Source organism: Colwellia demingiae, from assembly GCF_007954275.1.
GTDB classification, from domain to species: domain Bacteria; phylum Pseudomonadota; class Gammaproteobacteria; order Enterobacterales; family Alteromonadaceae; genus Colwellia; species Colwellia demingiae.
In genome coordinates this window covers 1-57,671 of sequence record NZ_VOLT01000012.1, presented here as the reverse complement: position 1 = coordinate 57,671, position 57,671 = coordinate 1, and the positions used below count along the sequence as shown (strand labels likewise).

The 57,671-nt window shown below is 36.7% G+C and carries 55 protein-coding genes and 5 pseudogenes (1 of these 60 running past the window's edge); 27 read left to right on the top strand and 33 right to left on the bottom strand.

The genetic code is table 11. The annotated features are described in order from the left end of the window. From aroB to ESZ36_RS19020, 3 genes are all read left to right on the top strand, one after another. Position 1, top strand: a 1-nt sliver of a protein-coding gene (gene aroB / locus ESZ36_RS19030; protein ID WP_146790803.1) for a 3-dehydroquinate synthase. It extends 1,064 nt beyond the left edge of the window; only 1 of the gene's 1,065 nt is visible here; its start codon lies beyond the left edge, outside the window; the stop codon is cut by the window's left edge — 1 of its three bases falls inside, at position 1. A 61-nt stretch (positions 2-62) separates the two neighbouring features. Beyond that, positions 63-1,472 (top strand): SPOR domain-containing protein, encoded by a 1,410-nt coding sequence (locus ESZ36_RS19025; RefSeq protein WP_146790801.1) that lies wholly within the window; start codon positions 63-65, stop codon positions 1,470-1,472. 256 nt (positions 1,473-1,728) lie between these two features. After that, a complete protein-coding gene (locus tag ESZ36_RS19020; RefSeq protein ID WP_146790981.1) occupies positions 1,729-2,538 on the top strand; it encodes a Dam family site-specific DNA-(adenine-N6)-methyltransferase in 810 nt (269 codons plus the stop codon). Positions 2,539-2,937: 399 nt separating this feature from the next. On the opposite strand, the gene ESZ36_RS19015 is transcribed toward ESZ36_RS19020, so the two are convergent. Together ESZ36_RS19015 and ESZ36_RS19010 are read right to left on the bottom strand one after the other, a co-directional pair. Next, complete coding sequence (locus tag ESZ36_RS19015; RefSeq protein WP_146790799.1) at positions 2,938-3,114, bottom strand: DUF2970 domain-containing protein; 177 nt, start codon at positions 3,112-3,114, stop codon at positions 2,938-2,940. Between the two features lie 446 nt (positions 3,115-3,560). Further along, a complete protein-coding gene (locus ESZ36_RS19010) occupies positions 3,561-4,250 on the bottom strand; it encodes a TorF family putative porin (RefSeq protein ID WP_146790797.1) in 690 nt (229 codons plus the stop codon). 627 nt (positions 4,251-4,877) lie between these two features. On the opposite strand from ESZ36_RS19010, the gene rpe reads away from it, so the two are divergent. After that, complete coding sequence (gene rpe, locus ESZ36_RS19005) at positions 4,878-5,552, top strand: ribulose-phosphate 3-epimerase (RefSeq protein ID WP_146790795.1); 675 nt, start codon at positions 4,878-4,880, stop codon at positions 5,550-5,552. A 58-nt stretch (positions 5,553-5,610) separates the two neighbouring features. Beyond that, positions 5,611-6,618, top strand: a complete 1,008-nt coding sequence (gene trpS, locus ESZ36_RS19000) for a tryptophan--tRNA ligase (RefSeq protein ID WP_146790793.1) — start codon at positions 5,611-5,613, stop codon at positions 6,616-6,618. Positions 6,619-6,719: 101 nt separating this feature from the next. On the opposite strand, the gene ESZ36_RS18995 is transcribed toward trpS, so the two are convergent. Then, positions 6,720-7,778, bottom strand: a complete 1,059-nt coding sequence (locus ESZ36_RS18995; protein WP_146790791.1) for an FHA domain-containing protein — start codon at positions 7,776-7,778, stop codon at positions 6,720-6,722. Beyond that, positions 7,769-9,040, bottom strand: a complete 1,272-nt coding sequence (locus ESZ36_RS18990; RefSeq protein ID WP_146790789.1) for a S1C family serine protease — start codon at positions 9,038-9,040, stop codon at positions 7,769-7,771. Before ESZ36_RS18990 ends, ESZ36_RS18995 begins: the two co-directional genes overlap by 10 nt. A gap of 216 nt (positions 9,041-9,256) precedes the next feature. Here ESZ36_RS18990 and ESZ36_RS18985 point away from each other — a divergent pair, with 216 nt between their 5' ends. Both ESZ36_RS18985 and ESZ36_RS18980 read left to right on the top strand, forming a co-directional pair. Further along, positions 9,257-10,168 carry a class D beta-lactamase gene (locus tag ESZ36_RS18985; RefSeq protein ID WP_146790787.1) on the top strand — a complete coding sequence of 304 codons (912 nt, stop codon included), beginning with the start codon at positions 9,257-9,259 and terminating at the stop codon, positions 10,166-10,168. A 162-nt stretch (positions 10,169-10,330) separates the two neighbouring features. After that, complete coding sequence (locus ESZ36_RS18980; protein WP_146790786.1) at positions 10,331-12,523, top strand: TonB-dependent receptor; 2,193 nt, start codon at positions 10,331-10,333, stop codon at positions 12,521-12,523. A 188-nt stretch (positions 12,524-12,711) separates the two neighbouring features. On the opposite strand, the gene ESZ36_RS18975 is transcribed toward ESZ36_RS18980, so the two are convergent. Beyond that, positions 12,712-13,020, bottom strand: coding sequence for a hypothetical protein (locus ESZ36_RS18975; RefSeq protein WP_146790784.1), 309 nt, complete (start codon positions 13,018-13,020; stop codon positions 12,712-12,714). 125 nt (positions 13,021-13,145) lie between these two features. Here ESZ36_RS18975 and ESZ36_RS18970 point away from each other — a divergent pair, with 125 nt between their 5' ends. Beyond that, the gene (locus ESZ36_RS18970) at positions 13,146-13,562 is read left to right on the top strand and encodes an MmcQ/YjbR family DNA-binding protein (RefSeq protein ID WP_146790782.1); all 417 of its coding nucleotides are present in this window, start codon (positions 13,146-13,148) and stop codon (positions 13,560-13,562) included. Between the two features lie 267 nt (positions 13,563-13,829). On the opposite strand, the gene ESZ36_RS18965 is transcribed toward ESZ36_RS18970, so the two are convergent. After that, positions 13,830-14,432, bottom strand: coding sequence for a PEP-CTERM sorting domain-containing protein (locus ESZ36_RS18965; protein ID WP_146790780.1), 603 nt, complete (start codon positions 14,430-14,432; stop codon positions 13,830-13,832). Positions 14,433-14,776: 344 nt separating this feature from the next. Between ESZ36_RS18965 and ESZ36_RS22595 the strand changes: the two are divergent. Continuing rightward, positions 14,777-14,926: pseudogene (locus tag ESZ36_RS22595) on the top strand (MmcQ/YjbR family DNA-binding protein); the annotation flags it as partial. Between the two features lie 268 nt (positions 14,927-15,194). Here ESZ36_RS22595 and ESZ36_RS18960 read toward each other — a convergent pair. Then, the gene (locus tag ESZ36_RS18960) at positions 15,195-15,821 is read right to left on the bottom strand and encodes a carbonic anhydrase (protein ID WP_211357813.1); all 627 of its coding nucleotides are present in this window, start codon (positions 15,819-15,821) and stop codon (positions 15,195-15,197) included. A gap of 398 nt (positions 15,822-16,219) precedes the next feature. Here ESZ36_RS18960 and ESZ36_RS22590 point away from each other — a divergent pair. Further along, a pseudogene (locus tag ESZ36_RS22590) lies at positions 16,220-16,372 on the top strand (MmcQ/YjbR family DNA-binding protein); the annotation flags it as partial. Between the two features lie 145 nt (positions 16,373-16,517). Here ESZ36_RS22590 and ESZ36_RS18955 read toward each other — a convergent pair. Next, positions 16,518-18,602, bottom strand: a complete 2,085-nt coding sequence (locus tag ESZ36_RS18955; RefSeq protein WP_146790776.1) for an amidohydrolase family protein — start codon at positions 18,600-18,602, stop codon at positions 16,518-16,520. Between the two features lie 192 nt (positions 18,603-18,794). Between ESZ36_RS18955 and ESZ36_RS18950 the strand changes: the two are divergent. After that, positions 18,795-18,917, top strand: a pseudogene (locus tag ESZ36_RS18950) (MmcQ/YjbR family DNA-binding protein); the annotation flags it as partial. Between the two features lie 43 nt (positions 18,918-18,960). Here ESZ36_RS18950 and ESZ36_RS18945 read toward each other — a convergent pair. Further along, the gene (locus tag ESZ36_RS18945) at positions 18,961-19,851 is read right to left on the bottom strand and encodes a LysR substrate-binding domain-containing protein (RefSeq protein WP_146790774.1); all 891 of its coding nucleotides are present in this window, start codon (positions 19,849-19,851) and stop codon (positions 18,961-18,963) included. Positions 19,852-20,051: 200 nt separating this feature from the next. On the opposite strand from ESZ36_RS18945, the gene ESZ36_RS18940 reads away from it, so the two are divergent. Beyond that, positions 20,052-21,020 carry a TDT family transporter gene (locus ESZ36_RS18940; protein ID WP_146790979.1) on the top strand — a complete coding sequence of 323 codons (969 nt, stop codon included), beginning with the start codon at positions 20,052-20,054 and terminating at the stop codon, positions 21,018-21,020. 345 nt (positions 21,021-21,365) lie between these two features. Here the strand turns inward: ESZ36_RS18940 and ESZ36_RS18935 are convergent, their stop codons facing one another. Beyond that, positions 21,366-22,229: an alpha/beta hydrolase family protein gene (locus tag ESZ36_RS18935; protein ID WP_146790772.1), complete on the bottom strand. Its 864-nt coding sequence runs from the start codon at positions 22,227-22,229 to the stop codon at positions 21,366-21,368. 145 nt (positions 22,230-22,374) lie between these two features. Further along, positions 22,375-23,256 (bottom strand): kinase, encoded by an 882-nt coding sequence (locus ESZ36_RS18930; protein ID WP_146790770.1) that lies wholly within the window; start codon positions 23,254-23,256, stop codon positions 22,375-22,377. A gap of 234 nt (positions 23,257-23,490) precedes the next feature. On the opposite strand from ESZ36_RS18930, the gene ESZ36_RS18925 reads away from it, so the two are divergent. The 4 genes from ESZ36_RS18925 to ESZ36_RS18910 all read left to right on the top strand — a co-directional run bounded on the left by ESZ36_RS18925 (position 23,491) and on the right by ESZ36_RS18910 (position 25,367). Continuing rightward, positions 23,491-23,751, top strand: coding sequence for a DUF3081 family protein (locus tag ESZ36_RS18925; protein ID WP_146790768.1), 261 nt, complete (start codon positions 23,491-23,493; stop codon positions 23,749-23,751). 56 nt (positions 23,752-23,807) lie between these two features. Continuing rightward, positions 23,808-24,425 carry an HAD family hydrolase gene (locus ESZ36_RS18920; protein ID WP_170235890.1) on the top strand — a complete coding sequence of 206 codons (618 nt, stop codon included), beginning with the start codon at positions 23,808-23,810 and terminating at the stop codon, positions 24,423-24,425. 27 nt (positions 24,426-24,452) lie between these two features. Beyond that, positions 24,453-25,052, top strand: a complete 600-nt coding sequence (locus ESZ36_RS18915) for a CIA30 family protein (protein WP_246129173.1) — start codon at positions 24,453-24,455, stop codon at positions 25,050-25,052. Between the two features lie 99 nt (positions 25,053-25,151). Continuing rightward, on the top strand, positions 25,152-25,367 hold the full coding sequence (locus ESZ36_RS18910) for a TIGR02450 family Trp-rich protein (protein ID WP_146790975.1): 216 nt from the start codon (positions 25,152-25,154) through the stop codon (positions 25,365-25,367). A 104-nt stretch (positions 25,368-25,471) separates the two neighbouring features. Here ESZ36_RS18910 and ESZ36_RS18905 read toward each other — a convergent pair whose 3' ends face one another. Then, positions 25,472-25,885 carry a DUF3429 domain-containing protein gene (locus ESZ36_RS18905; protein ID WP_146790764.1) on the bottom strand — a complete coding sequence of 138 codons (414 nt, stop codon included), beginning with the start codon at positions 25,883-25,885 and terminating at the stop codon, positions 25,472-25,474. Between the two features lie 43 nt (positions 25,886-25,928). Continuing rightward, positions 25,929-26,588: a flavin reductase family protein gene (locus ESZ36_RS18900; protein ID WP_146790762.1), complete on the bottom strand. Its 660-nt coding sequence runs from the start codon at positions 26,586-26,588 to the stop codon at positions 25,929-25,931. A 218-nt stretch (positions 26,589-26,806) separates the two neighbouring features. On the opposite strand from ESZ36_RS18900, the gene ESZ36_RS18895 reads away from it, so the two are divergent. Next, positions 26,807-27,076 carry a DUF6482 family protein gene (locus tag ESZ36_RS18895; RefSeq protein WP_146790760.1) on the top strand — a complete coding sequence of 90 codons (270 nt, stop codon included), beginning with the start codon at positions 26,807-26,809 and terminating at the stop codon, positions 27,074-27,076. Positions 27,077-27,509: 433 nt separating this feature from the next. On the opposite strand, the gene ESZ36_RS18890 is transcribed toward ESZ36_RS18895, so the two are convergent. The 4 genes from ESZ36_RS18890 to ESZ36_RS18875 all read right to left on the bottom strand — a co-directional run bounded on the left by ESZ36_RS18890 (position 27,510) and on the right by ESZ36_RS18875 (position 30,271). Beyond that, complete coding sequence (locus tag ESZ36_RS18890; RefSeq protein WP_146790758.1) at positions 27,510-28,034, bottom strand: hypothetical protein; 525 nt, start codon at positions 28,032-28,034, stop codon at positions 27,510-27,512. A 127-nt stretch (positions 28,035-28,161) separates the two neighbouring features. Next, positions 28,162-28,908, bottom strand: a complete 747-nt coding sequence (locus ESZ36_RS18885; protein WP_146790756.1) for an SDR family NAD(P)-dependent oxidoreductase — start codon at positions 28,906-28,908, stop codon at positions 28,162-28,164. Further along, a complete protein-coding gene (locus tag ESZ36_RS18880) occupies positions 28,871-29,296 on the bottom strand; it encodes a thiol-disulfide oxidoreductase DCC family protein (RefSeq protein WP_146790754.1) in 426 nt (141 codons plus the stop codon). Before ESZ36_RS18880 ends, ESZ36_RS18885 begins: the two co-directional genes overlap by 38 nt. A 102-nt stretch (positions 29,297-29,398) precedes the next feature. Next, complete coding sequence (locus tag ESZ36_RS18875) at positions 29,399-30,271, bottom strand: LysR family transcriptional regulator (RefSeq protein WP_146790752.1); 873 nt, start codon at positions 30,269-30,271, stop codon at positions 29,399-29,401. A gap of 80 nt (positions 30,272-30,351) precedes the next feature. Here ESZ36_RS18875 and ESZ36_RS18870 point away from each other — a divergent pair. Next, positions 30,352-30,852: pseudogene (locus ESZ36_RS18870) on the top strand (lactoylglutathione lyase family protein). Between the two features lie 168 nt (positions 30,853-31,020). Here ESZ36_RS18870 and ESZ36_RS18865 read toward each other — a convergent pair. Continuing rightward, complete coding sequence (locus tag ESZ36_RS18865) at positions 31,021-31,551, bottom strand: hypothetical protein (protein ID WP_146790750.1); 531 nt, start codon at positions 31,549-31,551, stop codon at positions 31,021-31,023. Positions 31,552-32,049: 498 nt separating this feature from the next. On the opposite strand from ESZ36_RS18865, the gene ESZ36_RS18860 reads away from it, so the two are divergent. Together ESZ36_RS18860 and ESZ36_RS22990 are read left to right on the top strand one after the other, a co-directional pair. Beyond that, positions 32,050-34,068 (top strand): amidohydrolase family protein, encoded by a 2,019-nt coding sequence (locus ESZ36_RS18860; protein WP_146790748.1) that lies wholly within the window; start codon positions 32,050-32,052, stop codon positions 34,066-34,068. 152 nt (positions 34,069-34,220) lie between these two features. Further along, a pseudogene (locus tag ESZ36_RS22990) lies at positions 34,221-34,472 on the top strand (hypothetical protein). Here the strand turns inward: ESZ36_RS22990 and ESZ36_RS18850 are convergent. The 4 genes from ESZ36_RS18850 to ESZ36_RS18835 form a co-directional block, all read right to left on the bottom strand. Then, positions 34,432-36,135 (bottom strand): RluA family pseudouridine synthase, encoded by a 1,704-nt coding sequence (locus ESZ36_RS18850; RefSeq protein ID WP_146790746.1) that lies wholly within the window; start codon positions 36,133-36,135, stop codon positions 34,432-34,434. The pseudogene ESZ36_RS22990 and the gene ESZ36_RS18850 overlap by 41 nt on opposite strands. Positions 36,136-36,424: 289 nt before the next feature. Continuing rightward, on the bottom strand, positions 36,425-37,255 hold the full coding sequence (locus ESZ36_RS18845; RefSeq protein WP_146790744.1) for a THxN family PEP-CTERM protein: 831 nt from the start codon (positions 37,253-37,255) through the stop codon (positions 36,425-36,427). 268 nt (positions 37,256-37,523) lie between these two features. Beyond that, positions 37,524-38,489, bottom strand: coding sequence for an NAD(P)-dependent oxidoreductase (locus ESZ36_RS18840; protein WP_146790742.1), 966 nt, complete (start codon positions 38,487-38,489; stop codon positions 37,524-37,526). Between the two features lie 125 nt (positions 38,490-38,614). Continuing rightward, complete coding sequence (locus ESZ36_RS18835; RefSeq protein ID WP_146790740.1) at positions 38,615-39,106, bottom strand: putative 4-hydroxy-4-methyl-2-oxoglutarate aldolase; 492 nt, start codon at positions 39,104-39,106, stop codon at positions 38,615-38,617. 180 nt (positions 39,107-39,286) lie between these two features. On the opposite strand from ESZ36_RS18835, the gene ESZ36_RS22585 reads away from it, so the two are divergent. Then, positions 39,287-39,457: a hypothetical protein gene (locus tag ESZ36_RS22585; RefSeq protein WP_170235889.1), complete on the top strand. Its 171-nt coding sequence runs from the start codon at positions 39,287-39,289 to the stop codon at positions 39,455-39,457. Further along, a complete protein-coding gene (gene prmA, locus ESZ36_RS18830; RefSeq protein WP_146790738.1) occupies positions 39,433-40,314 on the top strand; it encodes a 50S ribosomal protein L11 methyltransferase in 882 nt (293 codons plus the stop codon). The genes ESZ36_RS22585 and prmA overlap by 25 nt, the downstream gene beginning before the upstream one ends. Positions 40,315-40,483: 169 nt before the next feature. On the opposite strand, the gene ESZ36_RS18825 is transcribed toward prmA, so the two are convergent. The 11 genes from ESZ36_RS18825 to ESZ36_RS18775 form a co-directional block, all read right to left on the bottom strand. Next, the gene (locus ESZ36_RS18825) at positions 40,484-42,310 is read right to left on the bottom strand and encodes a GGDEF domain-containing protein (RefSeq protein WP_246129172.1); all 1,827 of its coding nucleotides are present in this window, start codon (positions 42,308-42,310) and stop codon (positions 40,484-40,486) included. An 84-nt stretch (positions 42,311-42,394) separates the two neighbouring features. Further along, complete coding sequence (locus tag ESZ36_RS18820) at positions 42,395-42,649, bottom strand: hypothetical protein (protein WP_146790736.1); 255 nt, start codon at positions 42,647-42,649, stop codon at positions 42,395-42,397. Positions 42,650-42,702: 53 nt separating this feature from the next. Next, positions 42,703-43,524, bottom strand: coding sequence for an SAM-dependent methyltransferase (locus ESZ36_RS18815; RefSeq protein ID WP_146790734.1), 822 nt, complete (start codon positions 43,522-43,524; stop codon positions 42,703-42,705). Positions 43,525-43,712: 188 nt separating this feature from the next. Next, the gene (locus ESZ36_RS18810) at positions 43,713-44,297 is read right to left on the bottom strand and encodes a GNAT family N-acetyltransferase (protein ID WP_146790732.1); all 585 of its coding nucleotides are present in this window, start codon (positions 44,295-44,297) and stop codon (positions 43,713-43,715) included. 54 nt (positions 44,298-44,351) lie between these two features. After that, positions 44,352-46,097, bottom strand: a complete 1,746-nt coding sequence (locus tag ESZ36_RS18805; protein ID WP_146790730.1) for a GGDEF domain-containing protein — start codon at positions 46,095-46,097, stop codon at positions 44,352-44,354. A gap of 76 nt (positions 46,098-46,173) precedes the next feature. Beyond that, complete coding sequence (locus tag ESZ36_RS18800) at positions 46,174-46,428, bottom strand: hypothetical protein (RefSeq protein WP_146790728.1); 255 nt, start codon at positions 46,426-46,428, stop codon at positions 46,174-46,176. A gap of 82 nt (positions 46,429-46,510) precedes the next feature. Continuing rightward, entirely contained in the window at positions 46,511-47,080 is a 570-nt protein-coding gene (locus tag ESZ36_RS18795) for a GNAT family N-acetyltransferase (protein WP_170235888.1), read from the bottom strand. 13 nt (positions 47,081-47,093) lie between these two features. Continuing rightward, a complete protein-coding gene (locus ESZ36_RS18790; protein WP_170235887.1) occupies positions 47,094-48,899 on the bottom strand; it encodes a tetratricopeptide repeat-containing diguanylate cyclase in 1,806 nt (601 codons plus the stop codon). A gap of 93 nt (positions 48,900-48,992) precedes the next feature. After that, positions 48,993-49,268 carry a hypothetical protein gene (locus ESZ36_RS18785; RefSeq protein WP_146790723.1) on the bottom strand — a complete coding sequence of 92 codons (276 nt, stop codon included), beginning with the start codon at positions 49,266-49,268 and terminating at the stop codon, positions 48,993-48,995. 116 nt (positions 49,269-49,384) lie between these two features. Beyond that, positions 49,385-49,960 carry a GNAT family N-acetyltransferase gene (locus ESZ36_RS18780; protein ID WP_170235886.1) on the bottom strand — a complete coding sequence of 192 codons (576 nt, stop codon included), beginning with the start codon at positions 49,958-49,960 and terminating at the stop codon, positions 49,385-49,387. After that, entirely contained in the window at positions 49,947-51,287 is a 1,341-nt protein-coding gene (locus ESZ36_RS18775; protein WP_146790719.1) for a pepsin-like aspartic protease, read from the bottom strand. The genes ESZ36_RS18780 and ESZ36_RS18775 overlap by 14 nt, the downstream gene beginning before the upstream one ends. Positions 51,288-51,578: 291 nt before the next feature. Between ESZ36_RS18775 and dusB the strand changes: the two genes are divergently transcribed. From dusB to purD, 5 genes are all read left to right on the top strand, one after another. After that, positions 51,579-52,595, top strand: coding sequence for a tRNA dihydrouridine synthase DusB (dusB, locus tag ESZ36_RS18770; RefSeq protein ID WP_146790717.1), 1,017 nt, complete (start codon positions 51,579-51,581; stop codon positions 52,593-52,595). A 62-nt stretch (positions 52,596-52,657) separates the two neighbouring features. Next, positions 52,658-52,945, top strand: a complete 288-nt coding sequence (gene fis, locus ESZ36_RS18765) for a DNA-binding transcriptional regulator Fis (RefSeq protein ID WP_011041412.1) — start codon at positions 52,658-52,660, stop codon at positions 52,943-52,945. 147 nt (positions 52,946-53,092) lie between these two features. Beyond that, positions 53,093-54,694, top strand: a complete 1,602-nt coding sequence (gene purH, locus ESZ36_RS18760; RefSeq protein WP_146790715.1) for a bifunctional phosphoribosylaminoimidazolecarboxamide formyltransferase/IMP cyclohydrolase — start codon at positions 53,093-53,095, stop codon at positions 54,692-54,694. A 321-nt stretch (positions 54,695-55,015) separates the two neighbouring features. Next, a complete protein-coding gene (locus ESZ36_RS18755; protein ID WP_146790713.1) occupies positions 55,016-55,864 on the top strand; it encodes a class I SAM-dependent methyltransferase in 849 nt (282 codons plus the stop codon). Positions 55,865-55,903: 39 nt separating this feature from the next. Next, on the top strand, positions 55,904-57,199 hold the full coding sequence (gene purD, locus ESZ36_RS18750) for a phosphoribosylamine--glycine ligase (RefSeq protein ID WP_146790711.1): 1,296 nt from the start codon (positions 55,904-55,906) through the stop codon (positions 57,197-57,199). Positions 57,200-57,671: the final 472 nt, after the last annotated feature.

Genomic DNA, 57,671 nt, shown 5'->3' with positions numbered 1-57,671 from the left:
ATAATCTTTTCTCGTAGGCATGCTGTCTACGAGAAGAATTTAAAGCATAGAAAGGATTAAGCATGTCAGCATCCGCAAACTCTCATTCGACATATCAAACAACACAAAGGCTAACTGAGAGCGAATCTTCATTAGCGGATGGAAGTGTAGCTATTAGTGTTACTGCACGAATCGACTACAACTTACGATTTGCTAAACAAGCTGTGTTAGTGGTTGGTGATAATACCGAGCAATACTCACAGCTGGCTAGCCAGTTTCTTGTCAGCCTCTCAAATGTGAACCATTCTGATACTCAAGATAACCACATCAATGTGGCGTTTGTTGCAGCTTCTTCAAAATTAAATGATATTCAGATACGTTGTCGTTTAATTGAACAATTATTTGTAAATACTTTGTTTGACCCTGAGAAATCTCTAGCGGTAAGTGTTTTGGGGTTCGCCAAGCAACATGGTGAATCTATTTCTATCGTTATAGATCATGCTCATGCGCTTTCATTACAAGTTAAATATGAATTGTGTCAATTAGTGAGTTTAGCTAAAAAAAGCAAATTAACGATTAATGTTGTGCTTTTTGGTTTAACCGAAGCCGCGCAACAGTTAGCAGCTAATAAAAGTTTATTTAAGAACAAAATGGCTATTATTGATGCTGGATCTGGCCAAGTAATAGGCTTAGATGATAAAAAAATGATGATTGCAAAGAGTGCTAGTCCGATATTTTTATGGCAAAAAATAAGTTTGGTTAGTGCTATTGTACTTATTGGTGCGGCACTCACCTGGATTTATTTATTAATAGCTGAAGATGTAAATAAACAAGCGTTCAATATAAAAGAGCAAACGGTGCTGGAAAGCAGCACTTTGCAGGATTTATCATCGCTTAATGTCAACGATATTTCTGGTAATGAAAATACCAGACAAATGCAAAAGAAACAAAAGACAGCTCTGTTTGAGCAATCGGTTCATGCCAGTGAATCTTCAAATATAGTACAAGCAACAAGTGAAGAAATTAATCAGGCTTTAATGACTATTCAGTTAGTTAATGCTATTCAGAAAATACCCGCTAAAGCTGGAGATGTTCTTCAAGCATTAGCTATTGCTGATAATAAAATTGATGCTAATGTTATTGATGCTCAAAGTAAAAAAACGGTTAACCAAAATCCTGTCGCTGAAATCACTAATAATTATTATCAAAGCAAAGTAAAGGAATATGAAAATGGATATGTTATTCAGATAGCTGGCTTTTCTGATGAAAGATTATCGGAACGATTTTTGTCACTTTACCCTGAAGAAAACCTTCATAGCTATCAAAAGCAGTTGAAAGGGAAAAAATTTACCGTCATCACATCGAGAGTTTTTCCAAATAAATCTGAAGCTAAAGCAATAATTCAGTTGTTACCAATACAACTGATTGAGCGCAAACCTTGGGTCAAGTCTATTTCGTCTGTTATCAACGAAATTAATACCTTTAAGCAATAATTCAAGCTACAATCCGCCATTAAATTATTAAGTAGATCACCGCTTCGCTCTTTAGCAAGAATAATTGAGAACAAGCAAAGTTTCATAAGGTAAATTTCTATTACTCATTTTTATGATATTAGACTTCTACATATTGTTCTTGCTAAGATCTATACAAAAGAATACAACCGCTATTATTCTTCAGAAAATTACGCCAGCATAAATTACAGTATTGGCAATAAGGTCTAGAGTGAGTAAAGATACATTGCAAACTAATATGCGATCACCCTTAAAATGGGCGGGAGGCAAGAAAAGAGTTGTAGGTGAAATCCTAAAGGTTTTGCCTGTAAAAGGTAAAAAAAGACTCGTTGAACCCTTTGTTGGTGGTGGCTCTGTTTTTCTGAATATAGACTTTGATGAATATCTGTTAATTGATATGAACAAAGATCTAATCTCTCTATTTAATATCATAAAAAACCAATCTTCTAAATTTATTGCTGATGCTCAAATGTACTTTAATGGTGATTACAATCATGCTGAAAAGTATTATGAGTTACGAAAGCAGTTTAATGAAACTAACGATTCATACCAACGTTCATTACTCTTTTTGTATTTAAACCGTCATGGTTACAATGGTCTATGCCGTTACAATAAAAGTGGTGGTTACAATGTACCGTTTGGAAGATATAAGCATCCATATTTCCCCAAAGCAGAATTAGAATTTTTCTCAAAGAAGGCTCAAAAAGCAACATTTGTACAAGGTGATTTTGAAACAGCATTCGCTCAAGTTAAAAGTGACGATGTTATTTATTGTGATCCTCCGTACTCTCCAATTAATAGAACTTCAAATTTCACCGCGTATGCTGGTAATTCATTTACGGATGAAGATCAGATCAGATTGGTGGCTTGTGCTGAAAAAGCAAAGCAGCAAGGTGTCGCTACTATTATTTCTAATCATCACGTCGATTTTACTCGTGAACTTTATAAAAATGCGGATAAAAGAGAATTTTTTCAAGTACAACGCTCAATTAGCCCAAAGGGACAAGGACGAGTTAAAGTTAAAGAAGTATTAGCACTTTATAAATAAGCGCTACACTCACCACCAAGAGGCAATAGCACTGGGTTAAGTTAAGTAGTACAAGCCAGAGTTGTCTATTAGCAAGCTTAGTTACTAGTCTTTAAGTAATGAACCGCACCTACCTTCCGCTCCTACAGCAAGCCATAAGCGATAAATAACTGAGTCAGAGCCTTACAGGCTTTTGTCGCTATTAGTCGTTCAAATAGACGTAGATAGTTCCATACAACGCGATAGCAGTTAGTTATCCAAAATGTCTGTATTCGACGTAAGGGGACTTTATGTGGATTTTAAGGAGTTGTTCACTCTGGAAAAGCCTCTGTTTAATTTTGGTCACTACTGCTTACTGAAAAGGTAGTCCGAGTAGCTAATAGAAAAGTAGAGGGAAAATTTGAGGTAGAAAGTAATGGGTCAGCTTGGCATAACTAAGCTGACAACAGCTATCAAGCAAGCTATAAAAATGAGTACAGCGATGATGCCAGCAATAATAAAGTGAGAGAGTTTACCTTCTGAGAAGTCTCGTTTACGGTTACTTTCATTTTGCACACCAAAGAAAGCAGCGGCTACACTTTTGAAAGTGTTTTTCATGCTGCTTTGGATGATAAAAGCTAAACTTGCTCTAATGGAAGCTATAATGAATAAGCTCTACTAAATCTAAAAAGTGTAAATGCGTAGATTTACTTTCCCCTGACAACCACGATATCCAACTTTTGTTCGACATATTAGTGGTATGGCATGGATGATTTATATGATTCATAGGTAAGTTTGACTCTACGAGCATACATGAGCTTAGTAATTTTGCTTGTATGCTTTGACTGGCGGTATGCTTGTTCAGAGTAAATAAAATAACAATAGTAAGAGTAAAAGCAAACGATAATTGCTTAAACTTTGAAAAAGAAGAGTTTGTCATAATCCGTTTTGACATGGTTTTTTCACTGTGTACTGAAAGAGGTGAACAAGTATAACTTAAGTCCACCTCTATGTCTTTGACTGTTTATTCATCAATTAATCGAAAAAACAAGCAATGAACTTTCTTATAAATCGATATCGATAGAGTAAGAAACTGTAAACTTCATATCATCGTTATCCATATCAGTATCTGATACAGCGAAGGTGAAGCCACCTTTACTTAAACTTACGCCATAATCGCTGTAATCATCACTTTTGTAGTCATCATCGAAAGAGTAATCACCCACGTGTAACCCTAAAGTTAAACCTTCAGTAACTTCAAATTCAGCATCAGCAGAAATATATAACGCACTATCCGCCCATTTAGCGCCATCATCATTATTTACACCGTAGTTAGCCGAAACTGAAAAATATGAGTAGCTCAATGAACCGTATACTTCACCAAAATCATATTCATTAGCGCTGTCAGTTTGTGCTGAATCAGGATAAGCATAATAGATATAACCAACATCGTAACCAACACCTTGACCTAGTTCACCACCAAAACCTAAATAAAAGTCTAGTTCGGCACTTGCATCATCACCAAAATCTACATTAGAAGCCCAAGTACCAGCATAAAATCCTGATTGATGTTCATAGTCAATACCACCAGAAATAGCAGCAGCATCATCAGTTTGTGTTACGCCACGCCATAAATAGTTACTAGTTGCTCCAACATTTGCAGACAACCCTTCAACAGCAAATGCTGAAGATGTTGCAAGAGAACCTGTTATTAGAGCGGAAGCGAGTGTGATATTTAATAGTGTATTTTTCATATTATTCTCATTGTGTGAAAGTTATTAGATTAGTTAAGGGTAATTTAATGCTAATTTGATAATTGCAAAGTTAATGCCTGAGTTTAATTTAGATATCATTTAAAATTTTATTTATAAAAAACAATTAACTATAAGGGTTTTGCTTGCTTGGGTTATTTCTTAACAAGTGCAGAGGTGCGCTTTTTTGGTGCGTTAATTTAAGCCATGTTCAAAAGAAGTGCGTTATGGCATTCATTTAAGCTAATCTCAGTTGGGCTATTCGCATTTAGATAATGCTTGGGCATATACCCGTTATCAATCAAGATGCATGTTTCAGAGTGCTTGAGCCATTTCAATTCAAGGCGCTATGATGAAATAATGGTTATTCAGGAGAATATGCTCCTGCATTCTCTAATAGGCTACATCCATGTAGCGTCCTTATAAATCACAGCAAGGATAAAGTGATGTTGATCGAGCGCTTCTTCGTTGGGTTTAAAATGACTTTATACGGCGTTAAATAATCAAAGCATAGAATAACTATGCTTAAATCATTTTCCTTGCCTAAAGTCATTTTAATTCCCACTGAAATCGTGCACTTTGAATGGTAACGGGTATAATAGCGGCATATTTTTTTAGGAAATTTTGCTCATGTCACCATTTTTAATTGCCCCCTCTATATTATCTGCCGACTTTGCTCGCTTAGGTGATGATGTTGCTAAAGTCCTAGCGGCAGGCGCTGACGTTGTTCATTTTGACGTGATGGATAATCACTTTGTCCCAAATTTAACGTTTGGCCCGATGATATGTAAGTCATTACGTGACTACGGCATAACGGCACCGATTGATGTCCATTTAATGGTTAAGAATGTTGATACACTCATTCCAGGCTTTGCTGAAGCGGGTGCAGACATAATCACTTTCCATCCTGAAGCCAGTGACCATATCGACAGAAGCTTACAGCTAATAAAAGACAATGGTTGTAAAGCAGGCTTAGTATTAAATCCAGCGACACCTTTGCATTGTTTAGACTTTGTTATGGATAAGCTTGACGTTATTTTATTAATGTCAGTAAACCCGGGTTTTGGTGGTCAATCTTTTATTCCTACAACACTAGATAAGTTGCGTTTGGTAAAAGAAAAGATTAAGCAAAGTGGCTATGACATTCGCTTACAAGTTGATGGTGGTGTTAAAGCCAATAATATTGCTGAAATTGCTGATGCAGGAGCTGATATGTTTGTTGCTGGCTCGGCAATATTTTCTCAAGATGACTATAAAGTAGCAATCGATGAAATGCGCAGCGAGTTAGCGAAAGTTTCGCAATAAACATTAAGTAAACATAAGCAAAAACAAGTAAAGCATTCAGAATTTAAAGGGTATAAAAATGACAAGTAAACCTATTGTATTAAGTGGCTGTCAGCCGTCAGGCGAGTTAACTATTGGTAATTATTTAGGCGCATTAAAGCAATGGGTTAATATGCAGTCAACTCACGAATGTTACTACATGTTGGTAGATCAACATGCTATTACCGTTCGTCCTAAGGCTGAAGATTTACGCAATGCAACCTTAGACGGCTTAGCACTCTACTTAGCTTGTGGAGTTGATCCCGAGCAAAGTACTATTTTTATTCAATCGCATGTTCCAGCACATGCACAATTGAGTTGGGTGCTGAACTGTTATACCCAAATGGGTGAGTTAAATCGTATGACTCAATACAAAGATAAATCGCAAAAATCTGAAGCCAATATGAATTCAGGTTTATTTACTTACCCAGTATTAATGGCTGCTGATATTCTTCTTTACGGTGCTGACCGTGTTCCTGTCGGTGATGATCAAAAGCAGCATTTAGAGTTAGCTAGAGATATTGCTACGCGCTTTAATAATCTTTATGGTGATATTTTCACAGTACCAGATCCGTTTATTCCTGAGCACGGTGCTCGTGTAATGAGTTTGCTTGAACCCACTAAAAAAATGTCTAAATCTGATACTAACCCAGGTAATTTCATTGGTTTATTAGAAGACCCTAAAAAGGTTGCTAAGAAAATTAAACGTGCAGTTACTGATTCTGATGAACAAGCTCGCATATATTATAATCTTGAAGAAAAACCAGGTGTATCAAACTTATTGTCACTATTGTCTTGTGCCACAGGTAAAAGTGTTGCCGACTTAGTGCCCGCCTATGAAGATAAAATGTATGGTCATTTAAAAGGTGATGTTGCAGATGCAGTAGTAGCTTTGTTAGAGCCAATTCAAACTAAATTCCATCAATACCGTGCAGACACAGCATTCTTAGAGCAAGTTATGCGTAATGGTGCTGAAAAAGCTTCTGCCCGAGCTAACATAGTACTTGCTTCAGTATACGAAGCGGTAGGTTTTATTCCTCGCCCATAAGCTGTAACGCTGAGCTATTCAGTAATTATTAAAACAAAAAAAGCTTATTTTCATAAAGGAAATAAGCTTTTTTATTGTCGTTTTATTGTTTAATTTAGTTGCTAGTTTTCTTCTAAAGCAGCTTCACTTGCTTGTTCAAATAAAGCATTACTTTGTTTAACAAAATTGTCAACGCTGTTACTAGGCGCTATTAAAAATACAGGTGCCATTATGGTGGCATTATAATTAGGGTGTGGATTAAACTCTCGCTTTTTACTGTATTGCAATAAATAAGTGCCGCCGAACAATAATGCAGTAATACTGATGGCTACGACAATTCTTCGTTTAGCGCTCATATGAAAACCAATATAACTATTTAACCAGAACAAGCTAAAAGCTAATAAAATAGGCAGTAACGTAATTATTAAGCCTAAGGCGGAGTTACTAGCCGAATTAAAGGCAACAATCTCCTCTAGTAAATCACTGAACCACATAAGGATGAAAAAGACAAAGCTGATACCAAACTGAGCTAATATCCTCGGTTCATTCTTAGTGAGATGCGAGACTAAGGCAACGCCTGCAGGCCATAGAGAAAATAATAAGCTCATACTAAAAGCGCTAACAAATAACTGACTTATATTCGTTTCTACTTGTTGGTTTAAATAGGAAATATTACCGGCTATTAGCATAAACAAAGCGACACTAATAAAGACAGCAATAGGATGTCGGATTAAATCAATAAGGGACTCAAACGGGCTAAGTGCAATAGTGTCTGATACTTGATGATCACTAAATAGTACTCTTAATTGGCTCTTCCCTAAAATGATGACATCGCCGTCGTTAATCACTTGTTGATGAGCATCTTGCCGTTCATCTAGGTTGTTCTCTAATAAAGTCCCATTAACTGAGTTGTTGTCGCTAAGGTGCCAGATGCCTTGAGAATACTTTAATGAGAGATGCTTCGGACAAATATGCGGGTCAGTTAAAATAATATCATTCTGGTAATTTCGGCCAATAGACACTTCATTTTGGCTTAATTTATGACGATGTATCAGTTTATGATTACGACTGATTTCTTCAATTATTATATCACCTTTCTCGATTGACAAATCATCGTTTTTACTCTGTTTCCTTGGTTCTGTTTCTGTAGTGTAATCTTCAGCACATTGAGTTACTTCCATGACACAGCCTCCATAAATTTACTGGTAAATGCCATAGCATTTTCTTGGCTGACTCCAGCGATAGTAAAATGACTCACTAACGCTTGTTGATTCTTATCGACACTAGCTCCTAAATACAAAACATCAAATAATCCAGGGAACTCTTTATAAGCACGTGTACAGAAAATACTTTTGTTATTAATCGTTTTATCTGTATTAGCGGTACTGGAAGGGGTAACTACATCATGGTGGCATTGATACTCACTGACATCATTTTTTCCTGCTCTATTACCTGCACCTGCTCGGGCTATCTGTTGTTGGTATAAATGATAAAACTTATTATCACTTAAGTTCTTTGCCTGCATATAACGAAATTCAATTTCCACACTGCCGGTAAAAAAATGTGATGAAAGATAGGTGTTTTCATCGAGCGAGCAATTTGCAATGGCTGCTAAAATAAGGGCATCGCTTTTATCTGCATTGGAATCGCCCCAGCAACGAATAAAAGGTACTTCGATAATTGGGATCATCGCTTTACCTGCCAGCTCTTTGTTTTGCCAAGTATTATTCAGTAGTGCTTTCATTAGCTTGTTTTGGTTAGCTAATAACTGTTCAGCCATTTGTTGTTTAATATCGGTTGGTGCTTCTTTGTTGTAGTCATTAAAAAGCTTAACCAATTTATCATGAGGTACTAAAAAACCAATTTGGTTACCTGATGTGGCAACATTGATACCCACGACCTTTTCAGATTTGTTAACGACTGGCCCGCCACTCATACCTGAGTTAATAGAGCCAGTGAAGTGAATGCGTTCATTAAACGATTCTTTTTTTAAACCGTTATAAGTGCCAGGTACCACAATCATACCTAAATCATGAGGGTTACCTAAGGCAAACAACTTTTCGCCCTTAGTAGGTTTTTGATCAGAGAGCATGAAATAAGGCATTTCACCGTCCACTTGGCGTTTTACTAACGCCAAATCATTAATGACATCAACACTAACCAAGTCCACTTCAGCCATTTTTCCTTGGTGATCTAAGTACTCAATGCGATATTTTTCAGGATGACGGGCATAGCTAGATATCACATGATAGTTGGTTGCAATAATGCCATCGCTACTGATTTGAAAACCAGAGCCAATAGAGGACTTCTCTCCACTGGCTTTATCAATTAATTTTATTTGGTAAAGAGATGGGGTGAGTTGAGCAAATATTTCTTCAGCTTGCTCAGTGGCAAAAGTAGTAGAACTTAATAATATAAAAACTAAGGTAAAAAAAGCTTTCATTCATCTTCCTGTTGATAACCTATCTAACCATTGTGACACTAAAATTGTATTTGTCACCTTATCAATGACATAAATCTGCTTGCTTGATTTATGTCATTGTTTCCCATGTTGAAGCCGCGTATGATTTTTCTTTTATGTATGCCCGTTATGCTTCAAGATGCAAGTTCAGTAGATCGGCTATAATTTCCTATTCAGTTTTCCTATAAAGAGGTTTGTGTGAAAAAAGTTATCTGTATTGTTAGTGCATTAGCACTGAACAGTTTTACCCAGCAAGCAGTTGCCAGCAATGAACTTTGTCTTGCTAGTAATAATGATTGTACTTTTGTTTTACTTAGTGAAAAGAAAAGTGAGGCGATGACACAAGTAGTCAGTGAAACCACTAGTGAGGATGTAAATACATACAGTAGTGCCAAAGTGACTCAAGGTTCATCATACACAGAAGAAAATGAGATGCTTTCACTGGTAAATGAAGAGAGAGCAAAACAACGCTTATCTCCTTTCTCGACCTTCAAAATAACTAACAGTCTCATCGCATTGGATAGTAAGCAGATAGCTAGCGCGCAACAAGTGTTAACGTTTGATAAAGAAAAATATCCAGTACAAGCCTGGTGGCCATCAGTTTGGAAGCTTAAAGAGTATGACCTTACCACCGCATTTAAATTTTCTATGGTTGCCATTTATCGACAAATAGCGACGGATATTGGACAAGATAAAATGCAGTCTTATGTCTCAAAATTCAATTACGGAAATCAGGATATTTCCTCTGGGTTAGACAACTTTTGGCTTAATGGCAGTATGAAAATATCAGCATTAGAGCAAGTACATTTTTTACAAAAAATGCATCGCGGACAATTGGGTATAAGTCAGCACAGCATTGATACGCTAAAAGAAGTTATGTTAGTAGAAAATAATGCTAACTATTCACTCTATGCAAAAACGGGAGCAGGTAGAGCAAATGGCGATGATAAGAGTAGTAAGGCCATGCTAGGTTGGTATGTTGGCTTTGTTGAAAATGCGAAAGGTGTGCATTACTTTGCCTTTAACTTTACGCGAGGCAGCTATGCAGAAATGAAAGCCGTTCGTGTTGAAATTGCTAGAAATCATTTGAAAAAAGCAGGTGTTATTTAATATTTTTTATTGAGCAACTTCTGCTTATTTGACCTAGCGCAACTAAGCGAGTTTTAAGGTGCGACACTTTGTCGCACATTGCCCAATTCCATTTGTTTCCGAATGTAATCACTTACAAAATAGCGCTATACCAATTCTATTTTACCTGTAAGTGAAGATCACATGAATTTTACTCTAACCCCTCTTGCTCTTGCTGTTAACCTCGTTGTCTTAGGCAGCAGTGCTGTGGCGCTTCCTGCCTTAGCAAATAATGCTCAAGGCACGATTAAAGATATTGAAGTTATCACTATCTCAAATCAGCGTCATAATTCACTAGTAGACAATCAAAGTTATGCGCAAGGTAAAACTACCGAAGCTGATTTAGCCAATTGGTTAGCTTCTGTCCCCGGCGCGAATATTAACAGTAATGGCCCAATTACAGGCATAGCTCAGTACCGTGGTTTATTCGGCGACAGAGTTGCTACTACACTGGATGGTCATCCTATTATTGGTGCGGGTCCTAACGCTATGGACACCCCCTTAAGTTATTCAGCACCACTCATTGTCGATTCAATGACTGTATATCGCGGCATTGCGCCAGTTTCTGCTGGCATGAGTACGATAGGCGGTGCTATCGATATTTCAATGCGTAAAGCAGAAGTCCTGAATTCAGAAAATGTCCACGTATCAGGTGACTTGCAAGCAGGCTATCGCAGTAATAATAGCGCGAGCACACTTTCAGGTGTAACCAACATCGCTAAAGGTGATGTTGCGGTATTACTTTATGGTAATACACAAGCCGGCGATAGCATGGAAAGCGGTGACGGAACGGTTATTGAACCAACTGATTTTGATAAAACTCAAGCAGGCTTTGATGTAAGACATTCTACAGAAAATAATACTGTGGGTTTGAGTTATCACTATACCAAAACGACTGACTCAGGCACGCCAGCGCTACCAATGGATATTGAATATATAGAAAGTAGTCGAATTAATTTAGATGGTGATTTTCAACTAGGACAATGGCAAGGCGAATGGTCAGTAGGCTATTTAGATGCTGATCATGGCATGACTAACTTTTTGATGCGTGCCCATGACCCAATGAAAAAACGTCGCAATACTGCACTTGCAGACACGACAGATTTTAAATTTGTACTTAATCGTGAGTTCAGCTTTGGTGAATTGAGTTTTGGTGTCGATGGCTATCTTGCAACGCACGACTCAGTTATTACAAACCCAACAAATGCTATGTTTGAAGTGGTCAACTTTAACAATGTGCAAGATGATCGTTTTGGCTTTTTTACTGAATGGCAAAATCAGTATGGAGAAACTACTGTTCAGTTAGGCGTTAGAGTAAAACATGCACTATCAAATGCTGATGAAGTTAGTGGTAATATGGCGATGAATATGGTGATAGACGACATGAATTCGGGAATGGGTGACATGAACTCAGGAATGGATGATATGAATTCAGCTATGATGCCAAGTATGGGAAGTTTATTAAGTGATCTTGAGGGTGATTTTAATAATGCAGAGCGCAAAGTTTCAGACACTAATGTAGATATAGCCTTAAGTACTCAAACGCAACTAAGTGAAACTTTATCACTTTATGTTGGTGTGGGTATGAAAAACCGTGCGCCATCATACCAAGAGCGTTACTTATGGACACCAATGGAATCTACAGGTGGCTTAGCAGATGGTCATACTTATATTGGTGATATTGACCTTGAATCAGAGACAGCGTATCAAGGTGATCTTGGTTTAACTTGGCAATCAAGTGACTTTATGATTGCACCACATGTATTTTATCAAAGTATTGATAATTACATTCAAGGCACGCCACTGGATATGGACGATGCATCAGCGAAAATGATGGCATCGATGATGTCTAAAGATAACAATCCTCTTAAATTTAGCAATGTTGATGCTAAGTTATACGGCGCAGATGTTAATTGGTATTACAACCTTACAGATAACTTCCAATTATCGGGAATCGCCAGCTATGTTAAAGGTGAACGCCGTGATATTGATGATAACTTATACCGTATTGCACCACTTAATGGCCAAGTAAGCGTTAGTTACCATAATGAAAATGTTATCACCAACTTAACGCTAGTTGCTGTTGCGGCACAAGATGATGTTTCTGCAACGAATACCGAGCAGGCAACATCTGGCTATGGTTTGGTTAACATTGATGTTGAGTATTTTGTCACGAATGATTTTACCTTACGTGGTGGTGTTGATAACCTACTTGATAGAGAATATCAAAATCACTTAGGTGGCTATAATCGTGTTAAAGAAGTTGGTACGCCAGTAATGGATAGATTGCCAAGTGAAGGTTTGAGCGCATGGGTAGAAGCGACATACTCTTTTTAATGACGCTTTATTGAGTTGATGATGTAAATAATTTAGCTAACAAAATCGACTGAGATAAATTATAAAAGCCTTTACTTTTTTAACGTAAAGGCTTTTTTGTTTGTATAGTGAACAGGGAGAATTTCATTGTAAAAGTAGTCTAATCATTGAAGAGTTATTAACTATTTTAAAGCTAGTGTACTTTACCGCTATTTTATAGGCTGCTTTTTATGGAATAGCGTGTGAAATATTTCACTAAAACTAGCGCTTATCAGCCAATAATGCCATGGCTTACTCGTCATGGTACTTATCTTTAGCGAAGCATGACCTTTATTCAGGTTTAACTGAACCTGCTGAAATATAGCTTCTTGTTTCTTAACTTCTCGACGCTCGCTAGCCTCATTGGCACGTTCAGCAAACTGTTTTCTTTTTTCAGCATCCATCTGAGATAAAATACTGACAACATTGGTTGAGTTTTTACCTTTAACTTTTTTCTTTGGTTTTGGTGTACTACACATAAGTTCACCTGCTATAAAAAATGAATTTATACTATAGAAGAACCTAACACTGGGATTTATATTTCATCTATTATTGAATTGCGATAAATTATCAGTCAGGACTATAACAGCTAAGGAATTAAGTGATGACTGATAGCCTAGATCATACTCAAGCCGAGCACTATTTACTAAACAAGCCTGAAGCCAAGTTAGACTTTCCATTTGGTGAGGAAGTTAAAGTATTTAAAGTGAAAAATAAAATGTTTGCGACGCTGGCAATTGGAAAAATGGGTAAGGGCGATGATGAAACTGCTTCTTCAGAGAAGGGAAGCTGGTGGATGAACTTAAAGTGTGATCCAGATGAAGCCGTTATGCTACGTGATATATTTCCATCGATTATTCCAGGTTATCACATGAATAAAAAACTCTGGAATACAGTAATTCTTGATGGCTCTATCCCACAAGGTGAGATAGAACGTATGATGGATAACTCTTATTTGTTGGTGGTTGGTAAAATGACCAAGAAAGATCAGCAATCGATTCTTTTACATATAGGTACATAAGCTTTCTTACTTTTAAGGCCTACTAATCACTAAAATAGGACATTTTTAGGATCAATGTTTGTTCACAAAACTCTAAAGTCTACGTGAGTAGTGTGAACTTTCAGTTGAAATACCTGAAGACTTTAACTCATATCGTATAACAAAGGAGTAGTTATCCTATAGTGATGGTTTGGTGAAGAAATCACTTCTATTATCAATCACTAGATACAAAAAAACATCAATCATTACAATTGATGTTTTTCTAGAGTCAAATATTAAAAAACTATATTAAGACTGTCTCTTAAATCGACGTGATGCTAAACCAATCATTCCTAATGCAAAAATAGCAAGTGTTGATGGTTCAGGTATTGGTTTTACATCCGCAGTTACTTTTACTGAGGCGCGAAATGCACCTGGTCCACCGCGATTTCCTACATTGAATGAAAGAACATTAAGGCCAGCAACAAAAGCACTCGACCCAGGCCCTGCTGATAAAGCATGTAAAACATTAAAATTATTTGTAACAACGTCAGGTAAACTCGAAATCAAATTCCCATTTAGAAAAACACTTCCGACGTTATCAACACCCCAAAGACCAGAGAGTTCGGCTGTCAAGACATCAAAGCCTGCGAGTGAAAATGAGAAAGTAAAATCCAATGGATTCGCTATGCCATCTGAATTAGCTAAATCCCAGACCCAATCCGAAGCCGGTGTCGTTGCGCCATCGAAGTAAGCGCTGTGGGCAACATCAACTGAAGTGCCACCATTTAGAATGATATTTCCTGCACCTGTTGAACCAGTGCCGCCTTCTAAAATTAAGGTTGCATTAGCCAATCCACTCACTGTCAAAATAAGTACTGCACAAGCCATTTTCAAAAAATTAAATTTCATTTGATGTTCCTTATAAACCCTTTAAAAATAAATTTTAAAGGTAATACTTAAAGTTAAAATTTGTTACTTAACTCATTAAAAAGCAAAAAATAGGCCAGTATATTAATAATCAGTAAATTCATATAGATAAGCTTATAGGCTATCATTTTCTATATGAAATTGTAAAATAATCGAACACTAAAAATATAATAGCCAGTTAGTTTTGCGTATAGATAAGGTATAAAACTGATCAGTAAGATCCGCTTCCATATCAAAGTGAGTATTAGAACTTATAATATTGAATGATGAAATAAGCAGGCTTTATGGCAAAAAATGACTTTAATCTTATAAGTTGATTGTTGTTTATGAACAAAAAATTGTGGAATACGATCATCCTTGATGGCTCAATCCCCCAAGGTGAAGTTGAGCGCATGATGGATAACTCGTTTAAGCTAGTAGTGAGCAAAATGACCAAGAAAGAGCAACAGTCAATTCTTTTACATATAGGTACATAGTTTCTATTCGATGAGCTTTACTATTATTAGTTTCACAAAAAGTAATGGTTTCTGTATGGGATTAGTATTTTTTTGGTTTTCTCGTAATAGAGAGAATAAAAAGGTTTACCTTTAAAGTTAGATAATAAGCCTCGTTATTTATATTTTAATAAGTGACAAGGTTTAGTTGATTTTGAACCTGGATATCTCAGAGAAACGATGGAAAAGGATCGGCACGATTACTACTTCACCTTTTACAGTATTTACATATACATAAGAGCCTATTAAGTTACTGCAAAATTACTCTGGCATTAATCGGCTGAGTTGGGCGGTTGGTATCAGTACCTATAACATTATGAAATTTATCTATTTGTTCTTGAGAAGCTTCGATGGTGTCCTTTAAAATAAACCATCTAACCCCTTCTGTACAAGGCGGTGTGGTCAATGAACCATTTAGGCGGTAATAAGATTTTTTCTCTGGCAATAACTTTACTTTTGTTAATGCATTAATGAGCATTTTCTTACTTTGATTAGCTTCTGGCATGTCTTTCCACATTTGAGCCAGTTCAGGATTGCTTTTACCTACTTCAAACATTACTCCAATAACTGCTAAACGCGCATCTTGATCAGCATGAACAAAATGTACTTCTAATGGAAACGACTTACTATCTATTGTATGTTCACTGGGTGCATGAAAATGAAACTGTAATAAATTAAAGCTACCTGCATCGTTAGTGAATGTATTATTACCTTTGATATTTGCTTGGATAGTATGTCCATTATTGACCATATCAATCTCACTAATATGAGGATTCAGTACAAGGGGGGGTAGGTCTGCTTCTATTACATTATCTGTAACAATATTTACTGGAGATTGGTTTACGCCGCTACTGCATAAAGCATACTCACTTGACAAGTCCCCCCAATAAATAGCAGCCTGTTTACCTGTTTACCTGTATATCCCCAACTTCCATCACCCGCCATAACTGTAAACGGCATGCTAGCTATAATTAGGTGTGCTAATTTAAATTTCATTTTTTTCTCCAAAATATAATTAGATAAATAGATGTGATAAATCATGGTAATACAGCTTATTTTTAGCATGTTACGTCTCTGATAGCCATGTTAATTAATTATACTATAGAGAAATTATGAAGTAGGTAAATATGATGTTTTTGGTATTGGCTATGTAAAGAATATCTCAAATATAAGGAGCGATTTCCTGAATTATAGCCAAAATAAAACAGGGGAAGGATTTTCAGATTTCAGAATCTTTTTAGTAAAATTAATCTATATTTTATAGGTTGATTGTTGCACATGAATAAAAAACTCTGGAATACAGTAATTCTTGATGGTTCTATCCCACAAGGTGAGATAGAACGCATGATGGATAACTCATTCAAGTTAGTGGTCAGTAAAATGACCAAGAAAGATCAGCAGTCAATTCTTTTACATCTAGGTACATAACCTTTGAATCTTTGATTTGTTATTTATCGTATGAGCATGCTGAAAGCGCACACTCTTACGAATGATAAAGAATAAGGTATTGGTGAATACCACCTTAATAGGGCGCTTAAGCATTTGGTCAATAGTTCGTTAAGTCTCTCAAAAACTAATTGCTCTCGACGATCTTGGGTATTGTCGTGAAGGGCTTTATTCCAAACTCAGGGTAAACTTCACTAGGGAAATAAATTACACCACCTTTTGAAACCATCGACACAGTCTTGATAGCGCGAAGCTCAGATATTGGGTCGCCAGGTACTAAGAAAAAGTCAGCAAGTTTGCCTACTTCAATACTGCCAAGTTGATCACCATAACCTAAGTAATTGGCCATATCATACGAACCTCTGCGCAATACTTCAGCGTTAGACATACCTATTTTTTTAAATAGTTCTAACTCTCTGTGCAGCTCAAAAGCGCCACCTAGATCGGTACCTGGAACTAGGAAAATTCCTTTTTTATGCATCAATGCGAGTGTTTCAATAATTTTATCAAAAGCCAGTCGGTAAGCGTCATCTTCTTCCTGATCAGCAACATTTAATAAGGCGACTTTCGCACTTCTTTGAACACCTACGGGCATATTGTCGATATAATCTTTTGTGCCAATGCGAGTCTCACCATTTCTAGCCGTTAAGCCAAATTCATGAATGACAATGGTGGGATCAACAGCTATATTTTTTTCGACCATGGTGTTCAAAGTCTTCTGTACTTTTTCGCTAGTAAGGTCCAAGCCGACAAAACGTTTCATGCCGGTAATGCGATAAAGTGTGCGGGTATCTTCATCTCTATCTAATACCCAGCTGAGCATACCTTGGTTAATGTGAGTGATTTCGTCATAGCCGGCAGCGACCATTTCATCAACTGTTGAGAAAGCGGGAATATGGCCAGTCACGCGCATACCGTATTTTTTAGCTGCTTTAGCCATAGCTGGCACCCACTCTCCATTAATCGAACTGTATATCTTGATTTGGAAATAACCGCCTTTTTCACCATACATATTGACAAGATCAACGGCTTCTTGCTCAGTAGAAGCAATTTCACCAGTGGCAGCGGAAAATTCGCTTTTACCTTCTATAAAACCACTCTTAGTAATGCGTGGACCAATAATTTTATTACTTTCAATTTTTTCAATTAAAGGATCGAGTAATTCTATCTCATTACCCATGTCTCTTGATGAGGTTACGCCTGCCATCACATTAAGTAGGGCGTCGTTATCGCTCATGTGGCCATGCATTTCATATAAACCGGGGATTAATGTACCGCCATTACCATCAATCAGAATTTCTCCGTCTTTAGCTATATCGACTGGTGATTCGATAGCCGTAATCTTGTCCTTTTCAATCAGCACCGATTTAGAAGCCGTGAGCTGCATGTTAACGGGATCAAATATTCTGACATTGTTAATACGCACGGGTTTTTCATAGTGGTGCATCGCTTTCTTCGCTATTTTTTCAAATCGACTTGCGTTCAAGCTAGCCGCTAAATCGCTCAAGGTCTTATTTTGTTTCTCTAATCCTTCACGAATAACAACAGCACGTGGCGACAAATAACTAAGCATATGATGGTTGTCATCAAGCGCAATATAGCTAGGGTCGAGTTCTATGCCGTTGATTGCATAAATCGTCGCATTGACCGTAGCGTCGTTAATATCTCTAAGCTCAATTTTTTCGACTTGGGTGATTGTGAGTTCGCCAGAAGGTAATGCGGATATCGACTTGCTGGGTTGTTCTAGCAAGGCTTTAGCGTATATGTAAAGCGCATACGGACTCGCGTTCTGTGCAATATACAAAGCATTGTTGTTAAATTTGGCATTACCACTTTCAGTTGAACTCTGCCATTTCGCCAAATTGTCTTGGAGGGTAAACTGTTCAGTAACCTCATTCCCAAAAACCGTTTTTCCTGTAATGCGCCAATCAATTGGTAAACCTGTTTCTGATAACTTTAGAACTTCTTTGCTGCTAGCACCGCGACCATTATTACTAAATGAAAAGTCGATGTTGATATTGTCACCATCGCGATTAACTAACATTCCACCTACATCAGTACCTCCTAATATCATTCTAAATTTTTCTTCCGCAGGAAGTGGTACTTGTAATGTTTTTACTGGCTCATACTGTTGAGAACATCCTAAAGTGGTCATCAGCACGAAGGCACAGATAAATGAATGGATGGTTTTTATCGGTATTTTAATGTGCATGGCTATGCCTTTTATTATTATAACTTTGAGAATAGGAAGAATAGACACTATAAATGATCTATGCAACTGACTGATATATAACTAGCCACAGACTGTAATGTAAGGCTTCTGGTTAGAATTATTGTTCAATGGTTTTTTAGGCGCTAACTAAATTTATAAAAATCAGTTTTGTATTTTAGGGGGTGGTTGTTACATATGAATAAGCGATTATGGAATACAATCATTCTCGATAGCTCAATTTCCCAAGGAGAGCTTGAGCGTATGATGGATAACTTATTTAAGTTAGTCTTAAGTAAAATGTTCAATAAAGATTAGCATTCTACTCTGCGCATTTATGAGTATTAAAATACCCTTTTTTCTATTGCTGCCACTTTTCACAAAAAAGCATAAAACTCTTTATCAGAGGGCTTCGATATTTATTTTTATGTATGACTAAATAAAAGGTTCTGGGCATTTCAATGGGGGTCTTGAGTAAACTGACTCGACCTGCTTCTATAGCATATTTAGCCGCTAACTTTGACAAACAACCTAAACCTAGTCCTGCAGATACACTGTTAATGAGCGCTTCTGTGGTATTAAGTTCAAACGATAAATGCCATCGCTTAAGTTCAGGAGCTAAAGTATTGATAAAACACTCTCTTGAGCCAGAACCCAATTCCCTTAATAGCCATTCAGTATTTTCCAAGTCACTTGTCTTAATTTTTTTTAGTTTTGTTAAGGGATGATTTTTTGAACTAATAATACACATCTCATCGTGACTGAAAGGTATTGAAATTAGATCTGAGTGATGGTTTTCTCCTTCAATAAGCGCTAGATCAAGCTCAAAATCTAGCAGTTTTTGACAAATAATTGTTGAGTTTGAAATATAAAGGCTTTGAGAGAAGTGTTGCTGTTGTTCTCTAAAATCACTCAATAAATAAGGGCTGATGTGGTTGCCAATAGTGTTACTACTGCCTAATTTTAATTGACCATTCAATGCTTGGTCTTGTTCAAATAAGTCATTGATATAGTCTGCTCTGCTGAGTAATTCATCAGCTAAAGGTAATAATATTTTACCTTCTTGATTAAGTATAAGCCGATTATTTACTCTATCGAATAAAGGATGTCCTAATTGCTTTTCGAGCTCAGCAAGCGCCATACTCACAGCCGCTTTCGACAGGAAAAGTTTTTCGGCAGCTAGGGTGAGTGTTTTATGCTGAGTAATCGAATTAAACACATTGAGCTGCTTTAGTGAAATGTGAGTGGTCATAGTTTTATATTTATACTTTATGTTTGATATTTTATGTGAAAGTGAATTACTTTTATTCACAGACGTTTAGTTTTTATTAACCCTTGTTCATTATAATTGGATATAAATGAACGCTATGCAAGGGTAAAATACACTTAATATAAAAATAACTTCAAATTTAGTCCAACGGGACGGGAGATGGAGTGTTAAGTGAGGCAATGATGATACACACAGCGAAACTTAAATTAATTACTGCACCAGCGCCTATGGCGGGATTAGCACTTGGTATTGCTAGTCTAGGCTGGAGCTGGGAAAATATAGCTAACTTACATGGCTACGGACAATGGTTTGGTGCAATTATTGCCAGTGTGCTTTTGGTAATTTTAACAGTAAAATTTTTATTGTTATCTCATACATTAAAAGAAGATCTTGCACACCCTGTTGTGGGTAGTGTTGTGCCAACATTTGCAATGGCAACAATGATAGTGTCTAACTCTTTAGGGCAATTTTACCCTCAAGCAGGAGATGCGTTATGGTTATTAGCAGTTGGTTTACACATTGTCTTCTTAGTGAGCTTTGTATATCACCGCGCTAAAGCTTTTGAATTACACCATATGGTGCCGAGTTGGTTTGTACCGCCTGTAGGTATTATTGTTGCCTGTGTATCTTTTTCTGGTAACCCTCAATTAGAGGTTGTTGCCTACATAGCGCTAATCTTTGGGATGTTGGCTTATGCTGTTATGTTGCCATTGATGATTTATCGTTTGATTTTCTCTCATGAAGTTCCTGATGCATCTAAGCCAACGTTAGCTATTTTAGCTGCACCAGCAAGCTTATCTCTAGCGGGGTATTTAACGGTTACCGCAAGTCCATCACCGCTTATTATTGCTTTATTGTTTGGTATTGCGGTGTTGATGACTAGCGTTACATACTTAGCTTTATTTAAGTTATTAACTTTACCCTTTAGTCCCGGTTATGCCGCTTTTACTTTTCCCTTAGTTATTAGCGCAACGGCACTTTTTAAAATGATGGACTGGATGCAAAGTATTAACATGACCGTTGAGTATATTAATCAAATACAGCTGTTAGCCATTGCAGAATTATCTATTGCTAGCATTGTTGTAATGTATGTTGCAGTGCGATATTTACATTTCTATTCACCTAGTTTCATTAACAAGGCTCAAGTATAAGATTAGCAACACTTTGAGAAATATAAGAATAAATCAGAGCGCTTAAGGCGCTTTGACTTTTTACACGTAACCAAATAAATGATAAAAAATAGATGATTGCAGCTAATAAGGCTGTAACAGAAGCCAATATTATTGGTTTTAATAAGTAGTACTAACGATTAAAAGGTTATTGAGTCGCGGTATTTACACTGGCTCAACTCCTCAAGGATAGCTTGAGCAATGAGGTTCTTGGCATAGGTAATGGATCGAATTAGTCGTCAGTTGAATGCTCAATAAACATCAAGTATCTACTTTATTACAAAGGTAAAAATTCAATTATAGTTACTTAGGCGTTTATATCAGCCTTTACTGTTTTTCTAACCAGTTTAAAACATGAATCCATAATACCTGAGATTTTCGACTAAAGAATTTCATATGGCCTATTTCATCTAAGGCATAATCGTCAGGAGATAACGTGAGCGTTTCCGCATTTACTTTTGTGAAGACTTTGAGCATGTCCTCAACATTTGCATCAATTGCGATCTCATCATCTACTGCATTAACCCACATTGTTGGGATTGATAAATCATCATATAAATGAGTATGAACCGTTTTCCCAAAAGAAGCTTTTACATAACCTTCACTATTGCACCATTCTCGCCATTGCTGAGCTACTGCTTTAGGTAAAGGCTCTCCCATACCTAGCCATTGAGATTTGGTGTGTCCAAAAAAAGTATTACTAAATGGTATGAAAAAATTCATAAAAAAATGTGCTTTAACTGCATGCGAAGCTCTCATGTTCTTTAATTGCCCCGATGAGCTTGCAAAATTAAAGATAGAAGTTAACTCCATCGCATTATGCATCAATCCAACAAGTTGTCCCCCAGCGCTGTGCCCTATTAAATGATACTTGGTATTAGGGAAACTTGCTTTTAGTTGCTCAAACACTGCAGGCATATCCTTTTCACCCCAACACTGTAATGATGCGTCACTTTCTTTCACGCTTCCAAGTAAAGAGCCTCCGATACCTCTATTATCAAAGGTGACCACGCCATAGCCTTTCTCTGCAAGGAAAGAAGAAAAACTAGCATAAAACTGCCTTTTTATTCCTGTAGCAGGGCCTATTAAAATAGCACCCTTCAACGCTTTTTTTGGCGTGTAGGTAGTTGCTGCAATAGCGAACTTGTCCGCGCAGGTAATTTTTGATTCAGTAGCATAAAAGTCAGGCATAAAAATTGATGTTTCTAGTTTTAATAAGTATTAATCTGGTATGACCACTTTACAGATGTTGTACTAAAAATCAATAGGGGCAAAGTTAGGTGTCTGCAGGAGGGGCATAACTTGTTGATTGACAACATTATCATCTAAATTTAAGTCATATCTTTGTCACTAAGGGACTATCTATAATATGACGATCATTATCTAAGTGAAAAACAGTATCTGCAAATTTTGAAAGGGTATTTTCCCCATGTAAACTAAGTCTTTGGAAGTACTGAGTGAAGTTTAAAACCTCCGCGGGAGACATCACTTTTGAACCTGATAAGTCTATGTTTTTGTCCTGTAATTTTTGCTCTTGCTCTAATCGCCATTGGTAAACACAATCGAAAGACGGCGCTTGTAATGCTAACCAAAAATCCATTTTTTTGTACAGTGGTTGATAAGCTATTTTGAGTTGTTGATTAACGTAATTGCGCCATTCTCCAGTGATGTCATGCTCTAATTCAAGTTCATTGACTGGGATTTGTAGTTGTTCATCTGTTTGTGGTGGTACGCCCCAGCACCAACCTTCTAATAAAATAATATCTACCGGTTTTTCAATTAATGTCCATTGGCTTTGAGGAAAGGGTTCATCGGTAGCTTTGTTGAACTTTGGGATAGTGAATCCAGTTCTGTGCTCTGATAGTTGGGTTATAATATGATCAAGGGCTGCCATATCATGAGTACCAGGAACGCCTCTAGTTGCTAAAAGTGGGTGAATTTTATCTGCTAATTGATTACGGTTTTCACTTGATAAGTAAAAGTCATCTAAAGACATAACGACAACATTAAGTTGATATTGCGCCATTAAATACTCAGAAATAAAGTCAGTGAGTGTTGACTTACCGCTACCTTGGCAGCCATTTACACCGACAAAATATGTATTATTTTTTTTGTTAAATAGATTCACTATTCGATCAGCAAGTGGTTTGTAGTGCTCTTTAACTGTGAGCCTGAATTCTTCAGGTAATTTATGTTGTTTAATAAAGTCTGAAAGCATTTTTCACCCTTGATAAATAATAAGCATTATTATGGTTTTAATTCTTAGGCCACTTTAAATACATCCAACTATTGCTTATAAGTACTTATTGAGTGTCGATGTGTTTATTTGATGATAGCGCGGCACAATATGATCTTATTTTGTTGTTCTTACGTAATGCTATTATGAATTTAACCATAAGAGTTATTATATGTTTTACCTGTTGTTACCACCAAATGATAGAGTTTTATGTCTATGACTAATAACATATTAAAATATCGGGATTATTTACGAATTTTTGATTTAATATCAACTAAAGGTACTAAGTTAGGCTGTGAAAATGAGTTTGCTGGTATTCGAGCTCAGCATGATTTTGATGGTTATACTTGTTGGATAGCGTACAAAGATCTAACCGTTACCTTATTATTTCACGGGAAGTTCGAGGTTCAATTTGATAGAAAAGATACCTTTAATGAATTTTACAAGAAAGCTAACTCACTGATCGCACTTAATTGATAATTATAAATTGATAGTTATAGACTGATTGACGACCTTGATAGGAGAATTAAATATTGTTAACACATAAATTGCTGGGCGTTATCTTTGATCTCGACAATACCTTGGTCTCTTCATCTTTAAACTTTGACTGTATTAGAGAATCTTTAGGCTGTGCAAAAGAAATAGATTTATTGGATTTTGTTGATTCATTACCAGAAAATAAAAAAATTGCTGCCAACAAAGTGTTAGTGGACTATGAAATAAGTGATGCCCTTAGTGCTAGTAAATTGGCTGGTACTGATGAGTTATTAGCGTTATTGTCCAAGCTCTCAATACCTTGTGCAATTGTCACACGTAATTGCAAACAAGCTGCTTTGATAAAACTTAACAATAATAATATTGATGTTCCCATATTACTAACACGGGAAGATCATAAAGCTAAACCCGCTCCTGATGCTTTATTACATTTAGCCCAATATTGGAATACTCCTCCTGAAAACCTGTTGTATGTGGGCGACTATTTATATGATCTGCAAGCGGCACAAAATGCCAATACTATGTCTTGCCTTGTTACTTACGCTAAAGCGTTAAGTTATGCGAGCTTAGCGAATATTGTTGTGAATGACCTTAGTGAGTTAAGTGAAGCTATTAAACAAAAATTTTCAGTTAATAACGTTAACGTCTGTGGCTAATAAGTCATACACAGAGTAAATAAGCTTATGAATTTTATTCCTTTCGGATTTTTATTATTTATTTTTATTGCTCACGATGCCGGGGCTATTCCCGATATCTCTAATAAAAAAAATCAGCTGGTTATAACAGCCAAAAACGAGTCATACAATATGATTAATTTTACTGAGCAACAGAGCGTTAATCATTGGCGCATAACCGACGATGCTGTAATGGGAGGTAAGTCAACTGGGCGTTTTCTAGTGGAACAAGGAAAAGGTATTTTTTTTGGCAACATTTCACTTGATAATAACGGTGGTTTCAGTTCGGTATTTCGAATGATTAATCCCTTACCTGAAGATCTTGAAACGGTCACTATTGATATTCAGGGTGACGGCTTAACCTACCAATTAAGAATGATAGTAAGCCTTAATGGTTATCGGTTGGCTTATAAACACAAGGTCAATACTATTGCTGGAAAAAGAGAAAAGTTAAGTTTTGCATTGGCTGATTTTCAAGCCTCGTTTCGAGGGCGTAATATAAATAATGCACCGGTACTTAAATCGGAAGATATTCGAGAAGTCGGATTTTTAGTTACTAAAAAAACGGCTGGAAAATTTTATTTATCCATTTTTAGTCTGATTTTTTAAGTTTGTCTTTTAATAAATAAACAATGTATATACGCCAAAACTAGCTAAATAATCAAATCAATGAAGATAAACAGTATGAATAAAAATACCCATAAAGATATCAATAGAATAACCCCTAAAGCACTCATTCACAGTAAGTGGACCAAAGTTGAAGTAAGCAACAAAGAAAAGCATTTTATCATCACTGTTGTTAAATTCGATGAACAACAAAATGTCATTGAATGTGTGATTGAAGCGGTAATGACCAAAAATGAATATGCTATCGACTGGCGTGAACTGAAGGACAATAATAGGTGGGGAATAGGGTGGCAGTAGTAAGCTATTTATATTTCTTACTTTAGGCCATAACCGTCTTTGAACACAGAGCATCGAATATTACTCAATTAAGTACCATTGCTAATCATGATGATGAAAGCATATTATCCAAACCACAGGAAATATCCGGTGATATGAAGTAATACCACAATCTGGGTTAACCAGAAGCGCATGTTCATATAATCAGTTGGTAATTTATGTTGTTTGCCTATTGAGTTTTCGTAGACAAATAACAGCATAAAACTCAGCGCTAATATGATTAAAGCAACCTCTTGTGCAACCAACAAAGAAGCAAAAGCTATCAGACTAAAAATGTTACTGATGATATATCGTTTGTCGTGATGAGTGGATACATCTCTGCGCCATATCGTGCCAGCGATAAAGCTTAAGATTACAGCACTGTAAGCAACAAAGGCTTGTTTTGTGGATATCCCCCAAAACTCTGCTTCGCTACTCAAATAGAGACAAACTATGAACGGTATTAAACCTAGATACCCAAGTGCTTTCCACGTTTTCATTTAACCTCCTTAGTGCTTTTAAACATTTTTTCTATTGTTATAATCAGGTATTTCCTAGTTCGCCATTCAGTGAAAGTGGTATTGGCTTATTATCAGGTTTAGCATAACTTAAACGGGATAACCTTTTACTCGTATGGTAGCTATCTAGCCCTGAAACCATCACCGTATTTAATGACTCTATATCAATATAACCATCATTTTTCATCGCTGCTTTATCGCAAATAATATGAGTTATTTCGCCAATAACTAATAAGGTCCCATTCAGCTGAATTGGCGTTATTTCTTTTAACGTTAAAGCGTATTTAAGTCGACTTTCCTTTACAAAAGGTGCCTTAATTCCGTCGATAGTCTCCGCGGTTAAACCTGTTGCTTTAAATTCACATTCACCAGCACTATAACGAGCAGACGTTTGATGAGCTTCTTGCCAAAAATCTTCATTTACTTGGTTGATAGTAAACTGCTTGGTTTGTTGAATATTTTCTAAGGTATGGCGTTCAACACTGTTGGGGCGAGTTATAAAACCGACTAAGGCAGGTGAAGAACCTAGGTGAAATACGGAACTAAAAATGGCTAAGTTATTTATATTATCATTACTAAGTGTGCCAATAAGATTCGCACTTTTAAATCCAGATAGGCTGTTTATAACTTGAGCTCTGTAGCGTGATGTCATCTTTGTTAGATCGTTTTGATGTATATATTGCATTTAAGTGTGGTCGTATAATGAATATTAGTAGTTATTTATACGTAAAGAAAACACTTAGCGATCACCTCACGCTTCTCATGAGTCACTCACGAGTGAGATTTCTTTCTTTTATATTGTTCACCGATAACTCAAATATGAATAGTTTTATTATCATTGATCTAACCACCTTAATTGCTCGTAAGTTATATATCTAGATACAGACATTACGGAGATTTACTATGAGCAATATATTAAATACAGAAATGATGCCGACCATTATGGCTATCGCAGAGTCAAGTCATTACCTTGTTGGCGCTGTTGACTCATCAAATAATTTTATTGGCTTAAATGAAGTCAGAGATGTTGAAGTGCTCAATTCCTTAGCAGATGCTAAACAATATTTACGTAGTCATAATATAGTGACGGCAACGTTAGAGTTTCAGTCAGCATATGATGAAATGTGCGGCACAGATACGGTTGGATCATGTAGGCAAATTATTAACTTGTAGTAACATAGTCAATAATATTCTTGTCTCTTCGTGAACATTTTGATTATGTTATTGGCTCGCTTTTAGGTGATGAGCTATATAGAAAATTAAAAATAGAGAATTAAAAGCCATCCCTACAATACTAAAATGAGTTAGGGGGAATAACCAAGTATTAACAAGAGTTAATCTTGGTTTTATTCTATAAGTCTTTTGTTTTCTTGCTTTAATACCTCTTACTTTCAGCCAAATGAAATACACTAAAAAATAGCAGAGGATGTTGCTATCAAAGCACCAAAGTTTTGGGTAAGACGGCACCCAAAAAAAACTCATACTAAGAATAAAGCTTAGTAAAAATTCTTCTCTATACTCTCTGAGAGATAGTGCTATTTATTGAAACTAAATCTTGATGTTAGAAATCAGGCAAGTAATAACTATTAATAAGCCTTTCATCTCGCTACTCAGTTACTAAGTGACTTCTTAATTGGTTTAGGGCATCTACCGAAAATCCTTTATCGTAAAAATGTACTATGCTGCCGTCTTTAGTGAGTAATACCACTCTAGCGTTATTAGGCCTTTCATTACCGGTAAAGGTTTGTACTTTTTCACCATCTTTATAAACAGTAACTACGCCTTTCCATAAAGGTTTAGGGATACCTGCACGCATACCATTATCAATAACTGTACTGAACATTCTAGGGAATAACCCCTGAATTGTCGGTATTTCATAAGTAGGCACGTTAGTTTCAGTCATGTCTAAACCAATTAACCATCGGTCGATATCAAATTGTGAGTTTTGTTTGTAACCAATGAGCAGAAGGGTTAAGTCGTCATCAAAATCTCCAGGTATGCTCATTGTCTTCTCTTCAAGTGTTTGACCACTAATTGATGGAAAGACTTTTCCAGTAATATCTTGATTAGGGTGGTTAGTGCTGCACGCAGAAACTAGGCTGATGAAAAACAATAAGGTAAGTAGACGCATTTATAAGTACTCGTTGATTAATACAATTAAAAACTTATACGTGTCTTAACCTACTTCAGTTCACAAAAAATGTGTTTATAGCAATAAATAGCTTAATATTTCAGAAGTAAATGAGCACATTACTCATTTACCAATTGATAGATTTACCTTGCCAATCGAGATAACTGGCGGTTTGATCGTATGAGCTATTTTCAACGATTGTTAATAGTTGGCTGGCAACAAAATCACAGGTGAAAAGTTTATTTTCAGGGACGTTTTTTTGAAATGGTTTAGATAAGGGCGTATCTGTCGTGCCCGGATGAAAAGCAATGAGCTTTATATTTTTGTCTCGACGAGCTACTTCAATCGCAGCTGTTTTTAGCATCATATTTAAGGCTGCCTTAGATGCTCTGTAGCTATACCAGCCACCTAAGCGATTATCACTAATGCTACCAACTCTTGCACTAAATACGACAATCTTACAGGGGGACTTTCCCGTTAACGTAGGAATTAACTTTTGAATCCATAACATGGGTGTTAATGCGTTTGATGCCATTACTTGATTAAAGGATTCAACATCAAAATCTTCTATTCGCTTTTCGGGTTTAATATGCTTGTTATGTAATATGCCGTTACAGATAAAAATACGGGTAATAGGAGCGTGATTAAAAGTCGATATATCTGTAATGGCCTGTTCGATAGATTGTGACTGATAATCTTTAATGGTAATAGCATGCACATGGCTATTATTGTTATCACGGTAAAGTGAATCATAAACGCTAACATCACGACTAATAAGAATCACACCAGCAGTTTCACTCGCTGTTATTTTTAAAGCTAAAGCCTTAGCAATATCACTATTTGCGCCGATGATCAGTGTTTGTTGGGTTATCATAACAAGTTCCTGAAATACATTGATTGTTTGGTAAGCCGAATATTTTGGCCAGCAGAGCTGATAGTTGATGACGGTATATAGCTAAGCCTAAATAAACCCAGTGACTTACTGTTTTAATCACAGGCCAGTTTAATGGGGCAACCCAAAAACCTTTACCTACGATAGTCCAAGCTCTATGAGTTACTTCTAACCCGAGTAAAACGCGTCCGTTATAAAAAGCATGTAAAATCTTCATTGCATCGTCAACGTTTACTGCTGGGTAAAGCGTTTTAAAATTCTCTTGGTGTAAATCAACCAAGTTGATCTGATTATCGACATCGTATCCTTTTAAGTGATTCATCTCTGCTGTACACATAGGGCAGTTACCATCATAAAATATCGTTATCATTAAATTACACCTAAATATTGTTACATTGCTGTAGTTCTCCAAAACACCTTTAGCATTATGGGTTTATACGTAAAGAGTGCGCTTAACGATCACTTAAAGGTATTAACCAATAAAATCAGTGATGAGAGATTTAATATATTGTGTACGGTTATTTTCAAAAGAAAGACGATTTTGGCAAAGATATAAGGTTTCATTAACCGTATGTTTTAAAAAGTGTACAGCAATGTCGTCCTGCTTATGAAAAGCATTCACAGCATGTAGAGGTAGCACAGTAAAACCTAAACCGCGACTAACGGGCTCTAAAATCAAGCTGATTTGATTTGAAAATCCGTTACGTTCAAACTGGCTGATATGTTCAAACTCAATATAATTTTCACTTAATAATTGCTGTGTATGGTGCTCGGCATCAGGATGGCCGATAAAACCAAGATCAAGTAATGTTTGCCAGTTAGTTACTTGAGTTTGCTTTGATGTAACTAATACTAAAGGCTCTACCGCTATCGGGGTACTCATTAAGGAGAGGCTTTTTGTCTGCTCTGTGAGTAAACCTATATCGACCTTTCTATCGATTAAGTCTTGTTCTATGCTTGAATTTGGCGCAAACATATAATCAATAATTAGTGTTGGGTGGCGTTGCTGTATATCCAATAGCTGGGGATATAACTTTAAACCGACAATGCCAGGCGTGGTTATTTTTACTGTGCCTATTAAAGGATCATCATGTTTAATCGATGCTTCGATATCTTCTGAGGTTCTTAATAAAATTTGACCTTGTTGGTAAAGTTTATCACCTGCATCGGTGAGTGAAAAAGATTTACCTTCGCGCACAAGTAATAAGGAGTCTAGGTGTTGCTCCAATTTCTTTATATGCTGACTGACTCCAGATTGAGTCATAAATAACGTCTCAGCGGTTCGTGTAAAGTGGCCGATATCGACAAGGGAGCAAAATGTTTTTAACCATACAAGATTAATCATTACAAAGTGTACTCATAATTGTGGTTTATGATAATTATATGTAAGTTATCTTCCATCGTAAACTACACCCATCTAAGTAATTGAGCAAAGCATACCCTAGAACATTCTCTCACATTGGGATCTCTGTACCTTGAGTAGAAAAAGCCGTTAAATTTTATACTGAAGTACTGGGTTGGTATTTGATTATGGAGCCTACCGAAATAGAAGAAGACGATAGCCCTATTGGCAAAATGTGTACCGATGTATTCGGGGCTAACTGGGGGAAGTTTAAAATTGCTCATATGTCTACTGGCGATCGTATCGGTGTTGAATTATTTGAATTTAAAAACCAACAGAACCCAGAAAATAATTTTGAATACTGGAAGACAGGTGTTTTTCACTTCTGCGTACAAGACCCTAATTTAGAAAAACTGGTTGAAAAAATAGTGGCAGCTGGTGGTAAAAAACGTATGACACAGCCTCGTTATTACTATCCGGGTGAAAAACCTTACCGCATGATTTACATGTAAGACCCGTTTGGAAATATTCTAGAAATATATAGCCATAGTTACGAGTTAACTTATGCTGCAGGCGCTTATTGAACACTGCTTAGGTTGCATAAATAATACAACGCACATAGTTAGCATTAACACCCTATAAAGTGTTAATGCTAACTTACCAGTGCTAATTAAAAAATCATTAAAATCTCATCAATGATTCTTTTCATCATCGCTATTTGAGTTAATAACTCAGTACATATAACTCAGTTCTTAATAGTCTCTTTGTCTATTCCTGATAACTGCACAGGCTATTTTATCCCAAGCTAAACTGTTATAACTGACCACCATGTCATGCTGTATCTCTGTCCATGATGACATTAGCTCCTTATTCAACTTAAATACTGCAATGTATTCTCGCTCTACCACAATAAATTGATTTCTATAGGGCAATAGCCATTTTGACGTCGCACTGTTAAGCAAGGTGTCTCTAGCTTGTGAGTAATCGGCAAACCACTCATTAATAAATCCGCCACAGCCTTTAGGGTAAAAAAAATTACCCATATTTATCGTCACCAATGACGGTTTAGTACCAGATAAAAGCTGTTGTGCTTCATGCCAATCTCTAAAGCCTAATTCCATTGCAACTAGCCCTAGGCAATGTTTTAGCTTTAACTCTTCGAGTGAAGACACTGCAATTTTCTTTAAAGGTATTTGCATGCCTTTGACTAAGCTAGGATCTGACTTGAATGCTTTTAATAACTTCTTTGCTTGGGTTTTTACTTCTTGTAATGCATATTCCATTTTATACCCCTACTTCAATTCAATTGTTGTATGAAATGAAAAAGCATTCGCCAAAGATAACTCAAAGCTTGCAGTAAAAGTGCTCATTGACAATAGGTTGTACAGATCACATATAACAAAGCACAGTATTAAGAAAATGAGCTTACAGAATGTAGAAGTGCATTGGCTGATTGTAGTGAGTTTGTTTTTTGCTGTTGATTTAGCTGTTTTGGAGTGGTCGGGGGAAACCCGTTGATTTTCTTGAAAAGTCACAATTCAATTCCTCTAAGTAAATTGGCATTCCGCAAAGCCTACTTAGTTCGTATTGAACTGATTAATCATTGATATCAGAGTGAATTCATCTTGAGCGGAAAAGGCGTCTCTGCAACCTAGTGATGATTCTAGTGGACTCATTTTTTGAAGTCAACATTATATTTATGTAGACTTTGGCGTCATTTTTGTATTTGTTAGTTAGTCAACTATACTTGGCAAACCCATATAGATACGGAAATTAGTCTAATGAATTGGTCACTTTTACGATTACTATTCGCGCTCTCATCAATGGTATCTGCTGTCGTTTTTGCCAATAATACATCAATTACTAATCTTGTTTATTCAGAGAAAGGATTAGCAGGTAAACAGATCATGACAAAGGTCTCAGATACTCAATACCGTGGTAGTTTGGACTTGCGTTGGAACAATCGTGTTTTCAAAATTGATGAAAAAATAAAGCTTAATGGAAAAGGGCAGATTTTAAGCTTTGAGTCTACGGGCCTGTCGCCATTTGGTGCTGCTATTGCAGAATCGTTTAAGTGGCAAGACGGCATTGCTAGTTGGGAAAGTAACAAAGAAGATGGCAGAATCAAATCTTCAGGTGAACAATTTTATCTCCCGGTTAATAGTGCCGTTGTTGCTGAAAACTTAATGGTGCAAGCCATGTTAAAGAATATAGTAAACTCTATAGAGCTATTACCGTCAGGTACTGCAAGATTAACAGAATTAAAAACTGTCAAGTTATCAGCAGATAGTGGCTCAGAGCAAGTTACCTTATACGCCATCAGTGGTTTAGGCTTTACCCCAGACTTTAGCTGGTATGACAGCCAAGGAAACTTTTTTGCTAAAGATCACTCGGGTTTTATGAAAGTAATTCGTGAAGGTTTTACACTAGATGATTTTGAAAAACTAAAAGTAATTCAAAACTCGGCTGAACAAGAATATCTCGAAGGTGTTGCTCGTAAATTAAGTCATTCTTATACAACCTTGTTGATTAAAAACGCCCAAGTAGTCGATGTAATTAACTCAGTGGTTCTTAAAAATACAGATGTCTTATTTAAAAATGGCAAGGTGTCTCAAGTTGCTAAAAATATTAATGTGCCTGAAAACACAGCAACTATTGATGGTTCGGGAAAGACCTTGATACCCGGGTTGTGGGATATGCACGGTCACTTAAGTAAAGATGATGGCTTGCTTAATATGGCTGCGGGGGTAACAAATGTTCGAGATGTTGGTAACAGTCATGACAATATAATGGAGATAGAGCGGTTATTTAATACTAACCAGGTAATTGGTAATCGCGTTTTTAGAGCGGGTTTTTTTGACCAAATGAGTGAGTTTTCTGCGGGCTTATCGGTGAAGTCATTAGCCGAAGCCCATGAGAAGATAGATTGGTTTGCTGATAATGGTTACATACAAATCAAACTATATAGCTCTATCGACCCTACGTGGGTTGAGCCCATTGCAAAACATGCACATAGACGAGGTTTGCGTTTAAGTGGTCATATACCTGCATTCATGACAGCAGAGCAAGCTGTTAAAGCAGGTTATGATGAAATTCAGCACATTAATATGCTATTTTTAAACTTTTTGGCTGGAACAGAAGTAGATACTCGTCAGCAACTCCGCTTCACCTTAATAGGTGAAAAAGCAGGAGACGTAGACATCAATAGCAAAGAGTTTAATGACTTTATTCAGTTACTCGCCGATAACCAAATAGTTATTGACCCCACAGTATCAACATTTAGAAGTTTGCTACTAAAAGAAAGAAAGAAAATTGATCCTGAGTTCCTTGCTGTTGCTGAGCATTTACCACCTAATGTATTACGTCAGTTAAAAGGTGCTGAAATGAATGTGACTGATGATTTAAAGGATAACTACCAAGCAGGAGCTGATGCCATGTCAGTTTTGGTTAAGAAGTTATACGACAAAGGGGTGCCTATTGTTCCTGGTACCGATAACATTGCTGGATTCACACTCCATCGTGAACTTGAAATATATGCTGATGCCGGTATTCCTGAAATGGATGTTCTTAAAATTGCGAGTATAAACTCAGCCAGACTTGTTGGGGCAGCACATTATTTGGGGTCTATCACCGAAGGTAAGTCAGCTGATGTGCTTTTGATTGATGGTGACCCACTCAAAGACATGTCAGTTTTAAGAAAAACTTCTTTGGTGATAAAAGATAACCATTTTTATAAACCAGAAGAATTGTACAAAATACTTGGAGTAAAGCCCTTTACGCCATCAAGCCGTTTGCAATAACGCACGCATCAGGACGAGTGTAAGACACGTTGAAATTACAGTGTGTCTTTCACTCAACGATCTGACATTGTTTTTAGTATGTAAACTAGGGTCTGTTGATCTTTCGCGGTTAAATTTTGTTCGAGATAAAAGCATTTTAATCGCGGCGAGTGGTGTGTAGCCTAGTCACTCTAAGCAAATACTACTCAACAAAGAGTAAAACGCTTTTAGCCGAATCCTTCGGACAGCATTTTTTGGTCATTTTTACGGCGTTATCGCCTTTTTATGTGGAATAACCACATGACAAAGGCTCTACCTTGTATAAATACCCAAAAAATCGCTGCAAAAACAATCTCGAAAGATCAACAGGCCCTAAGATTAACATTAAAAGTTTTCTGCTACTTCAAAGGTTAATAACTCTTTAGTTATGGGGTGTGTAAAGCTTAAACGTTGAGCATGTAAATGAAGTCTATCAGCACTATGGCCATATAAGCTATCGCCAATAATGGGTAGGTTAAGTCCATCAGGATGAGCGCAATGCATGCGTAGTTGATGTGTTCTGCCTGTAATAGGGTATAAAAATAACTTACTGGTGTTATCTACTTCTTCAATAAGCTGCCAATGCGTTTCAGCATACTTTCCATGCTCATGACACACCATTTGTTTTGGTCTATCTTCAAAGTCACCACGAAGAGGTAAACATATCTCGCCAGTCGTTTTTTCTAATTTACCTTGAATAGTTGCCACATAACGTTTGTTAACTTCTTTATTCATAAACTGTTGTTGCAAATGTTTGTGGGCACGTTCATTGAGTGCCAGCATTAATAACCCTGAAGTGGCCATATCTAATCGATGGACAATCAAACCACCGGTTGCTTGAGGGAATAGTGTCTTAATACGTGTATAAACTGAGTCTTTAATAGACTTTCCAGGAACAGATAATAAACCAGCGGGTTTATTTACCACCACGATATGCTCATCTTGAAAAACAATCTCTAGATCTATACCTTCAGCAGGATTCTCCAATAAAGGGTTTTTATCTACGGCCATACCTTCAAGCATGTGACCTAAAATAGGGAGGCACTTACCTTGGCAAGCAGGGTAGAAATGTTTGTGTTTTCTTATTTCTGATGTAGGCTGTTTTCCCCACCAAAATTCAGCCATACAAACGGGTGTTAATTTATGTTCAAAGGCATATTGTAATAATTTTGGTGCTGCGCAATCACCAGATCCCGCTGGTGGTTTTTGTACAATGGTATCGGCAAAAATTTTAATTAAGTCTTTTCTCTCACCTTTACTGTTTAGTATTTGATATTGCTTGAAAAAATGCTTTTGCAGTTTTGCGGACAGCTTTTTCCTGAGCTTTTTTAACGACTCTATTTCATCAGTAAGTTGCTGTAAATTATTTGAGGTTAAGCTAATATTTGTTTGATGATGTAGCTTTAGTGCTTGCAACGCTTTTTTATCCGTTACGCTGGCGCGAGATAGCGCAATACTAATGTCTCTGTGTTCATCTTCAGGTAAAGCCGCAGTATTTAGCCAAGTACGTTGGTCTTTACGTGCTTTTTTATTATCTCGCATTTGTTGCTGCAGACTTTGTATTTCATCATCAGACTTAGCGAATTCTGTCTCCAATAAAACCGTTAACTTATCAATCTCAGGGTTAGCAGCGAATAGAGTGATTTGTTTGTTGATTCCATTGATTTCAACTTGTTGTTGTTTCTCAAATTCACTCTGGTTATACGCTTGATGGATAGTGGGAACAAAGTTAATGGAAGAATCGTCGTCGGTTTTACTTTTATCGGTATTACTCTCATTCGCATTGCCTGAAAGTGCTGCTAAGTAGCCAAGCGTGCCTTGAGTATCTTTAACTATTAATACCCCATACATTCTTCCCTGTTGTTCAGTTTCAACAGGATGGAACTTTTCCAATTTTTGTTGTAATTCTTCACTTGCCGCTAATGCTAACGGGTGTGGTTGATAACAAAAAGGGTAGGTAAACTTACCGGGTAAGGAGTCGGGTAATGAATAGTTTGAAATATCACTAACAAAAGTGGAAAGATAAGTTGAAATAGAAGTATTAGACATAAACGGTATTGTTACAGCGGAGTAACCTTAAATATTAACCTTGGCTTTAGCATGGTTACTTTATTGATAATTGTGCGTATTCTAGTCGCAATTAATATAATACGCACTTTTAAAATAACACTATTTTAGTCAATTAATAGTAAGCGAAAGTTATTTCATTGTTTCGTTTGTATTTTATAAATTATTATTCTCAAACTAGAAACAAAAAAAGCAGCCTTTCAGCTGCTTTTGATAATGTTTACTTACTACATTTTTCGGTGTAGATAATTTTAACTAGCTCTTTTATTTATTAACTATGTTTACTACGCGAACTCGCTACTATGCCAAACATTGCTAAGCTTAATAGTAAAATTGTTGATGGTTCCGGGACCTCTGTTATTCCTAAAGATGTTATTCTTATATTCACATCAAAATCGTTTTCTTCGCCTTCTATCGTTGTGAACCCTGAACAACCACTTGCTGCGCCTGCAGCAGCACAAGCGGCATCTGTGAGTACACCTAAACCATCCACTAAAATTTCTATGTTATAATCATAGCCATTAAGCATAAACCCTTGATTTAAATTTGCTACTGGCGAAATAACAAAGATATCATTACAAGGCACAGGGGAGACTACTTCACAAGAGTCATCGTTACTCGTTTCTAAGAAATCAATATTAAAATTGAGCGCTGTAGGCGCTACATCATAAATACCATCTGTGGGATTAGGATCAAGTAATAGTCTCGTACTTAACGTCGCACCCTGTAGCGTATTGCCTGTAATTATAAAATTATTATGTACTAGCGTTGTGGTTTGCGCTAAAGCACCAAGTGCTAAACCAGTTCCGATGTCACTACCAAAGCCATTGTTTCCAACTGTTCTTTCGAGAGAACTTTGAATAATTCCAGGAGCAAACGGGCTTCCCCAAGCAAGCTTAGTAGCGGCTATTGGTCCTTGACTAGCCCAATAGACATTATCATTGCTTGGAGTAACCGTTGTATTAGGAGCTGCAGGTGTATAGCCGGTGAAAGCTGTATCAACCTGCCAATCCCATAGGTTTATAGGCATTGCAGTAGCGGTAAAAGCAAAGCCCAGTGTTGAAAGTGTTAATACTGTTATAAGTTTTTTAAGTGTTTTCATTTGTTTAGTCCTTGTCAGTATAAAATTAAAATACACCTTAAAATTAGTAATGAGTGAAAAAACAACTTAAGCCATTAAGTAGATCACTAATTGATACATCCTTGTAGCGTGTTCACAGATTAAACTGCATAGAGCGCGCCATAATAGCTATGTGGTTAAATTATAACCTTTTTGTGTTTTTAAAAGTTAGAGCTATTATTCAAATTGTAAAAAAACCTGACAGTACTTTTGTACAATTTTAATTTTGGCTGTCATATTTTTATAAAAACTAGCTACCATTGGTGATGATTGTAGTGCTAATACCACTAGATATTAAGGCTGCATTACCGGGTAATTCTTCATTACCGCTGAGTAAGTAAATAACCTGTTGCCCTTCTTGGGCAAGCTCTAACGCATGTTGGTAATTAAGCATAAGGGTTGAACTGACACTCTGAGGATATTTTTCTGCATCGCGGCGAACATATTCAATCAACTCAATATTGACCTCACCATCATAAAAAACAGCGTCGGCAAACTGTAAAGCGCGGTGGGCTTTCAATGTTAAATTATCAGGATTACCTTCAAGTGTTTGAATAAAAATAATTTCACCTTGAGGAGGCGCAATTTTTTCTTTCAAGCTCACTATTAATAATTGCTCAGCCTCTTGATGCTTACCATCGAGTAATGCTTGCCCTATTGAACCACGTAAGGTGTTTTCCCAGAAGGTTCGGCGATTACGTATACCTTTAATACGTGCTTTTACATGATCTCGAAACTTTAATGAAAAATCAGCTAAGCGCCCGTAACCTTGCGGTAATATTTTCTCAATTTGCTCTCGTAACATACGAATTAGAATCGGCGCACTGCCTGAGCTTGAAAGCGCAATAATCATCGGTGATCGATCAATAATCGCTGGCGTGATATAAGTACAAAGGGCAGGTTGATCAACCACATTAGCAAGAATATTAAACTCTACGGCTTCATGATAAACCTGCTCATTAACTGCAGTATCATCTGTGGCAGCAATCACTAAGGTAATTTTAGTTAACAAGCCCGCTTGATAGTTATGTTTTAACCAGCTTAATTGATTTTCGTTAATTAAGCGCTCAACACCATCCGTAACGTTTTCCGCCATTACGGTAATGTTTGTTGTGGTCTTTAACAGTAATTCGATCTTACGGGCGGCAACATCACCACCACCAACCACCATGGCATTAATTTTACTGCCATCAAGAAAAACGGGAAAATACTTCATCTACATGTCAACTCTTTTACTTACAAATCTTGTGGGGTCAGATTAACATAGCAGAAAAGATAAAACCTTAATCTGTATTATGCGTACTCTGAAATTAGCACTTAATTTAGTGGAGAGTTTTATACTTAACCCGCTGTAACGCTTAACTTTGACTCACTTACTGCTAAGCCATTTGTGTCACCATAAACAAACCAACCAGGTATAAACTCAATATTGGCAAAATTAACGACAATGTTAGTTTCACCCACACCTAATTTTTCTGTTTTTATCGGGTTACAGCCAATAGCTTTTACCGCAATGTCTAAAGTACTGATAGTACCTGCATCGCGAATACAACCATTTATTACGACAGCCTGCCAATTATTTTTAACTGCATTCTCAGCTATCATGTCGCCTAAAAGCGCACGATTCATACTGCCTTTACCATCGACAACCAGTACTTTACCTCTGCCATCAGTAGCTAATATCTCTTTAACTTTTGAATTGTCTTCAAAGCATGCAACGGTGACAATCTCACCATGAAAAATTGTGTTCTTTCCGTAATCAATAAAAGCTCGGTTAGCGAGGCTAAGTTGCTCTGGATATTGATCAAATAAGTCAGGGAGAAGATCTAGCATATTATGTTCCTTTTTATGGTTAGAACTACCTCATTAAATTATTATTCTGTACGTATCAAAACACGCTAAGATCACATTGCTCTCAATCTCAATAGTCGGCTATTGCTTAATCGTTCGCCTTGTCTTAATTTATTTTACTACGTACCAAACATGTCAAACTTAATGAAAGTGGTATTATTTATGCCTACTCTAGCAGTAATGAATGGTAAACTAGCATCAAGCTTATTTATTGCTACTATTTGCCAATTACATCAGCTCTTTGCACAAACGACAGAGACAGCGACAACCAGTAGCAGCAAACACAAAATACCAGTAGAGAAAATCAAATGCCTTGGATACAACTTAGATTAAGCGCCAACGAAGATAACGCCGAAAAATATAGTGACTGGCTTTCAGCCTGTGGTTCACAAGCCGTTACCTTTATCGATGCTAAAGACACCCCAATATATGAGCCACTACCCGGTGATGAAGTTATCTACTGGTCGAGTACTGTCGTCATGGGCTTATTTGAAGCTAGCCACGATATGGACAAAGTGATCAGTTATTTGCAAAGTATTCATCCTGATAAAGAGCAAATGCGCTATAAGCTAGAGCAATTAGAAGATAAAGACTGGGAACGTGAATGGATGGATAACTTCCACCCAATGAAGTTTGGTGAACGCTTATGGGTTTGTCCTAGCTGGCGCGATGTTCCAGATCCTGAAGCCGTTAATGTAATGTTAGACCCAGGCCTTGCTTTTGGTACCGGAACTCACCCAACCACAGCATTATGTTTAACTTGGTTAGACGGCTTAGACCTACAAGATAAAACCGTGGTCGATTTTGGTTGTGGCTCAGGTATTTTATCATTAGCAGCGCTTAAATTAGGTGCCAAGAAAGTCATTGGTATTGATATTGACCCGCAAGCACTGCAGGCAAGTCTTGCCAATGCTGAGCGTAATAATGTTTCCGATAGACTTGAGTTATATTTACCTAAAGATCAGCCTGAATTTAAAGCTGACGTTGTGGTGGCAAATATCCTAGCAGGACCATTACGCGAGTTAGCACCAACTATTATGGAATATGTTGGTGATAAGGGACTGTTAGCTTTGTCTGGTGTATTAGAAGAACAAGCTGAAGTCTTACAAACAATGTACGGACAATGGTGTGATATGGATCCAGTGAGCGTACAAGAAGAATGGGTTCGCCTAAACGGACAACGTAAGTAGTCATAGAGGGGAATAGCTTTATCACCACAGTAATGTAGTCTCAGTTCTGTGGTGAAATCCCTGAAGGGTTATTCCCAAGTATCATCCCGAAGTTTTTTTTCTATAGGTCATCGCCGACGTTTTCATTTATTCATTGTAAGTGGGATCCTTCGCTTTACTCTCTTAGCAATTAAGGGGCAACACTCCATGAGTTACCTAACGACTTTCCTGTTTCATCTTTTTGAGGTTCAAAAACAGTAACCCTATTTCGACCTGCATGTTTAGATTCATAAGCAGCAAAGTCAGCATCAGTTAATAACTTCTCTAAATTAAAGCCAGAACGTGTTACATCAGTTACGCCAAAACTAGCAGTAATACTAAAGTCATTACCAGACTCTTCAGTAATCGTATTTTCAATAGCCGCACGACAAGCTTCAGCCCGCAAAACTGCCGCTTCAATATTACAACTTGGTAATAAAATACAAAACTCTTCACCACCTAAACGGGAAAATATATCATTTTTACGGCCAATGCTTTCACATACTCTAATGGTTTCTTTTAATGCCCAGTCACCACAGATATGACCAAAATTATCGTTAATCTTTTTGAAGTTATCTAAATCAAACATAATCAGACTTAAATCTTGGTCAGCGCTTTGACAATACTTCAGCGTACTTACGGCAATTTGAGCAAAGTGTCTGCGGTTATATATACCTGTTAATTCATCATATTCAGATAATGCTTTTACGCGTTTATGAGACCTCCATAAGCGTGCACCCCAAATAGTTAACATAATAATGATCAACGTCATCACTGTTATAATCAGCTGAATATTAGCAACTTTAATATTTGATAACGCTTGCTCTGCAGCTAAAAAAGTATTTTGTTCATTCAATAATGTTATTTGGTTTTCATGTTCAAAGGTTTTTAATTCAGCCAATTGAAATGCAACATGCTTAGACTTTTCATCCTCTAAATGTGCCACTTCTAAGGCGTTATATTTCTCATGGTAACTCAGTGCTAGGTCAATATTTTTTTGTGATTTGTTTATTTGGTAAAGTAATTTATAGCTATCAGCACTTTGCTTAAGAATTGTATTGTTTTTATTAACTCTGAGTGCAGCTAAAGCATATTTTTCAGCGATATTTAAATTACCTAGTTGATAATTGCTCTTCGCTAGGGTGTTATTCATGCCAGTAATCAACAAGGGAAATAGCGTTGTGTTGATTTCATCGTAATAAGGTAATAATTCAGCAAGTGCCTTCTCTGGTTGCTGCGCTTTTAAATATAACTTTGCTCGATACACACGAATTATATTGGTACTGATCTTGTTTCCAGCTTGTTTACAAATATCTAAACCGGTATCAATACTTACGTTGTCAGGCTTTATTTGTTGTAAGTTAAGTTTTGCTTCAAGGGTAAATTGTTCGAGAAAACAGTTATGTTGTTGAGGGAGATTATGTCGCTTTACCTGCGCTATATTCTTAAGCACTAAATCAAACTGTTGAAGTTGATTATAAAAAATAATAGCGGTTAGAATACTCAGTTGGTAATGCTCTTTATCCGTAATAGATGGCAGCATTTCTTTATTTACGGCAATATGTCTTAAACCGTCAGACCAGTCTTTTTTGGCAGCGGCAACATTAATTAATGTGTAATTAGCTCTAAACTTAATAAGCTTATCAGCACTAGAGTTTAGAATCTCAGACAAGAGTTTATCGGCTTGCTCATAATCTCCATGGTAAATGGCCAAGTAACCTTGAAGAAACTGATAATAAGATTGTTGCTCAGTAGTAAATGATTTTTCTAATAGTGCCAGCTCAGCTAAGATTTGTTTATATAATACTGGGTTTTCGCGTCTATTTCTGTCAGCTAGTAGTAATTTTTCAGATATATACTCTGAACTAAACTTTAACTTCAGTATGTCTGTTTGATCGTCCTCATATTGAAAGGATTCAGCAATTACTTGGGGGGAGGTTGTTATTAGTCCTACGGGAACACTAATAAAAACACACAAAAATAATGACTGCACCTTAAGATGAAGATTATGTTTTAGTTCCTTTAAAATGCAGTTTTTATTCATGTTTTATTTTAGGTTAGTTTAAAAGTTAGCTACGGTTCTATTAATTAAAGTACTTACTTCTTCACTCTTATCGTCAGGAAGTAATATTGGGTAACATCTGATTTCAGGTAAGTTATAAGTAGCTACTTTTAAAGCATCCATGTCTTTAGTTTGTATAGCGAGTTCTTGAGCCTTAGTGAGATTAGCGTTGCTTAGCATCTCAGCGAGTGACTTGGTATTGCTCATCTCGGCATTACTCGCCATTTGCATTAATACTTCAATTACTTTACTCATAGAACTTATTCCATTTTTAATGATAAATTTATTTACCGTAGCTATTTTTTTACTTATAACACCAAGGTTAATGCAGGGCGGTTTTTATTACGTTCTTCTTGTTTGTCAATTTTTGCGAGCTTAGCTAACAATTCTTCATTTGCTTGCATTACACTACATGGTGGGATCACCAAAGTGGTTTGCATTAGCAAATCAGCATCAACAAGTTCAGTTAACAGTATTTTGTCTTCACGCATCGGCTCAATGGCAATGCCTTTTGCTTGATATAGTATTACTTCATGGTCACGGGGATAATGTTCAAGTAGTAAATCGACTAATACTTGACGATAAGCTTTCCCTGTAGAGAACTTCCCTAAAGACTTATCGCCAGCAAGTGCAACTTGCCATAATATTAAATGGGCAGAAGTATCAATATTACGCTTATAAAACATAAACTGGCTGGTTTCATAATGCATGCAGCCTGTTTTACCAGGATCTATACCTAAGTCGGCATAAAGGCAATCTTCAGCAGATATGCCAGGCTCCATTGAAGCGGGGAAGTCGTCTAATTTGGCTTTTTTAATCGCTCGATGAGCAACACAGGCAAATACACCAGGGTGGCCATAAAAAGCGGCAACCACTTTTTTACCATTACATACTTCGCTTAAAATAGCCTCAACCATTTCGTTGTAGGTAATGTTGCGATTTTTACCTTCTTGATAGAAGCCTTGCAAGCAGCGAACATCAGCATTCATTCCTTCAAGCCATTTTTGGGCAAAGCCATTGGCCATCAGTGAAAATACAATATCAGCTTGTTCAATATGACTCTGAGAAATAGGGCTAATATGCGCACCTAACGTCATGCCAGTGCCAACACATACTAAACTGCCTGACATGATAAATTCCTTTTTATTTTTATTGATAATCTGACGATAACTACTGTGTGATGCTTACTAAAAAAGGAAAGCGGTAAAGTTGTTATAATTTTGTAACTAAATTAGCAGAAGCGAGCACAGGGGGCAACGAGTATATTGGTTTATAATCTTATTTTTACTGATAATAGCTAATCAGCAATAATGGATAATTATTTACAAGTCGCGGCGGAAAAAAGTTGAGTGATTATTACACTACTCCACTGGTTTTGGTCAAAGTATTGGTAACCATCGTTGGTAGTGTTATCTTGCAAACTGGGTTCGAATATATAACCAATTTTTTTCAATATTCGTTGTGTAGCTCTATTTTTGTTAGCATAAAAAGCATTAATTCTACCAATATTAAGCTGTTTAAATCCGTATTCCATTATGGCGGATACTGCTTCTTCAGGTAATAATTTTCCGTTAGCTTTAGTGGCTAACATAATGCCAATTTCTACTTGTTCAATTGGGGAGATGCTTGGTTTGGTCGCTTGTCTTGCTGCTAACCAAGATAATGCTTGAGTACCTATGATATCGTTAGCTTTTTTATCGACAATTGCCCAAGTACGAACCGTATCTTGTTCTAGGTTATTGGCCTTTAATGCACGATGAAATGCAACGCTGGCTTGTTCTTGGGTTAGTGGCTCGCCAACGATGCGCATCATTTTTTTGTCAGTATACTGATAACAATAAAAGTATTCATCTTCCGATATTAACGGCCTGATTAATAACCGTTCAGTGGTAAAGGCGTGCATAAAAACTCATCAATTGAATATACATCTTATGGGAAATACATTAGAAACAAAAGATTAGTTATAGTTCCATGAGCTATCCAATTTTTTTGCTTGATCTGTTTGAGGAACTTCGAACATAGTAACTCTGTTACGACCGGTATTTTTTGATGCATAAGCGGCCATATCAGCATCTGCTAATAGTTTATCTAAATTAAAACCTGATCGTTTGATATCGGTTACGCCAAAACTAGCAGTGATTGAAAAATCATGTCCAGACTCTTCGGTAATTATCTCTTCAATTGCCGCACGACAAGCTTCGGCGCGTAGCATTGCCATATCAATAGTACAACTTGTTAATACTAGACAAAATTCTTCACCACCTAAGCGGGCAAAAATATCATTTTTACGGCCAATACGTTGACAAACTTTTATGGTCTCTTTTAATGCCCAGTCACCGCAGGCATGACCAAAAGAGTCGTTAACCTTTTTGAAGTGATCTAAATCGAACATAATCACAGACATGTCTTGTTGCGCATTCTTACAGTATTTTAAGGCGCTATTGGTCACGTGGGTAAAATGACCACGATTATAAATTCCGGTTAACGGGTCATACTCGGCTAATTCTTTGACGCGTTTATGAGCACGGTAAAAGCGGGTGCCAATAAAGGCGAGTACTAAAATAATAACAATTAGAAGTAATATTACGAGTTGTCTATTAGCTACTTGTGTTTTGGCTAAAGCTTGTTCGGTAGCTAATGAATTGTTCTTTTCATTGAGTAACTCTATTTGGCTTTCTTGCTCAAAGGTTTGGTGTTCAGCTAATTGAAAGGCAAGATATTTTACTGTTGTTTCATCAAGGTATGCTTTATCTAATTGTGAATATTTTTGATGATAATCAAGTGCTTTTTGATGGTTTTTTTTAATAAGCTCTAATTGATATAAGGTTTTATAGGCAGAAACAACTGCTTGTGTTGTTTGAATGTTTTCTCCGATTGTTATTGTTTTTAAGGCTAGAACTGATGCCTCTTTTAGGTTTCCTTGCATTAAATAAGCTTGAGCAAGAGCGGCATAAATTTCCACTATAAGTCTCGGATACTTAGTTGCTTCAACCTGCGTTAAATAAGAGGGAAGCGATACTATAACTTTAGATGCATCATTATTTTCAAGATCATATTTTGCTTTATATGTGCGAATGAAATTAACTGCAATGGGTTCATTTTTACATAACGTTATAGCGTCTTGTATTTCGGTATTACTAGTATTTAATTTTTTTAAATATAGCTTGGATTCAATAATATTCATTGAAGCTACGCAAAGAACTCTGTTTTTTGTAGAAGTAATTATAAGTCTTTCTGCATATTTAAGTCCTAGGCTATATTGTCCCAATTGGTTATAAAAAATGGCAGCCATGCCCAATACTTTTTCTTTAATATCCATATTTTTCTTTATTTTGGGTAACTGCTTTAATGCTGTTGATAAGTGAGATAAACCATCACTCCAGTTTTGTTCAATCGCAAAAATGTTAACCAGGGTGAGTCGTGCTTTTAATTTTGTTAATGCACTAGCTTCTGAGGATAATAAGGTTATAAGCTTGCTAGTTGCTTTTTTGGGTTTACCATTATAAATAAGTTGATAAGCTGTCAAATAGTCAAAATAATAATTTTGCTGCAGCGACATGCTTTTGTGCTGAGAGTTAAGTTCTTCTAATAAAAATGAATATTTGACAGGATCGCTTGATCTGCTTTCATTCGCTTCTCCCAATAATTTATCTATATTATTGGGAGAAGTAGCTATGGCATCTTGTGCCAACAAAAAGAACAAAATAAAAATACTAAAGTGAAAAATTTTAATATTTTTTAATTTATCCTTTATATTATGAACATTAAACAATGGGCAGTTACTCGTTAACTACTGATTGAGCCTCGCTTTGCTCTTCTTCTGTATTACTTTCTTCTTCATCTTCATCTTTAGCTGGCAATAAAAAACAAACAATTTCAGGACATATATCTAATTGACGTTCAAGGGATACTACATTTTTATTTATAACTGCTTCAGATAGCGCCGCATTTAGCTTATTATCTAATAGTATCTGTGCGATGTCGGCATCAGCCATCTGACCTATTTTCTCTAGAACCTGAATTACTTTACTCATAGATTTACTCCGTTTTATTGTTTTTAATTTTATTTATAGTGCGATCCATTATTGCGCCTATAAACTAGCAGGAAATAACCTATTAGGGCAATGGGTTATCATATTTATTAGGAAGTATTTTGGTGATCAATGATTTGTTCCATTGCCTCTGATCGAAGTATTGGTATTCATTGTTATCTTCGTCACCTTGCGGTTGGTTGTTAAAACGAAAGCCAAGCTTATTAACAAAACGTTTAGTCGCAAGGTTTTTACAGGCATAAACAGCATTAATACGCATAAGTAATAGATGATGAAAACCGTATTCCATGAGAGCGCCCATAGCCTCCTCAGGAAATTGTTTTCCATTAGCTTTTGTCGAAAGCATAATCCCTATTTCAGCAATTTTAAAATCATCTTGTGATGATTCGCTCAATGCTTGTATACCTATTGTTTCATTTGTAATTTTATTTACAATTGCCCAAGTTAGTACTTTTGGCATGGTTTTATCCATTGCTTTTAAAGTGTTATGAAAAGCTTTTTGGGCTGACTCAAGTGATAAAGGCTCGCCAATATTTTTCATAATCTTGGCATTACAATAAAGGCTCAGATAAAGAGCTTTGTCTTGTACAGCTAAAGGTCTTATTAACAATCGTTCGGTGGTAAAACTATGCATGAAAATTGACCATTTAATTATATTCCCATGAAGCATCTAATTTTTCGGTCTCATTATCGGAAGCAGCTTGGAACATAGAAACTCTATTGCGGCCGTCATCTTTTGATGCATAAGCTGCAAAGTCAGCATCAGCTAGGAGTTGATCTAATTCATAACCTGAGCGTTTTACATCGGTAACACCAAAACTCGCGGTGAGAGTAAAATCATAACCAGATGCTTTTGTTACAATAGCTTCAATGATTGCACGGTAATCTTCTGCGCGTGACATCGCGGTTTCAATATTACAGCTAGGTAATACGATACAAAACTCTTCTCCCCCTATTCGAGCAAAAATATCATTTTTTCGGCCAATACTTTCACACGCTTTTGTTGTTTCTTTTAGTGCCCAATCGCCACAAGCATGACCAAAAGAGTCATTAACCCTTTTGAAGTAGTCTAAATCAAACATAATCACGCATAAATCTTGCTGTGAATTTTGACAATATTTTAATGCACTATGAGCCACTTGGGTAAAATGACCTCGATTAAATATGCCGGTTAACGGGTCGAACTCTGCTAACTCTTTCACACGTTTATGATCACGGCATAAACGTGTAGCTAGTGTGGCTAAGGCTATAATAATAAGTGTTAGCGCCACAATAATTAGCTTTCTGTTAGCAACTTCTGTTTCGGCTAGAGATTGCTTAGCAGCTAAAACGTTATTTTTTTCGTTAAGTAACTTTATCTGGCTCTCTTGCTCAACGTTTTTATGCTTGGCTAATTGAAGAGCTAATTTTTTAGTTTCTTCTCCTTCTAAGCTAGACTTTTCAATATCTGAATATTTCTCAAAATACTCAAGAGCAAGCGCTAAGTCATGCTGTTTTTTTGCAATCTGGTACAGTAAAAAATAACTATCTACAGCTTGTATAAGGTTAGCATTGTTTGGGTTGCTTTCTAGTGATTCAGTTGCGTATTTTCTTGCATTATAAATGTCACTCATCTGCCAATAGGCTTCGGCAAATATATTGCTCATATCTGCTATTAACATAGGGTAATGAGTATTTATTACCTCTTCTTTAAGGGATGAAAGTAAAGTCACCGCTTTTTCAGGACTCTCAACTTGTAAGTAGAGTTTCGCTTTATAAAAACGTATGAAGTTTGCAGCAATTATAAAATCAGCATTTATACATTTATTAATAGCCTGTGGAAAAATACTATCGGTATGCTTCAACTTTTTCAGATTAAATTGTGCTTCTAAGGAAAGTTGCAAAAGCGCGCAGCTATTTTTAGCTGATAACTCCTGTTTAGAAAGGTTATCTATATAACTGAGCGCTAATTGATATTGCCCTATTTGATTGTAAAATATAATGGTTGCCAACATATTATTTTGATAGGGTTCTCCGTTGGGGAACCTTGTTAACAATTTAGTGTTGCTTGCTATGTACTGTAATCCATCTCGCCAGTTCTGCGTTACTGTAGCGATATATATAAGAAGATAATTAGTTTTAAATTGCATTAAGTTACTGATATTACGTTGTAATAACGCTTCAAACATAGGTTTCGCTTTATCATATTGACCTCTATACAATAAATCATAAGCATTTAAAAAATCTAATGAGTGTTGTTGTGTTTTTTTGATATATGGTTGTTGATTTATTTCGGAGATTAATTTTTTAAAAATAATATAGTGGGAACGTTTATTGTCCTCAGCAAGCTGAAGTTTTTCTGAAATCTTTTTATCTGAAAGTGTATTTTTGATTAATTTTTTTTGTTCTTGTCTTTTTACTTCAACTGCTTGTACATTTTCACTGATGACAAGTAATAGACAAAAGAGCAGCACCGTATAACCTAGTACATAGTAAAGGTTTTTTTTTGTTATGTTAAATATCATAACTTTATTAGAAGTTAGAAGTTAGAAGTTAGAAGTTAGAAGTTAGAAGTTAGAAGTTAGCTGAGAATGTGCATTACTTTTCTCATCACTTTGTTCTTCTTCCTGCTCGTCATCTTCTGCTGGAATAAGCGGAATGACATACTTAATTTTAGCTAAGTCACCAAGGCTGCCAGCCAATTTATTGATATCCTTAGCAACAATGGCTTGTCGTTGGCTATCAGTGATATCAGCATCAATTAGCATAGTTGTTCTGTTTTCCTCACTTAATAGTGAAGCATCTCTTGCCAATTTTTCTAATACTTGTATTACTTTACTCATAAGCGTGTCCATTATCATCCTTATTAATAGTACATTTAATCGCAGTAACTAAGTTATCAGAGAGTTAGTAAGCTAGGCAATGATTATTAGTTGTCCTTTGCAGTGAATTTACGTGCTTATCCATAACTTTCTATCTGTAAGTAGCTATGCTCGGTGTTTTCAGTATTTTTTAATTGTGACGCAGAGTCACAAATAAAATTTAAGCGAGCAAAAACACGGGCAGAGGCAAGGTTACTTTTTACATAAAACGCATTTATCCTATCAAGTGATAATGAGTTAAAACCATACTCCACCAAAGCAGTGAGCGCTTCTTTGCCTAACCCTTTTCCTTGTGATTCTATAGATAGCACGATACCCATCTCTGCTTGAACTCTTCCATTAAGCTCAGTTTGCTTTATCACCTCAATGTTATGAGGCAGAGTCAAAAATGAAAATGTTTGGCTGCCAATAATTTTTCCTGTACTTAGACACACTATTGCCCAAGTAAGTACTGACTTTTTTCCACCACGGCTTGCGCGTTCATTTGCCTTGAGTGAGCGTTGGAATTGTTTTTTTGCCTCTACTTGGTTAATGGCGCCACCAGTTTTTTTCATCACTATTTCATTAGTATATTGCTGACAAAAAAATATTTTATCTTCAGCAAGTAATGGTCTTATTAACAAGCGATCAGTGGTAAAGCTATGCACTAGCACGATCTATTCTTTGCTGTGCAAATTTCACTACGCCTGTTTTATCTTTAGATCGATCAAACACCACGTAATAGTTATTTATCAGTGGTAAGCCAATAATGCTTTGATTTGGCCATTGGGGTAATTGGCTCAGTAAACGAAAACACGCTTTGTTATAATTAGGCGTGTTAATTTGCCAATACGTTTCTGGTGTACAAGCAAGTTGTACTACGTGTTCTGCCGTTTTATCGGTTGCAGGCTCGCTAACAAAATTGAAATACAATGTTGGCCATTGCGTTAGTTCTAACTCTTCTATATCTATACCGACAAGTTGCGCGCTCATCTCTTTAAACGGCGCTAAACATTGGGCAAAGTTGGCGTTATAAGTAATAAGGTCGTTAATTACTTGTTTATAAATATCGGCGGTTAGTACTATGCCACCGGCACCGGTATCGATAATGGCATTGGTGAAATAACCTTTAAGGTGCTTTTGCTCAAGCGGTGCTGCGATTATTGGTTTGCTCGTGTCTACTTGAACCGATTTAAGATCTACATTGTAATAAACATCGTGCTCAACCTTGATGCTTTGAAATTCACCTTGGTATAAGTCGGTTTGTTCTTCACCTCCCCCTAATATTAATAAACCTTTGTTTAGTGGATCTTTGGATAATTCGTCTAGTGGTGTTTTGTGAATCTTATTTGAGTGGCTTTCATTAATATGTATTGCAGAACGTTTACTATAGAAAGCAAATTTATTAGCGCTCAGCTGTTGTTCTTCCAATAAGGTGAAGTAGGGCGTTACATCATGCTCAGGGTATTTCCACATCAGTTTTTTAAAACTAACCAAGTCTTCACTTACCTCACCACTAAAAGGCCACGGGTAACTCAGCGCAGGGGTAATTTTATGCTCAGTAAAATAATCGCTAAAATCAAAGCTTTTATTTAGGTGATGGTAAGCCAAACCTAAAATCCCGTCGGCATCGCCAAATGTTTTACTTTGTTTTACAGAATGTACCAGCGCAACGGGCGCATTACTTAAATTCATGCTTGGGCTTTTCGCTATGCTTTGTGGGTGATCAGATTTATGGCAATGCTCATGAATATTAATACTGGTAAATATAACTGGCCCATTCCAACCGCCAACACCGTAATTAACTTCTTGAACTGCAGTACTAGGTGTCAACTTTTTATCCAGCGTAGCTTGGTAAGTTGTACTTTTTACCAATAGAGTACTACTACAGGTATCGAGCAGAAGATTAACAGGGGATTTTTCACTACCAAGGTGCAAAGTTGCGCTGTAATCACCTTGTCCAAATACATTCGTAATGGGCATTCTTAAAATGGTTGTCATTATATTTATAATTATTATTAGTTTAGGTAAGAGTTAGTAATTTTACTTTGCCACAGTTGTAGGCGTTGTTCGAGCTAAGTTTACGACATATTTGGCTTTATCTTTTTTATCAACTTTGTCAACAAAATTATTCGTAAATTGTACATTTTACGCTCACTTTAATATTTTAATAAATGTCAATATCAAAAAGGTGAAAAAAATCAAATATTGTTCAAATTCTATGCTTTTCAATTGAAATAAAAACGAGTAAACTTAGCGCCCTTTTGAAAGGTAGCTCAAAAAAACAGCAGTATGAAAATAGGTACTTATCAACTTAATTCGCAGGTAATGCTTGCCCCTATGGCAGGGATAACCGATCAACCTTTTAGACAATTATGTTGTCAATTGGGGGCGGGTTTAGCCGTGTCTGAAATGCTTTCGTCAAATCCGAAAGTGTGGAACACCGAAAAGTCTAAATTGAGAATGCTACATGGTGATGCTGCGGGTATTCGCAGCGTACAAATTGCTGGAAGTTGCCCTGATGAGTTAGCGTTTGCTGCTAAAGTAAATGCTGATAACGGCGCACAAATTATTGATATCAATATGGGGTGCCCAGCAAAAAAGGTAAATAAGAAATTAGCGGGTTCTGCTTTGTTAAGAGAACCAGCACAGGTTGAGCGTATTGTTCAGTCAGTGGTGAATGCGGTAGATATACCGGTCACGCTAAAAATTCGCACAGGATGGTGTGAAGATACCCGTAATGGTATTGAAATAGCAAAAATTGCTGAAAACAATGGTATAGCATCACTCGCAGTGCATGGCCGTACCCGTAATGACTTTTATAAAGGCAATGCGGAATACGACACTATTAAAGCAATAAAATCGGCTATTTCAATTCCGGTAGTGGCAAATGGTGATATTACGTCACCTGAAAAAGCACTACAGGTTTTAGACCATACGGGCGCGGATGCCATAATGGTTGGTCGTGGTGCACAGGGTCGTCCGTGGATTTTTCGAGAAATTAATTATTTCTTGGCCACGGGTAATAAGATGTCTGCACCCGAATTGAGCGAAGTTCGTTCAATTGTATTGGCACACGTTATGGAGTTACATCAGTTTTACGGCGATTTCAAAGGTGTGATGATCGCCAGAAAACATGTTTCTTGGTATGTACAAAACCTGGTTGAGACCACAGACGGTTTTAGCACAGCGTTTACTATTGACCAAGGCAAAGCGTTTAGGGCTATTTTTAATGGTTTAACGTCTACTGATGAACAATTAGTGACGTTAGACAAATTTTTTGATGACTTTGCGACTGGCTCTTATTAGGGCTAGTACAAGTTGTTGTAGTTTTATTTTATTTTTATTAACAAAAGAAAGAGTTATATCATATGTTCGAACAAAATGTTTCTTCTCCATTTATCACTGGCGATATTCAAACACAAACAAAAACTTCTCCATTACGTAGCCAAGCTAAAATCGCAATCAGCAACTACTTATCACAATTGAATGGTAACGATGTTGATGATATGTATGACCTTGTATTGAGCGAAATTGAAGCGCCAATGTTAGAAGAAGTTATGATGTACACTCGCGGTAACCAAACACGCGCTGCCAACTTACTAGGCATCAACCGCGGTACGTTACGCAAGAAACTTAAAAAATACGGTATGAACTAATATCGAATTTTAATGAAAAGCACCCTCGGGTGCTTTTTATGTTTTAAAACATTGAAAATCATTTTAAATAATCATGTAACCATGCAAGTTAACGGCACATCGGCGGCAAGTTAGCAGTAAGTTACAACAAAGAAGGTAAATAAACAGATGGATACTCCACGTCCAATTAAACGCGCACTGTTAAGTGTTTCTGATAAAGCAGGTATTGTTGAGTTTGCTCAACGTCTAAGTGAGAAAGGTGTTGATCTTCTTTCTACTGGCGGCACAGCAAAGTTATTAGCCGAAAACGGCATCAAAGTAACTGAAGTTTCAGATTACACTGGTCACCCAGAAATCATGGATGGTCGTGTTAAAACGTTACACCCTAAAGTACATGGCGGCATTTTAGCGCGTCGTGGTATTGATGAAGTCGTAATGGACGAAAACGGTATCAGCGCAATTGATATGGTAGTGGTTAACTTGTACCCGTTTGCTAATGCAGTTAGTGATGAAAACTGTTCATTAGAAAATGCCATTGAAAACATTGATATCGGTGGACCAACAATGGTTCGCGCAGCAGCTAAAAATCATAAAGACGTGACTATTGTTGTAAATGCTAGCGATTACGATCGTGTATTAACTGAATTAGATAACAACAATAATTCTTTAACATACAAAACACGTTTTGATTTAGCGATTGCAGCTTACGAGCATACAGCTAGCTACGACGGAATGATTGCTAACTACTTTGGTAAAATGTTACCAGCGTATGGCGAAACTGAATCTAAAGCTTCTTTAGAAAACAAAGTTAAGTTCCCACGTACTTTTAATAGCCAGTTTATTAAAACACAAGATTTACGTTACGGTGAAAACTCTCATCAAGATGCTGCTTTTTACAAAGAAGCGAATCCTGAAGAAGCGTCAGTTTCTACCGCGACACAATTACAAGGCAAAGCCTTATCTTATAACAACATTGCTGATACTGATGCGGCATTAGAATGTGTTAAAGAATTTGATGAACCTGCTTGCGTTATCGTTAAGCATGCAAACCCATGTGGTGTTGCTATTGGTGATGATATTTTAGCGGCTTATGAAGGCGCTTATAAAACTGATCCTACTTCTGCTTTTGGTGGCATTATCGCATTTAACCGTGAGTTAGATGCAGATACGGCTGAAGCAATTGTTTCTCGTCAATTTGTTGAAGTAATTATTGCACCAAGTGTTTCAGATGCTGCAGCACAAATTGTTGCTGCTAAACCTAACCTACGTTTATTAGAATGTGGCCAGTGGGATAATAAAACCACAGGTTTTGATTTTAAACGCGTTAACGGTGGTTTATTAGTACAAGACACAGATCAAGGTCGCGTAACAAGTGCTGACTTAACGGTAGTAACTAAACGTCAACCTACTGATGAAGAGATGCGTGATTTGCAATTTTGTTGGAAAGTAGCAAAATTTGTTAAATCTAACGCGATTGTTTACGTTAAAAACAGCTCTACTATCGGTGTTGGTGCAGGCCAAATGAGCCGCGTATACTCAGCGAAAGTTGCGGGTATTAAAGCTGCTGATGAAAACTTAGAAGTTAAAGGGTCAGTTATGGCCTCTGATGCATTCTTCCCATTCCGTGATGGTTTAGATGCTGCAGCTGAAGCAGGAATTACTGCTGTAATTCAGCCGGGTGGCTCTATGCGTGATGACGAAGTTATTGCAGCAGCAGACGAGCATAACATCGCGATGGTGTTCACAGGTATGCGTCACTTCCGCCATTAAGATTGATTCTTGTCGCTGTTAGGCACAATTTAGTTGTCGAATGTACTCACTGACTAACGTCAGCTCCATGCTTTCTTCTATAAATTGAGACTAACAGCTTAAAGAATCTTCCTTAAGGTGAGATAGAAGTACAGAAGAGCAGTGTTGATTTATTTACTTACAATGAAAATTAGTATGGAAATACAATCAACACTGCTTGTTTGTTTTAAATCTGTTATAAATATGCCGTTAATTAATATCTTAATCTAGATATTATAAATCTTAATCTAGATATTATAAATCTTGGACTAAATACTAATAATTCTTAGAAGGAAAATAGTTATGACAATTAAATCAAACTCGCTTAAATCAATTGCTATTGCAGTAACCCTAAGCTGTAGCGCATTAAGTTTATCTGCTATGGCGCATGACACCCATGCACACGAAAATACTGCCTCAGTAAAAGCACTTGAAAATGCTGTTTCAGGCGATCATCGTACCGCTAAAAACAAAGCGCGTGATCAATACCGTCATCCTATTGAAACGTTGAATTTTTTTGGTTTTACACCAAATATGACCGTTGTTGAAATTACGCCAGGTGGTGGTTGGTACACTGAAATACTAGCTCCAGCCTTAAAAGGTACTGGTAAGCTATATGGTGCCCATTACCCTGATACCGGTGAAGATAACTATTACAGTAATTCTCGTAAAAAATTAGTAAAGAAACTTGCTTCCGATGTTGTGTTTAGTGAGGTTGTTTTAACCGACTTTACACCACGCCAAGAAAGTGAATTAGCACCACAAGGTACAGCTGATCTAATTTTAACGTTTAGAAATCTTCATAACTGGAAAGATGCGGGTGTAGAGCAAGTTTTTAAAGATGCTTTTAATGCACTTAAGCCAGGTGGCGTTTTAGGTATCGTTGAACACAGATTACCAGTAGGTGTTAGCCCAGAAAAAGCAAAGGGCTACGTATCTGAAGTACAAACAATTAAGCAAGCCAAAGCGGCTGGTTTTAGGTTTGCTGGCTCAAGTGAAGTTAATGCTAATACAAAAGACTTAGCTATTTACCCAAAAGGTGTTTGGACTTTACCACCAGTATTGCGCTTAGGTGAAACGGACAGAGCAAAATATTTAGCGATAGGCGAAAGCGATCGCATGACATTAAAATTTGTTAAACCAGCCAAGTAGTTGCTGATTTAGCGTAAAGAAAATTTATAGGAAAAACATATGAAAATCTTAGTTATTGGCGGCGGTGGTCGTGAACATGCATTAGCATGGAAAGCGGCTCAATCAAGTCAGGTTACTAAAGTGTTTGTTGCCCCAGGTAATGCGGGTACAGCTACTGAATCAAAATTAGAAAATGTTGCTATTGATGTTAGTGATAATGCTGCCTTAGTTGCTTTTGCTCAAAGTGAAGACGTTGCCTTAACTATTGTTGGTCCAGAACAACCACTTGTTGATGGTGTTGTTGATGCTTTTCAAGCTCAAGGTTTAGCTATTTTTGGCCCGAGTGCTAAAGCTGCTCAGCTTGAAGGTTCAAAGTCATTTACTAAAGACTTCTTAGCACGTAATAAAATTCCTTCAGGTAGCTATGCAAAATTCACTGAAGTTGAGCCTGCATTGGCTTATGTTCGTGAACAAGGTGCACCAATCGTTGTTAAAGCAGATGGCTTAGCAGCAGGTAAAGGCGTTATCGTTGCACTGACATTAACAGAAGCAGAAGACGCGATTACAGATATGCTAGCGGGTAATGCATTTGGTGATGCTGGCCATCGCGTAGTAATTGAAGAATTTCTAGAAGGTGAAGAAGCAAGTTTCATCGTAATGGTTGATGGTAAAAATGTGTTGCCAATGGCAACAAGTCAAGATCATAAACGTGCATTAAACGGTGACTTAGGTCCTAACACAGGTGGCATGGGCGCGTATTCTCCAGCACCAGTAGTAACACCTGAAATCCATGATCGTATTATGGCAGAAGTTATAATGCCAACGGTTGAAGGTATGGCTGCTGAGGATGCACCTTACAGTGGTTTTTTATATGCAGGTCTAATGATCGCTGAAGACGGAACACCAAACGTTATTGAATATAACTGTCGTTTTGGTGATCCTGAAACACAACCTATCATGATGCGCTTACAATCAGATTTAGTTGAATTATGTTTAGCCGCTACACGTGGTGAGTTAGATAAAGTAACTATTGAGTTTGATAGTCGTGCTGCTGTTGGTGTTGTGCTTGCTGCACAGAGTTACCCAGCGGATTACCCTAAGGGTGATGTTATTTCAGGTTTAGATACAAACAACAATGTATCAGCCAAGACATTCCATGCAGGTACTAAGTTAAATGAGCAAGGTGAAGTTGTGACTAATGGTGGTCGTGTACTCTGTGCGACAGCATTAGGTAATACAGTTACCCAAGCACAACAGACAGCTTATGAGTTGCTACATCAAATTACATGGCAAGGTGTAGAATTTAGAACTGATATTGCTTATCGCGCTATCGAACGTGAACAAGAAAACAGTTAACTCAAATGTTGGCTAGGTAAAACTGAAAGATCACCCTTGTGATCTAGTTAGTTCTATACTGTTTTCATTTAGTTAAGCTTTAAAAACCGACCTTAGTGTCGGTTTTTTCATTATTAGGTGGAAAATTGAATCTAAAGTAATGCCATAACAAAGCTAAATTGACATGTTCTGTAGTGATAACTAACAAGCTAAAAGCAGCTATAAATGTCAATATTGTCTAATGAATTGACTAAGGATCATTAACGATCGTGCTTTATAGCCCAATAAGAAAGCTATGTGTACAATAAACATGCGAACAAACATAAATGTGAAATTAGTGCTTGTGCTATACCAAGAACTCTTTAAAATGCGCTCCAGTTCCAAGGGGTTCACGCAAAATGAATCATCAACGAACTGTTTTGATACGTTATCTACCCGCTTTAGCGAGAAATAACGTAAGTTAACATCAAGTTTTAAATTTTTTTTAAAATAA

Excerpts from the sequence above, each read along its gene's own strand:
- ESZ36_RS19025 (WP_146790801.1), top strand. The coding sequence starts at position 63 with ATGTCAGCATCCGCAAACTCTCATTCGACATATCAAACAACACAAAGG.
- ESZ36_RS19020 (WP_146790981.1), top strand. The coding sequence starts at position 1,729 with ATGCGATCACCCTTAAAATGGGCGGGAGGCAAGAAAAGAGTTGTAGGT.
- ESZ36_RS19015 (WP_146790799.1), bottom strand. The coding sequence starts at position 3,114 with ATGAAAAACACTTTCAAAAGTGTAGCCGCTGCTTTCTTTGGTGTGCAA.
- ESZ36_RS19010 (WP_146790797.1), bottom strand. The coding sequence starts at position 4,250 with ATGAAAAATACACTATTAAATATCACACTCGCTTCCGCTCTAATAACA.
- rpe (WP_146790795.1), top strand. The coding sequence starts at position 4,878 with ATGTCACCATTTTTAATTGCCCCCTCTATATTATCTGCCGACTTTGCT.
- trpS (WP_146790793.1), top strand. The coding sequence starts at position 5,611 with ATGACAAGTAAACCTATTGTATTAAGTGGCTGTCAGCCGTCAGGCGAG.
- ESZ36_RS18995 (WP_146790791.1), bottom strand. The coding sequence starts at position 7,778 with ATGGAAGTAACTCAATGTGCTGAAGATTACACTACAGAAACAGAACCA.
- ESZ36_RS18990 (WP_146790789.1), bottom strand. The coding sequence starts at position 9,040 with ATGAAAGCTTTTTTTACCTTAGTTTTTATATTATTAAGTTCTACTACT.
- ESZ36_RS18980 (WP_146790786.1), top strand. The coding sequence starts at position 10,331 with ATGAATTTTACTCTAACCCCTCTTGCTCTTGCTGTTAACCTCGTTGTC.
- ESZ36_RS18975 (WP_146790784.1), bottom strand. The coding sequence starts at position 13,020 with ATGTGTAGTACACCAAAACCAAAGAAAAAAGTTAAAGGTAAAAACTCA.
- ESZ36_RS18970 (WP_146790782.1), top strand. The coding sequence starts at position 13,146 with ATGACTGATAGCCTAGATCATACTCAAGCCGAGCACTATTTACTAAAC.
- ESZ36_RS18965 (WP_146790780.1), bottom strand. The coding sequence starts at position 14,432 with ATGAAATTTAATTTTTTGAAAATGGCTTGTGCAGTACTTATTTTGACA.
- ESZ36_RS18955 (WP_146790776.1), bottom strand. The coding sequence starts at position 18,602 with ATGCACATTAAAATACCGATAAAAACCATCCATTCATTTATCTGTGCC.
- ESZ36_RS18945 (WP_146790774.1), bottom strand. The coding sequence starts at position 19,851 with ATGACCACTCACATTTCACTAAAGCAGCTCAATGTGTTTAATTCGATT.
- ESZ36_RS18940 (WP_146790979.1), top strand. The coding sequence starts at position 20,052 with ATGATACACACAGCGAAACTTAAATTAATTACTGCACCAGCGCCTATG.
- ESZ36_RS18935 (WP_146790772.1), bottom strand. The coding sequence starts at position 22,229 with ATGCCTGACTTTTATGCTACTGAATCAAAAATTACCTGCGCGGACAAG.
- ESZ36_RS18930 (WP_146790770.1), bottom strand. The coding sequence starts at position 23,256 with ATGCTTTCAGACTTTATTAAACAACATAAATTACCTGAAGAATTCAGG.
- ESZ36_RS18925 (WP_146790768.1), top strand. The coding sequence starts at position 23,491 with ATGACTAATAACATATTAAAATATCGGGATTATTTACGAATTTTTGAT.
- ESZ36_RS18915 (WP_246129173.1), top strand. The coding sequence starts at position 24,453 with ATGAATTTTATTCCTTTCGGATTTTTATTATTTATTTTTATTGCTCAC.
- ESZ36_RS18905 (WP_146790764.1), bottom strand. The coding sequence starts at position 25,885 with ATGAAAACGTGGAAAGCACTTGGGTATCTAGGTTTAATACCGTTCATA.
- ESZ36_RS18900 (WP_146790762.1), bottom strand. The coding sequence starts at position 26,588 with ATGCAATATATACATCAAAACGATCTAACAAAGATGACATCACGCTAC.
- ESZ36_RS18895 (WP_146790760.1), top strand. The coding sequence starts at position 26,807 with ATGAGCAATATATTAAATACAGAAATGATGCCGACCATTATGGCTATC.
- ESZ36_RS18890 (WP_146790758.1), bottom strand. The coding sequence starts at position 28,034 with ATGCGTCTACTTACCTTATTGTTTTTCATCAGCCTAGTTTCTGCGTGC.
- ESZ36_RS18885 (WP_146790756.1), bottom strand. The coding sequence starts at position 28,908 with ATGATAACCCAACAAACACTGATCATCGGCGCAAATAGTGATATTGCT.
- ESZ36_RS18880 (WP_146790754.1), bottom strand. The coding sequence starts at position 29,296 with ATGATAACGATATTTTATGATGGTAACTGCCCTATGTGTACAGCAGAG.
- ESZ36_RS18875 (WP_146790752.1), bottom strand. The coding sequence starts at position 30,271 with ATGATTAATCTTGTATGGTTAAAAACATTTTGCTCCCTTGTCGATATC.
- ESZ36_RS18865 (WP_146790750.1), bottom strand. The coding sequence starts at position 31,551 with ATGGAATATGCATTACAAGAAGTAAAAACCCAAGCAAAGAAGTTATTA.
- ESZ36_RS18860 (WP_146790748.1), top strand. The coding sequence starts at position 32,050 with ATGAATTGGTCACTTTTACGATTACTATTCGCGCTCTCATCAATGGTA.
- ESZ36_RS18850 (WP_146790746.1), bottom strand. The coding sequence starts at position 36,135 with ATGTCTAATACTTCTATTTCAACTTATCTTTCCACTTTTGTTAGTGAT.
- ESZ36_RS18845 (WP_146790744.1), bottom strand. The coding sequence starts at position 37,255 with ATGAAAACACTTAAAAAACTTATAACAGTATTAACACTTTCAACACTG.
- ESZ36_RS18840 (WP_146790742.1), bottom strand. The coding sequence starts at position 38,489 with ATGAAGTATTTTCCCGTTTTTCTTGATGGCAGTAAAATTAATGCCATG.
- ESZ36_RS18835 (WP_146790740.1), bottom strand. The coding sequence starts at position 39,106 with ATGCTAGATCTTCTCCCTGACTTATTTGATCAATATCCAGAGCAACTT.
- ESZ36_RS22585 (WP_170235889.1), top strand. The coding sequence starts at position 39,287 with ATGCCTACTCTAGCAGTAATGAATGGTAAACTAGCATCAAGCTTATTT.
- prmA (WP_146790738.1), top strand. The coding sequence starts at position 39,433 with ATGCCTTGGATACAACTTAGATTAAGCGCCAACGAAGATAACGCCGAA.
- ESZ36_RS18820 (WP_146790736.1), bottom strand. The coding sequence starts at position 42,649 with ATGAGTAAAGTAATTGAAGTATTAATGCAAATGGCGAGTAATGCCGAG.
- ESZ36_RS18815 (WP_146790734.1), bottom strand. The coding sequence starts at position 43,524 with ATGTCAGGCAGTTTAGTATGTGTTGGCACTGGCATGACGTTAGGTGCG.
- ESZ36_RS18810 (WP_146790732.1), bottom strand. The coding sequence starts at position 44,297 with ATGCACGCCTTTACCACTGAACGGTTATTAATCAGGCCGTTAATATCG.
- ESZ36_RS18800 (WP_146790728.1), bottom strand. The coding sequence starts at position 46,428 with ATGAGTAAAGTAATTCAGGTTCTAGAGAAAATAGGTCAGATGGCTGAT.
- ESZ36_RS18795 (WP_170235888.1), bottom strand. The coding sequence starts at position 47,080 with ATGCATAGTTTTACCACCGAACGATTGTTAATAAGACCTTTAGCTGTA.
- ESZ36_RS18785 (WP_146790723.1), bottom strand. The coding sequence starts at position 49,268 with ATGAGTAAAGTAATACAAGTATTAGAAAAATTGGCAAGAGATGCTTCA.
- ESZ36_RS18775 (WP_146790719.1), bottom strand. The coding sequence starts at position 51,287 with ATGACAACCATTTTAAGAATGCCCATTACGAATGTATTTGGACAAGGT.
- dusB (WP_146790717.1), top strand. The coding sequence starts at position 51,579 with ATGAAAATAGGTACTTATCAACTTAATTCGCAGGTAATGCTTGCCCCT.
- fis (WP_011041412.1), top strand. The coding sequence starts at position 52,658 with ATGTTCGAACAAAATGTTTCTTCTCCATTTATCACTGGCGATATTCAA.
- purH (WP_146790715.1), top strand. The coding sequence starts at position 53,093 with ATGGATACTCCACGTCCAATTAAACGCGCACTGTTAAGTGTTTCTGAT.
- ESZ36_RS18755 (WP_146790713.1), top strand. The coding sequence starts at position 55,016 with ATGACAATTAAATCAAACTCGCTTAAATCAATTGCTATTGCAGTAACC.
- purD (WP_146790711.1), top strand. The coding sequence starts at position 55,904 with ATGAAAATCTTAGTTATTGGCGGCGGTGGTCGTGAACATGCATTAGCA.